Source organism: Xylanibacter ruminicola (assembly GCF_900142525.1).
Classification (GTDB): domain Bacteria; phylum Bacteroidota; class Bacteroidia; order Bacteroidales; family Bacteroidaceae; genus Prevotella; species Prevotella ruminicola_A.
The window spans coordinates 1-57,671 of the sequence record NZ_FRBD01000004.1; the positions used below are offsets into that span (position 1 = coordinate 1).

Sequence of the window (57,671 nt, forward strand, 5' to 3'; positions counted from 1 at the left end):
CGTCCACACATGTCGCTGAACAACATGACTCCACATCAGGCAGCCTCTTGTATGGGTAAAATACAGAAAAAATGGATCAGTTTTAGAGAAAAGTATCTAGAAAATTTGGAAATTCAAGAAGGAGCATGTACCTTTGCACCGCAAACCCTGAATATGATTGAACGGCTTTCCGTGGAGCCTATTCAACAAAAACAAGGGTTAAAAGAGAATTGTTCAACTTCTGTCAGGGATAAGAATTTAGGTACCCAATAGGCATTCAACCAATGGCAGGGTTAAGTTAAAAACCATTCAACTTTTTCTAGGGAAGTACAATACTATCAATATTATCGTAATGTGATACCCCGATGTATAGTGTATCATTAGTACAATTCTTGAATACTGCCATAACTCTTGAATGCATTATTGGCAGACAGGATGTTAGAAGCAAAATAATAAGAGTAGCCCCCAAAATAACTTTTGAAATAAGTAGCAGAGTCCGCAAGTGACACCGCAAATCAATCCCATCTTTCATCATCCATTTTACCAATGTTGTTTTCTACTATTACGTTATCAAATTCGTTATAACCATTATATAAAGTACAGCCGTCTAAAAATATATTATCAGTCAAAACAAGATCTGCCCCAAAGATACAGTCAAGGAAGACAAACAAGCTCATAAAGATATTATTTTTAATAACTATCGGCATTTTATTATATCCTCCCATTTCATATTGCACTTTATTTTTAATAATACAGTTTTGCAAACATAACCCACCTACAAAGTGTGCATTATGCAAAATCAATGTATCAATGATACAATTTTCGACAACAACTTGCTGATCAAAAGTATCAAACCCAAAATCAAGAGTATCAACAATCTGATTAGAGATTACTCCTGAGAGATGATTTATATTTGATTTAAAAATTCTGTTATTAATCATAATTCACTTATTATAACTATGAAGAAATACAAACTGGGGATATTACCAATATTGTTCAGGTAAAATCTTACGGGATTTTTAGATCCTATTTGGTTTCCATTCCAGTTCACTTGGTTCTTAAAAACCGGGATTCGTATTTTTTATCCATTTTGATCAAAACATTAAGCTTCTTGCACATCCGATTAAAGTCAGACTCAGACATTGGGCCAAATACTTTGGCATCCTGTTTGCGGATTATCCAATAGCAATCCGGTACACTAAGCATTTTTTTCAAAAGTGTCTCCAGGCTATCTGTCATTTTTTGAGAACGTATAGTAGAATCTGAATTCTCCTTAAATGCGTTTATGTAATATTCGCGATAATATGCACTATCCGGTTTCTGATATGCTATAACATAATTATCATCAAATTCATAATTAAGGACTTGATCAGGTACTAATATCGTTATAGTACCTTTATCCATTAACTTGTTAATACGTCCGCTTTCATAAATGTAAGAGTCGCCTAATTCAAAATATGAGTCGTGACATCCGCATAACAACAATACAATATATATATATAATAACTTTCTCATATGCATAAAAATATTTGTTAGAAATGACGTGACCATGAAAATGATCAAAAGACCCTACGATCCGCGTTTCTTCAGAAATACCCAAGCGTTGCTTCTAAATAGCCTGTCGATTCATACTTCATCAATGGCGTAGTAAAGCGGAACGAATTAATGGTATCAAAGATATTTAACAATTCTTTTGCCGTAAATAGCTCCAATAAAGGCGTTTTCGCTATAATCTTATAACAGATAACACTTCCATCATCGTCTATCAAAGCTTTATTGTAACAAAGAATTTCTTTTGGCTTCATGTTCTTCGCATTTTTGCTAAAGCAACTCAAGCATAATTGATCTAATTCATGAAACTCTTTTTTCATCAATTGCGGGTTGTTCCTTATTGGATATGGATACTCTGCTTTATAATTGAATTCTATCTTTCGCTGTTTAAGAGCATTAACTCTGTTGGAAATGTCATTTACTGTATAATAGTAAAATAACTTTCCATCATTATTATTTGTCTCTTCTACAATAGTTCTATTCCCTTCCTTAACCGTTCGAGAGGAGGTCTGTGCTGTAATGTTAGATGGCCAAAGCATAACACTTAACAGCCCTACAAAGTATTTACAAAACATCATCTTCTTTACAATTCTTTAACCTGGAATCATGGGGTTCTCCCGATCACTCGATTTCACGTTTCACACGATTGCCGGCAGCATCGTAGCTGTAGCCAATCTTTGCCTGAGCAAAAGAAACCATTGGCAACAAAACCAAATAAAACAATAAGTTGTACTTTCTCATTTATATCCTGATTAATTTAAACTTCTGAGGGGCAAAGGTACACAAAATAACTGAGAATAAAGAGAATAATGGCATATTCTTATCAAAAGCGAGAAAAAATTAGGATCACGGGGGCAGTAGGATCACGGGGCAGTTCTCCCAATCACTTTTTCACTGCAATATGATCATAAAAGAACTGTTTTATGATTTGTATGAAACCTAACATTTTTTTAGTCCCATCTTGTTGTTTTGTTGTTATCACGACCATTACTCTCTGATTGTCAGATAGTTGGAAATGATAACAACAAAACTTTTTATGGCAACAAAACGACTTTTTTCGCAGTTTTACCAGATATTCTTTACCTTTAGTGGTGAGTTTCCGCTCTTGCGGAGCATAGCCTCTTCGGCAGGGAAGCACTTACAAATAGTTTGTAATAGTTATTCGGATAATATGTTGTAGTTGTTCCGAAGTCATCTACGAATCGTTCCGAAGTCACTTTACTACTATTACAACCTAGTTGTAAAACCGTTACAACGTAATTGTAATGCCGTTACAGTTAGTTTGTAATGGCATTACAAGTAGTTTGTAAATTGCAAGCTGAGGCTCTAATTATTCACGATTAAGTCATACCGTTACTATTTGATAAGAGCCTCCAGAAAATTAACCATTTTCTGTAGGTTCTCTTCGGCATACATGCCCATGCCGTGGCCGCCTTCAGGCACGAAAGTAGCTTCGGTCTTAACACCAGCAGCCTTTAATACTTCAAAGAACTTCTTTCCTTGGCAGCATGGAACCACATTATCCTTCTCACCGTGGAAGATGATAACAGGAGGATCGTTCTTGTCGACATAGGTTGTAGCACTCAGACTGAGGTACTTATCTGGCTCCTTGGCCAACTTAGAGTTGAGCAATACATCCTCAGGACTATTCTCACCCATCTTCATAGACTCACCACAATCCATAGCTGTGAGGTCGATAGGACCAGACCAGTCGCAAGCAGCATTAACGGCACTGCTCTCGTTGAGGCAGTTACCTACATTACCTTCAAGATCGATATCAACAGTACCCACCTTGGTCTGCTTGGTACCGCTGGTAGTTGCAGCAGTAGAAGCCAGATGACCGCCTGATGAAAAACCGCTAGTAGCAATGAACTTGGTATCGAACTTATACTTCTTGGCCTCGCCACGCACAAAGCGTATCACCGCTCTGATGTCATGAATCTGTGCAGGCCATTTGGCATCCATACTTGAACGGTGGTTGGGGCAAACCACAGCAAATCCTGCATCAAGCAAGCTCTTGACGATGGTACCAAGGTCGGCAGCGCCTTTACTGCTATTGCTGAACCATGCACTTCCGTAAATGTGGATAACAACTGGATAAGAAGCCTTTTGTTGTTTTGGCAGATAGATATCACAGGTGTGATAGGCCTGTTCGTCACCAGCATAGTTTACATCCTTCCACTCCTGCGATGTCTCAAGTTTAACCTGAGGCACCTGGAATCCTCCAAATCCTCCTGCCGGCTGAGCCATAGCTACTGCCGACAAGCAAAGCATACATACTGAAAAAAGTGTTTTCTTCATTTTATCAATGTTTTAGAATATACATGTACATCATTTGTGTCGGTATCTCGTCCTAACAGGAACTTGTCGATAAAAGCCAACACCTCTGGCCACTGACACTCTGGTAGCTGACAATGCCCGTGACCGCCTACAATACTCCATCCCATACGATCAGCGATACCAAATCGCGCCCAAACCTTTCTAGCTGCCTGAGCAGAAACCAACATGGCATCATCAGCCAACCACTTGTAATCTGGGTTGCCTAACAGCAACAGGGCACGTGGACAAACCATTGCACAGAGTTCGTGCTGGTCGTAAGGCAACTGATAAACGCTGTCACCACGGAAATTCTCTAATTGACTCTCCAAGAACCAGTGATAATCTGTTTTATCAATATTCTCCACATCGTTCTGTAAATGTGAGATTCGCCAAGCAGCAGCACCGCCGCCACCAGGTTCTTGGGCAATGGTAAGAGCGACGCGTTCATCGAAGGCACCACAATAAAGTGCCATCTTACCAGCATACGAACAACCGGTAACACCAATGTGCTTCATATCTATCTTGGTTACCTCTGGCCCTAAAAGTTCCAGTCCGTCAAGCAAACGGCTGAAGCCCCAAGCCCACTCGCTATAGGCACCATTATCCTTAAGATGTGGATAGAGACGATCGAAGTTATGCTCTCCCCTCTCGTGGTGCTTACCCCACTGACCATAGTCGTTCACCTGCTTCTCGTGGAAGTTCATCGTTGCGATAGGGCGGTCCTCGAACAGCTGTCGAGGCAGCGCTATCATGCTCGATCCAATCATCAGCGGATAAGGAGCTTTGCCTGTCTTAGGATATTTAATCTCTGAACTCAATGTCAGTGTCTGTCCATTCACCGTCACGTCAACAATCAGCGTGTCATCCGACATACGAGCTTTGATGCTCTCCTTGTTTACAACAGGCTTCTCGCCAATACCGTAATGCTGAATCATAGCCGCAATCTCACTGCGTTTGCGAGACCAGTCGCTAAAACCATCAACACCTTCGAGTGGATCGGGCAGGTTCTTGAGAACAGGTAGCTTGCTTGCCTCGGGCATAGCCGGTTTTGCAAAAGCAGCACCAGTATTTTCTACTTGGTAAAACAAAGGTAGTTGGCTACCCTCTTGAGCCTGAGCACAGAGGGTAGCACAACACAGTACAATAGTTGATAAAAGTTTCATTAGTTATCCTCATTAATGATTGATTAATTACCAAAGCCGCCGAAGCCACCACCAAAGCCACCGCCCATAGCGGGGAACTCAGGATCGGGTTGTTTCTTAATGTCAAGCAACAGCTTTACCAATGCTCTACGACGCTGGCTCCATGTGGGATAATCATTTGCATCGAGTTTATTCATTTTGAAGCCAGGCATCTGCATACCACCCTGCTGCTGACTGAAGTCTTGAGTAGTAACAGTAATCATACATGGTTTGGCATTTCCATCGGCAATCAGTCTGTCGGCAATAGCATCAGCACCACCAACCTTAAACCAATCCTCAATTGATTCACCTTCAACTGGAATCAATTGTATAAAGGCAGGCATCACGCCCATTCGCATATTGCCAGATGTATAGAATGCGGTATTACGCTGAAGGTCATAGCTGACGCGTCCGTGGGCTATTTCTCCCTGCGAAGCAAAATTAAATGGCGACTTGGGATTGTCGGCAATACTGTACTTGAATCCCGCATCAGGCGAGATATACATATTGCTGGGATCGGTTACCTGCATACCATCAACTACGAAACAGTATTTGAAGGTTTCAAACAGATTCTCACTCATCTTCACACTCCACACACCGTCGCTGTCGCGCTCCATTGCCACATTCTCAGGCAAAATCTCGCACTCCAACTCTACCTTCTGAGCATCAGGAGCCTTGAAGCGGAAGATGATGCCATCCTCGGTATACTCAGGCGAGATAATAGGACGGGGAAAGAGACGAGCCATCACGCTAGGAGTAAACTGCTGTTCCTTTCCTGTTGCAGCAGGAGCAGGTTCGCCATTCTTCATCGCTTCCTCAGAAGCCTTCTTATTGAAAAGCAAAGGAAGAGTCTTGCTCAAAAAGTACTTGGCATTCATCCATGTATGGCCGAACTTATCGTTGGTAAACTCCTTCACGCTACGGATTCCCTTCTTATCAAGGAACTCCATATAGTCGCGAGCATTACCATACAAAAAATCATCGGTACCCACACCCAGCCAGAACAAACGAATCTTCTTGTTTGTATCATCAGCATTGTCATAGACACCGGTAATATCTGTAGATGTGAACGAACTATAGCTGCAAAGATATGAGAACTTATCGAGATTACTCAAACCATTGAACAACGCCTGATTACCACCACGCGAGAAGCCTCCGATAGCACGATGATCCTTGTTATTGATAGTACGATAGTTCTTCTCGATATACGGCATCAAGTCGTTTATCAGGTCTTTGCTGAACACATCGCCACCGAATCGGGTCTGTGGAGCCCCGTTTGCTGCTGGGGCAGCCAATAGTTTAGTAGGATTACCATAAGGCAATACGATTATCATCTCCTTAGCTTGCTTCTGAGCCAACAGATTGTCGAGGATATAGTTTACACGACCTACCTTATAATAAACCTCTTCAGTATCTGTAGTACCACTTATCAAGTAGAATACAGGATACTTCTTATCAAAACTCATCATATAGTTTGGTGGCAGATACACAATGGCATTATTGGTTCCACCAAGACTCTTTGAGTAATAGTGGATGTACTCGATAGTTCCATGGGGCACATCCTTAATGTCGTGAGCAAGTCCATCTTTCGACTTGATTTCCAACAGACTGTTCTTAAAGCCCTCGTTAGGGAAATACTGCGGATTATCGGGGTCCATGATGCTTACACCATCAACCACAAAGCAATAAGGATACATGTCGGGGGCTGCGGGTCCAAGTGTTACTGTCCATAGTCCCGTCTTTGTATCTTTCTGCATAGGCTTTCGCCCTGCAAACTGTACATCTACCTGCACATCTTTGGCCTGATCGTTTTTGTACTGAAAAGTCACGGTACCATCGTCATGACAGATGGTCCCAGCATTTGCCTGCATACAACAGGCAAGAAGAAACATTAGGATAGATTTGGTCTTCATACGCTTAAAGTTTATGTCGTTAGTAAATAGTATATCCAGCTCGAATAAATACAGGTATATAGGCTTTAGTAACAGGTGTTGTTACATATTGTCCTCCATCGTAGTGCTTACCAGTATGATAATCGGTCCACCCACCAGAATTCTGAGGCAAGTAGGTTCGCCAAGAGGAAGCTCCAGGTTCAGTTACTGGACTGATCAGGAGTGCGGGACCAAACATATATTCATACTTTTGCTTCAAAGCCTCAACATCGTTTGTAAAGTCGAACACCAAGGGGCGCATCAATGTACCACCCTTTTCCGATACCTCCTTAGCACAGCGCTTGATATAAGGCATCAGACGGTAACGCTCTTTCAGACACTGTGCGATGATATTCTGCGCTTCCTTGCCATAATTCCATGGTTCGGTATTACTCATATAGCCATGGACACGCATCAGCGGCAAATAAACAGCAGTTTCAATCCAGCGCAACATGCGCTCAATATATGCACTGTCAGTATATTGGTTCTGTGGTCGGAAGAATCCGCCTGCATCGTAGGTCCACCAGGGGATACCTGCAGCCTGTATACCCAATCCCGCAGTAATCTGTCGGCGGAAGGTTTCCCAGTCGTTACCTACATCGCCGCTCCACAAAGCCGACCCATAGCGTTGGATTCCAGCAAAACCACAACGGGTCAGTATCATCGGTTCCTTGCCTGCTGCCACCAGACCTTCGTAAACGGTCTTGTTCACCAACAGCGGATATACATTCCGCACCTGCTCGCCTGCCCACTTGCCTGCGTTCACTCTGCGCCCCTCAAGGTCATCATTCTCTGGCTCAGTAGCGTCTTGCCACCAGGCGTCTATTCCTAACGGAACCAAGCGTTCCGAGAAATTCTTCCAGTAGGCAGCAGCGGCATCGGGATTAAAGAAGTCAATCCAATCGGTGCCAGGAATATAGTGCCCTCCAGCCACCATCTGCTTACCAACCTCAGAGTTCTTGTCAATCTTCGACCATACCGATACCATCAGTCTGATATCCATTTTGTGCAGACTATCAGTCAGCGCCTTGGGATCTGGATAGAACTCTTCGTCGAAACGCATAGAGTTCCATCCGTACTTGCCCCAATACTGCCAGTCCTGCACAATCATGCTGATGGGCAACTGCTCGCTACGGAAGCGGTTTGCCGTCTGCAGGATCTCGTCCGACGAGTGGAAGCGCTCGCGACAGTGGATATAGCCCAATGCCCAGTCTGGCATCAACGGGCACTCGCCTGTCAATTCGCGATAAGTGGCGATAATTTCATCGGGCGTACCAATAAATACGGTATAGTCGACAGCCTCAGCCACAGGCGAACGGAACGTAGTCTCGTCCTTCACCTTATTATAATATAGCACAGGCTTATCGTCTTTGGTTAACTCGGCCAACAGCTTGTGACTACCTTTCGAAAGAGTTACGATCTTAGATGCCGTTGGCGGCAGCCAAAGGTTCTGCATCTCGATAACAGGCTTCCCGTCAATCAGCAGGTTATGGCGACGAGCCATCTTCTGCCCCACATCCAGCAGCAAGGCATAGTCGCCAGCCTCCTTAACATCGATAGTGGCTTCGAAGATATGGCGCTCGCGCACCTCTTTCTTTCCGCCTTCGGTAGAGGTAACATTCACCTCTTCACGTTCTCCGGCGCCAGCTCTCTTTATCAACTTCACGCTCTGCTTGCAGGGATTAAACTCGGTCAGGCCATAGTTATTCCACAGCACTCCATAGCCCTTGCTCGAAATGAGCATGGGTATGCTTATTTGCGTATTTACCTGCGTAAGTCGACGCGAAAGACCACGCACGTTACTATATCCGTCCTGAAACTGTCCAAGACCAAAGAGAAACTCATCCTTTGGCGATTCGAATGTAAGTGTAGCCTCACCTTCTTTCAGCTGATGAGTGGTTGCACAAAAAACATTCTTTCCGGCCTTATCTTTTACCGTCACCACATTTCCCCTCACCGTAGCAGTGACATCAGCCTTCTTCAGTTCCTCGTGCTTCACATACAACCAATCGGGCAGTTCTGGCTTAACCTTTGGGTCGGAATATCTCACACGAACTGCATTCTTAGCAACATAAGTTACCATTAACTTCTGCTGAGCTCCAGCCGACAGAGTCACCAGCCACAATAGCGCAACCGATAATAGTTTCTTCATCATCCAAGCCTTTCTTACTTAAACTGCCACCAATCCAGACGAACATCGCCGCTGACCTTGTCAAAACAAATATAGAGGTCGTGAACGCCTGCAGCATTCTTCACCTTACCACCGAAAACACGATACTTCTCAACCGAACCGGTCTTACCGATTGTTACCGTACCAATCACGGGTCCCTTGTTGCTGTCTAATCGCAGATTCACGGTAACACGGCCTGTAGATGCAGCAGTTATATTAAACTGCTTAGCGCCTTTACCGAACTCAACGCCACGAAGTTTTATGTACTCACCATCATTGATGTCGAAGATATACATATTCTTCTTGCCGGTAGATGTTGGCATATCTGCCACTACGCCCGTGTTCTCAATACCCATCTTGGCACTCTTCAGCCCATAGCCCCAGGCCATGGTCTCTGCCTCTACACGCTGATAAGGATTCAGCCAGTGCAACTGCTTCATAGGCTGCTGATCCAACCAGTAAGGAATGGTCTGGATGGTGCCATCGGCATTATAGGTGATCTCCTGTGCTGATACGCTACGACGCTCATGATGAACAAAAGTCTCCAGATGCATCAGGTCATAGTTCTGTCCGAACACATACGAGTGGCCTTTAAAATCCACGATACCAGGATGGTTTCCACGATCGCGCTGGGTAGGCTTCATGATGTAGCCCTTCCACTCCCATGGGCCTGTGGGACTGTCGCTCATGGCATAACCCAGGGCCTCAGGACAACAGGTCGATGCGAAACCAAGATAGTAGTGTCCATTCCGCTTATAGAACCATGGGCCCTCCTGGTAGTTGGGTATATGTGGCAACTTGTTCACTTCACTTGTCAGCGATGTCATATCATTGCCCAACTTTGCCCAGAAGGTATGCGGGTTACCCCAGTACATATAAGCCTGACCATCGTCGTCGGTATATACCGATGGGTCGATATCATACCAGTTATTCTGATCCCATACAAGTGGTTTACCCAGAGGATCTTTGAAAGGTCCATAAGGCGAATCGGCCTCCAGCACTCCAATGCCATGCCCGTGCAACGGAGCATAGAGGTAATATTTACCGTTACGCTCTACGGTCTGGATGGCCCAGGCACCGTTCTCACGACTGCGCCAAGGGAAATCCTTCAGCGATGCTACTGCACCATGTTCAGTCCAGTTCACCATATCGGTAGTGCTCCACAACAACCAATCGTACATAAAGAACCCTGCAGAGCCTTTTTCATTTTCATCGGGGATATCTTCAGGCGAAGCATCGTGCGAGGTGTAGAGGAACAGGGTATCGCCTACTACCAATGGCGAAGGGTCGGCAGTGTACTTAGTCTGGAACAGAGGCATGTTCACCTGCTCCAGTCCACGCATCTCCCACCAATCAAAATTAAACAACTTCGGACCTTTACGCCCTGTAAACACCAGATACAAGTCATGACGACCTTTTACCAACTCGGTAAAGTCGGCAGTCAGCGTCTGCCATTTCTCCCAACCACCGGTTGCAGGGACTTCAAGTTTACATAGTGTCTTACCATTCACGCTGTCCACGCGCACCTCGATATTTCCACCACGAAGGCCACTTGCTACACGGGCCGTAAACGTACGTGGCAACTTATTGCAGAAACAAACATTCTGCAGTTTGATATAATCGCCGTTATGAATATCGGTTACATAAACACCAATCTCATCGTTTTGTTCGGTTTTCACGCCCTTTGAGAAAGCCATGGTCTCAGCCTCAACCTTACGATAAGGATTAAACTTACCTATTGGCTTCACACCCTCATCGGTAGGCATAATCTTTGGGAAGCTGCCATCGGCATTATACTTAAACTCCTCAACGGCCACACTACGACCGAAGCCACCACCCTGAGGCAGTTTACCAGTGTGGTAGAAGAAGTAGCTGTGCCCCTTGAAGTCGGCCACGCCACAGTGGTTGGTAAACGAGTTGGTATCGCACAGCGGCATAATCTCGCCAGCATACTTCCATGGACCAAGTGGTGATGGGGCCGTACTATACGAGATATGCTCAGGCACGCCACCAGCAGCATACAGCAGCTGATACACGCCATTGCGCTTAGTAAGCCATGGACCCTCTACATACGAGTCCTTATACTTCTTACCCTTCCCGCGCTCCTTCATCATCGGACCACCGAAAGCCTCTTCCGTCATAGGCAGCTTACCCAGCTCACCCTCGTACGATATCATGTCGCGATTTAACTTCAAGTAATATACCTGTGGATTTCCCCACATCAGCCATGCCTGTCCGTCGTCATCTATCATCACTGTAGGATCGATATGATCCCAAGAACCGTTTTCAAACAAAGGCTTACCCAAGGCATCTTTAAATGGTCCGATTGGCGAGTCTGCCACAGCTACACCAATAGCCATTCCACCAGATATCCTTGAATGAGCACAGATATACCAGTAAAACTTACCGTCGCGCTCAATAGTCTGTGATGCCCAAGCACGATCGTCAGCCCAAGAGAAGCTCTCAAGTGCCAGAGGTGACCCGTGATCCTGCCAGTTTACCATGTCCTGAGTTGAGTAAACGCGCCACTCCTGCATCCAAAAGAAATCTGCGCCATCCTCATCATGGCCGGTATAAACATACATTGTTCCGTTGTGTACCATTGGAGCAGGGTCGCTTGTACACCATGTCTGCACGAAGGGATTCTGTGCCTTCGCACATGTAGCAAGCAACATCATAGCTGCTATCGCGGTAGTTTTCTTGATCATTCTATTATCGTTTATTAGTTTACGACTGCAAAGGTACATCAAAATTACGACATCGGATTTCCCAAATGTATCATTTACTTTATGAAACGTAACACATACAAAAAGTCCGGGCCTTAACAAGCCCGGACATCTAGAAGAACACGAAGTTCAAAATTATTGCTTACCATAAACCTTTGGTGATTCCTTACCAAAAAGGAATTGCTTATGATACCCACCCAGATCAATGATAATCTTTTCAAAAACAATACCAGGATCTTGAGGATGAATAGTCAAACTATGCACTCTCTGATTGATATCTAGCGGAAGTTCAACTACCTTCTCTACCACTCTACTTGCCACCGTTGGATAGTATTTTGTGTAGATATTCTCAGGTTTCTCATTCAGATCTTTGTTGAAATTAACATCAACAGGAGAGTGACCGTCAATAGACAGATCGTAAACCAAACCACCTTTATCAAGGAAATCAAGCGTAGATTTTGTAATAACATGCACCTTTACGTTCTTTACATTTTCTGCTTCAAAACGATATACTAGATTTGCTTCTTCTGTTCTTGCCGTATATGGCATTAGAGCAATACCACTAAGCGTACGTCCCATATATGGGATGACAGTCCACTTAGCTGTCGATGCATCCTGACGACTATATGTATGCTCAGCCTCAATACTGATATAGCCATCACGTGGAGAGAACACCGGTCCATTTTCCGGTGTGGCAACAGCAATAAGCTTCGGGCACACATCTGCACGATAATTATCATTCCATGTACGATAGCTGATATGTTTCTGTATCATCATACCATCCCATTTACCACCCGACATTACCTTATTATAATATAGGCAAAGCATAGAATCTCGCTTAAAAGCCTGATGACAACGCTCAGCCCAAATATTAGCATCAGGATCACCTACTGATGCCAGCCTCCGGTTCATGGCCTGAGCATAATACATCTCATAAATATTACCCATTGCCTGTACTGGGAAAAGGATTATCTGACGATATGCATCCTGACACTCAGGTTTCAACTCCAAAAACAAGCGCAACGCACGAGCCTCTAAAGCATGGTACTCACTTACCACCTGTTCAAACTCTTCACAAGTATACACATTGGCATCCAACATCTCGGAGGTTATGCGTCCATTATATTTGCATACCAGATTTAGAATAGAAGCTGCCTCATCGGCATTTTCCTCGCCAAAACTCTCTACACAGAACTCACGAGTATGATCTAAAAGATTTGACGTGTCATATTTTGACGGATTCCATGCCATATCCATAAATAACTGGATAGGATATTCCATCGGCTTAAGATCTCCTACGTTAAGAATCCAAAGCTTCTGAATACCACCATTATATGCCAGTTGTAACTGTTCCCACATATTTTGTATAGGGGTAACATTTATCCATTTAGAATTTCTTGGCGCCCCTACATAGTCTACATGGTAATACAATCCCCATCCGCCTTTGCGTTTCCTTTCCTCCGCGGTAGGTATTCTGCGCACATTACCCCAATTATCGTCACAAAGTAAGATTGTTACATCATCGGGCACACGCAGTCCTGCATCGTAATAGTCCTGTACTTCTTTATACAGAGCCCATATCTGCGGTGTTTCTTTAGCTGGACGTTTAGTGACCTCTTTAATGATACGACGTTGGTTATTGATAATATTCTCGAGTAATCGCGTATCAGTGCCTTTACCCATTGCTTCGTCACCATCACCACGCATACCTATCGTAACAATATCATCGGTATTCTTCATACGTTCAATACCTTCACGGAAGAAACGATCTAGGTTTTCTTTATTAACTGAATAATTCCATGCGCCCCATCCTTTACGGTTACGTGCATACTCCTGATGGTTTCGCGCCATAGGCTCGTGATGCGACGTTCCCATCATAACACCCATCTTATCGGCAGTCTTTAAATTCTCTGGGTCATCAGCATAGAAAGCCCAGCCCCACATAGCTGGCCACAGATAGTTACCCTTCAATCTCAGTATCAGTTCAAAGACCTTTTCATAGAACTTATGACCACCATAATCGGTACCAAAAGTATTCTTTACCCATGTTGTAAGGCATGGAGCTTCATCATTAAGGAACAAACCGCGATAACGTACTGCTGGCTCACCATCAGTAAACTCACCTTGTTTAATATATATATAGGTATGCTTCTCTATAGGAACGTCAGCCCAATAATACCAAGGAGAAACACCCATCTGCCTTGACAACTCATAAATACCATAAACCGTGCCACGTTTATCACTACCAGCAATAACCAATTGATTACCGATTGTCTTAATGATATATTTCTCGGTTTTACCCTTCAAGTTACTCAATACTCCAGCTTTAACCCATTGATCTATCTGCTTATTGACACCGACTGTGCCTATCAGGATTTCCATTCCTTCAGCAGTTTGTGAAGCAGGATGCCCTGTTACATTCTCTATGTCAGACATCAGATTACTAGCAGCCAGAAGAACACAACTATGCTCATTCTGACTAACACCCACAGAAAAACGTTTCAACTGCCATACATCTGAAGAAGGTTGGAATGAAACAAACTGTTCAGCAGCCTTCACTTTCACACCAATCATGCAGACCGAGAACATTAAAAGCGCCAAGACTTTGGACCAAAAATGTTGTAGAATCATAATCTCTAATGTTACAAATCAAAATATAATGATGCAAAGATATGCCATTTTTAGCACTCTACCTATATTATTTGTATCAAAAAGTTTAATTTTTGTAACATTCCTTTGTTACATTTCAAAAAATGCATTATCTTTGCAACAAATAAACAACTAACGCAACCATTTAATTACTAACAAAACAATGCGAGTTAAGTTCATACTGACACTAGCTTCAATATTCATCTCAACGAATACTTTCGCCCAAAGGGGAAAGTTCTTCAGTACTGACAATCAACTATTGTCGAGTAGCTTTGTTACTCAGGTGTACCTTGATAACGAAGGATTCATATGGGCAACCACACGTAATGGTATAAACCGTTATGATGGCTATCAGTTCCGTGTATTTAAGAAAGAAAACGAGCATGACAGTTCGCTGGCCAGCAATTATGTTAACAGCATGATGCAGGATCGAAACGGTCTGTTCTACTTTGGCATGTACGGTGCATTACAGACATGGGACGGCAACAAGTTCAATAATGTAACCATGCTCGACAAAGACGGTAACATTGGGCACAGCTTCCCAAACTGTTTCCTTGAACGCTCAAACGGTGATGTCCTGGTAGGTACATCTGGTCTGGGTCTGCTTAAATTTAAGAACAAGAAGACTGCTTATCAGGAAAAAGGGCCTTTGGCTTCTATACATACTGTGAATAGTATGATTGAAGACAGAATGGGAGCCCTTTGGATTGTTACCGACAATATGGGCATTATATCCTACGATGGAAAAAAAGTAAAACGCCACCTTCTAGACAACCCTGACATAGTCTTCGCATGTCTGTGCGAAGGAACAGATGGTATCATATATGCAGGAACCGCCAACAATGGTGTATATCGTATGCAGAATGGAACTTTTGTTCATATAGACGAAACAGGAAACAACTCTGTTTCAGCACTATTCTGCGATCACGACGGCATGATTGTCATTGGCTATGACGGTAAAGGAGTTGCCATCTACAATCCTAGAACCAAGGAGTTTGTCAATAATCCATTCTTCTCACTCGAAGTTGACCTATCAATCAGTAAGGTATACTCTATTACCGAGGACAAGAGTGGCAATCTGTGGTTAGGACTGCTTCAGAAAGGAATCTTCATGCAGCCCATCACATTCAAAGGTTTTAACTACATGGGCCACAAGTTAGGTGCTCGTAATATTATTGGTTCCGCATGCGTAGCAAGTGTTGTACTCGATAGCAAACAGCGTATTTGGGTGGGAACAGATAAAGACGGACTATATGTCTACGACTATAACACAAAAGCCGCAAAGCATCTGAAAGAACATTTCCCATCTGTTATCATGACACTTGCCGAAGATCTTAAAGGACGTATCTGGGTAGGCTCATATCGCGACGGCATGGGATGGATAGACCCAATAAGTTTCCAATATCATAAAATACCATTCCCTAAAGATCCTCACCTTATAGTCATGGATATTGCCATAGCAGGCGATGGCAGCCTTTGGCTTGCCACAATGAAACATGGTCTGATTAGGATGGACGCGTCCGACGGGCATATCATCGCACAATATAAGATCAAACCTGGTGCAGAGAAAGACAGAAAGATAAACTGTATTACCAACGACTACATCTCGCAAGTTCATCTTTCGCCCGATGGGAAACGTGTATATGCCTCTACATCCATGGGACTTTGTTGTTTGGACATTGCAGAGAATAGTTGGATTAAGACATTCGGAAAGAACTGCCTTAACTATAGCACTCCTGTAAGAATAACCCGCGAGTACGACGGAAAACTCTGGTATGGCACGAACGAAGGATTATATTGTTACGATCTTCAATCACACGAGACAAAGCAATATACCCGCGAAAACGGACTAGCCGACAATGGTATCGCCACTATTGAACGAGATCCACAGGGCAGACTATGGATTGGAACCGACCATGGATTAAGCTGTTTCACCCCAAAGAACAATATATGGCAAAACTACTTCGCTGATGACGGATTGCAGAGTAACGAGTTTAGCGATGGCGCCTCATTTATCACCTCAAGTGGCATGTTGGCCATGGGTGGAACAGCTGGTGTATCATGGTTCGATTCACAGCATATCTCTCCAAGTAAATGGGAGGCAGAAGTAAAACTCACCTCATTCTCTATCAATGGTCAGCAAGTAAACAAAGCCACCCGATCGGGTAGCTATCTGATAACAGACACTGCCATTATAGCCAGCGATCGCTTTGAACTTTGCTATAACGACAACACATTCTCTATCCAGTTCTCTACACTTACCTACGAGAACCCAGAACACATATCATATTTGTACAGCATCAATGGCGAGCCGTTCAACCGTCTCCAGCCAGGAATGAACATACTTACGCTCTCTCACCTACCCCAAGGCACCTATCGATTTAGGGTAAAAGCAGAAAGAAACAACGTAGAAACCCCTATCAAAGAATTTACCGTTGTGATACACAGTCCCTGGTATCGTTCTGCATGGGCCTATTTCTTCTACGCTATTATTATCGGATTGTTTGCATGGCAATACCTGGCCTATCGTCGTCATAAAGAACAAGACAAGCTCCGCCTTCAGGCTCATATTCACGCCGAAGAGATGGGCGAGGCAAAACTACGATTCTTTATGAACATGAGTCATGAGATTCGTACTCCTATGACTTTAATTCTCACACCATTGCTTTCACTTATCAAGAACGATACAGACCCACACAGAAAAGGTGTTTACGAAACTATCAGACGTAATGCAGAGCGAATTCTCAGCCTTATCAACCAGATGATGGACCTCCGAAAGATTGATAAGGGACAGATGCAGATGCGTATGCGCGAAACCAACCTCGTTGGATTTGCCAGAGATATTTACAATCTCTTTGACAATCAAGCCAAGTCAAAACAAATCAATTTCCTATTCAATCACGATAGCGAGGAGATACCCGTATGGATTGACCGTCAGAACTTTGACAAGGTATTTATGAACGTCCTTTCGAATGCCTTCAAATACACCCCAACAGGGGGCGAAATCGGTATCCGTCTCACTCACAACACCGAGTCAGCTACAATAGCGATATACGATAATGGAGAAGGAATTCCGGAAGATAAGATTAATAGAATCTTCGATCGTTTCTATCAGACACCGACCTCAATCAACGACCGCTATGTAGGTACAGGCATCGGTCTAGACCTTACACGTTCACTTGTAGAGCTTCATCATGGAACCATTACTGTACATAATCTTGAGAAGGGCTGCGAGTTCGTTATCACTATCCCAATGGGTAATAGTCATCTGAATCCAGACGAAATGCTTCTTGACGACGACTCCACTGAAGCCATAACACCTGAGCTGATTTTAGAGGAAGAATCAGACTCAGAACTTATCACCCCAATGGCAGAGATGATGCCACAGAACCGCAGGACTACTTTGGTTATAGCCGAGGATGACGAAGAGATCCGTAACTATCTCGAGAGCGAACTCTCTAACGACTACGACGTTCATACCTGTACGAATGGTCGTGAGGCATTAGGCGAGATCATACGTACCAAGCCCGACTTGGTTTTAAGTGACATCATGATGCCCGAGATGGATGGTAACACACTGTGTACCAAACTCAAGACCAATCCGAACACAAATTCTATTCCAGTTGTTCTGCTTACCGCCAAGAGTCGCGACGAGGATAAGCTCGAAGGACTGGAAACAGGCGCCGACGCATACATCGTTAAACCATTTAACATGGATATCCTGCGCCGCACAATCATCAACCTTATCAATAAGCACCGACTGTTGCGACTCAAATACGAGCGCAATGACAATCTGGAAGAGCAGGTTGACGAAATTCGCCTTAAGTCGCCCGATGAGAAGTTGCTGGAGCGCATCATGGAGTGCATCAACAAGAATTTGAACAATTCCGACCTGAGTGTCGATATGATCGCCGACACTGTTGGTATTAGCCGAGTACACCTACACCGCAAGATGAAAGATCTTACAGGTCAGACACCTCACGACTTCATCCGTAACATTCGCTTGAAGAAAGCAGCACAACTACTGGCCAACCAGGGCATGAACGTTACCGAAGTGATGTACGCCTGCGGATTTGCGAACTCAGCTTCATTCTCTACTGTATTCAAAAAATTCTACGGAATGTCGCCACGCGACTATATGCGAGAACACGAGGAAAGATAATAATGTTAATAAAGGAAGGAACGTATGAAACGATTGGCTACCATTCTGATTGCCATATTCTGCACACTTGGCACACAAGCGCAATATGACCGTCAAAAAATTTTGAAAGTCTATAACTGGGATGAGTATATTGGAAAAGGTGTTATTGAGAAATTCGAGAAATGGTATAAGGAAGTAACTGGTAATACCATAAAAGTCGAGTACGTAACCTATGACTACCCAGAAGACTGTTTCGCACAGATGCAAAGCGGACAGATAGACGCTGATGTATTCTGTCCGCCCGAATACCTGTTCGAACGTATGATGAAAAATGGGTTTCTTCATCCTATCGACACCAGTTTTGTCGAAAAAGGTATTCCGAATTGGATGAAAGGAACTTCGCCATTTATCGACAATCTTCTTCAACTCATTGGCGAAACACAAGGCATTAGAGCAAAGGACTATACCGTTGGATATCTTTGGGGAAATACTGGCGTACTTATCAATACCAAATACGTTAAGCCCGAAGAGGTTTATAGTTGGGAGTTTCTGTTTGATTCCAAGTTCCGCGGCAAGGTGATTATGAAGGATTCGTTTAGCGATCTGTATAATCTGCTCATCAATTACGCCTTCTACGAAGAAATTAAGGCAGGCGTTACTAACCGTAACCTATTAGCGACATATCTTACAAACCGTAATATTGCCATTGTAGAAGATCTGCTGGAAAAAGCGCGCCCACAGATGAAGAGCTTTGATGTGGATGATGACAAACGACTAATGGCCGATGGAAGCAATTGGATGAGTGTGACCTGGAACGGCGATGCCAAATGGGCCATCGACGAGGCTAGCAAAGATGTAAACCTACAATATATTGTACCCAAGGAAGGCAGTGATTGCTGGATGGACTGCTGGGTTATCCCCGCATGTACAAAAAACGCTGAAGCAGCCAGTTATTGGATAAACTTCATTTGCCGTCCAGATATAGCCCTTCTCTGTATGGACGAAACAGGTTACAGCTCTGCCATTGCCACGCCCGACATTTTGAGAACAGTAACCAATGACAAGATCAAGGAGACTATCGATCTCAGCTATTTCTTTGGTCCTAAAGCTACTGCTGTTCATGTCGACAGTGTCATGTACCCCGACATAAATACAATAAATCGATGCAGTTTCCTTCGCGATAGCGGCGATCGCCAGGAGGTTATTCGTGAAATCTGGGATAAGATAAAGAATAAATCTGTCATCAACTATTGGCATATTGCCATTGCAGGATGCATTCTCTTGGCAATCATCCTCACATGTATTATCATCTTGCGCAGATTACGTAAATAAAAAAATGACCACCACTAAAGGGTGATGGTCATTTTCTTCAGGTCTTTATCCATCGAACTGTTTCCGTAGAGTATCTCATACTTTCCGGGCTTTGTTCGCATGGTATTTGTTTCCGAATCCCAGAATTCAAATGCTTTTGCATCCAGTTTCAGAGTAGCCTTAACCGTCTCACCAGCCTTTACATCCACACGCTGAAAAGCACGGAGCGACTTCAACGGTCCCTCAGCATCGCCCAAATTGCGAATATACACCTGAACAGTCTCTGTACCATTGCGTTTTCCTGTATTAGTTACGGGAATGGTAACAGACTCTTTACCCTGCAACGTAGCCTCACCAATTACGAAGTTAGTATAGCTCAGGCCGTAACCAAAAGCGAAGAGAGGATCATTGAAATAACGGTATGTACGTCCTTTCATTGAGTAATCCTCATAATCAGGCAACTGAGAATCGTTTTTATAAAATGTTACAGGCAGTTTACCGCTTGGATTACAATCACCAAAAAGGACCTCAGCTACGGCTGTACCGCCTTCCTGACCAGCATACCAAGCCTGAACAATAGCTTCGCAAGTTTCGGTTTCTGGAGTCAAAGCGATAGCAGAACCAGAACAGTTTACGAATATAACCTGCTTACCAGCCTCTTTCAGAGCCTTCAGGAAATCTCGCTGAACCTTTGGCAGTTCTATGCTAGTACGGTCGCCACCCTTGAATCCTTCTATCTGCACCGGCATCTCCTCACCTTCTAAGGCTGCAGAAATACCACCACAGAAGATAACCTTGTCAATGCCCTTCAGCTTGTCAATCATCTGCTGATAGTCAATAGGCAACTCCTTGGCAATGTTAATCTTCAGGTTTGCATTATAGGTATGGATATGCGAGAAACGAACCTCTATGTTATAACTCTTGCCCTTCTCTGCCTGTATAGCAACACGGTTAGGAGTTGTACGCCAGATATGGTGCATAAACTTGCGTTCACCATTGATATAGAGTTCAAAATGCCCACAACCATCCACGTTTACAACATATTCGCCTGCCTCTTTTGGCGTAAACACTGTCTCATACTTTGCCGAGAAATCTTCAAGCTGTACCCCAGGAGCGAAATTGTGCATACCTGCAGTAGTAACAGCAAGAGGAGTAGTATAATACTGTGTAGTAACAGGTTTACCTTCCATCTTTCGGTTATTCCAGAAAGTTCCCTTCAAGCCCTTCTTACCACCAAAGCTACACTGCGAAGCCATCAAACAATCCATAACCTTGTCGTAGGTCAGGTCACATCCAGCATGATAGTATAGTTTCTTCTGCTTTGCCTTGATACCATCCAGAATTGTTACCGTGTGGTTTGGCATACCATTATAGTTTCCCCACATCATGGGAGCATTGTCGGCATTTGGTCCTATAACAGCAATTTTCTCTGCATTCTTTTTCAATGGCAGAATATTATTCTTGTTTTGTAGCAAGACAATAGTCTGGCGAGCCATATTTAGAGCTGTTTGTGCATGCTCTTTGCAAGACATCTTTGAATATGGTATCTTTGCCCATTCTACGAGCGAAGGATCATCCATTTCACCCAAGTCAAAACGACCTTCCAACAAGCGTATCACATGCTTGTCAACCTCAGCCTCAGTAATAAGCCCGCGCTTCACTGCCTCTGGAATACTACGATAAGCATAGCCATAGCCACATTCCACATCAGTACCGGCAATAGTAGCCTTAGCTGTAGCGTGAACAGGATCAGATGAGGACTTGTGCGACTCATAGAAATCACTTACAGCACCACAGTCGCTCACTACAAGATATTTAAATCCCCATTCATCACGCAAGATTGTCTGAAGAAGTCGCTGCGAGCCGCAACATGGGTCATCGTCCAGTCTTTGATAAGCACACATCACCTCACGAACTTTACTCTCCTCCACCAGTTTCTTGAATGCTGGCATATAGGTTTCCCAGAAGTCGCGTGGTGACACATTTGTGAGATTAGCACTATGACGAGTGTACTCTGGACCACTATGTACTGCATAATGCTTGGCACAAGCCCACAATTTACGATACTTTGCAGACTCAGGACCTTGCAAACCACGAACCACCTGGTCGCCCATAACACTTGTCAGATATGGATCCTCACCATATGTCTCTTGTCCTCTACCCCAACGTGGATCACGGAAAATGTTCACATTTGGAGTCCACACACTCAGGCTATGGAATTTCTCATCCTCGCCCGACCCGCGCTGCATACGTTCATTATACTGTGCACGAAACTCTGTCGAGGCAATATCAAACACATTGTATAATAATGAAGGATTAAACGATGCAGCCATAGCTACCGGCTCTGGAAATACCGTTACATGATCCATATTGGCGGCTCCATGCAGAGCCTCACTCCACCAGAAAAACTTCTTGATACCAAGACGTGGAATAGCCGGACTCTCGTCAAGCATCAGCATGGCTTTCTCTTCCAATGTCAGTCTTCCACAGAGATCTACGGCTCTCTCCTTAGCCGATAGATTAGGATTTTGATAAGGATACGTCTGTGCCGATGCCGATAGACATGCACAGAATGCAATTGTTAGGAATAGTTGATACTTCATGAAATCTTAATATTAAATTTTTAATGTTTTAATCTTTAAAGCCTTGTCACCTTATAAGTTCTGCCAGGAATTGTTTCCACATCGTACTCATAGACTTTTCTGACTGGCAACAGCTTAAACTCACTCAACTCTGCCGACTTCAATGGTTCTCGAATAACAGCAGATTTCAGCAACTCGTTTTCACACTCTCCTATAGCAGCAGAAAGGCCTTCGCCTTTCAGAGGCACATACGAACGTAGACGCAACTTTCCACCTATCTTCGAGAAAATGTCTGCCTCAGACAATTCTCCTTTGTTCCATTTCATATCAACAACAAAGGCACCTCTTGCTCGCAGACCTTTAACCTCGCCCTCCGACCACGCATCAGGCAGAGCTGGCAACAGGTGTACAGCTCCATCATGACTCTGCAATAACATCTCACATATACCAGCCGAACAGCCAAAGTTGCCGTCAATCTGGAAAGGCGGATGAGCATCGAACAGGTTAGGATAAGTTCCACCACGCGGTCCCCACTCTGTCGTATATGGTATCGGGGTTAGCATATTACTAATGATACGGAAGGCATGATTGCCATCAAGCATACGAGCCCAGAAATTTATCTTCCATCCCAGACTCCATCCTGTTGCCATATCACCACGCTGATTCAAAGTGTTAGCAGCAGCGGTAAACAGTTCGGGATGAGAGTATGGAGAAATCTGGTTTGACGGATACAATCCGTACAGATGCGATATATGCCGATGCTCATCCTTGGGGTCGTCACCATCTATCAGCCACTCCTGCAATTGTCCGTATCTACCTATCTGCATAGGGGGCAACTGGGCTATGGCATTACTCAACATCGTGGTATAAACGACATTGTCATAACCCAATATCTGATGAGCCTTAAGAGTACTTGTCAGCACATCAAACACGATTTGGTTATCCATGGTCGAACCTGCCGTTACAGTAGTATTCTTGCCTACAGGTCCATGTTCGGGCGACACTGTAGGTACGGTAACAAGCCATCCGGCAGCCTGTTTCACCTCTCCATTCTTAGGATACTCCTGCATATACGACAACAGGAAATCAGAAGCCCCCTTCAGTATAGGATAACATCGCTTCAGGAAGTCCTTATCGCCTGTATACAGATAGTGTTGCCACAGATGCGTTGTAAGCCAAGCGCCACCTGTTGGGAACATACCCCATGTGGTACCGTCAACAGGACCGGCAATACGCCAAAGGTCTGTATTATGGTGAGCCACCCAACCTGGACAGTCATACATCTGTCGTGCAGTCTTTTTTCCAGTCTCACTCAAATCGCGTATCATCATAAACAACGGTTCTTGGGTTTCTGCCAGATTACCCACCAGTGCAGGCCAATAGTTCATCTCTGCATTGATATTGATAGTATATTTCGAATCCCATGGAGCATCTTTTTTATTGTTCCATACGCCTTGCAGATTTGCAGGCTGACCACCTGGCTGAGACGATGAAATGAGCAGATATCTACCATACTGCATCATCAACGAGATAAAGTCAAGATCGGTGCCATCAAACTTTGCCAATCGCTCATCGGTAGGCAGGCTAGACTTACTAGCCTGATTAACATTACTAGCCCCACTAGATAAATTGAGCGAAACACGATTGTATTGCTCCTGATATTTCTGCAGATGTCGCTTCAATAGTGTCTTGTAACTCTTACCCTGCAGCGATGCCATAGTATAGCTGTTCTTAAGCTCCGGATTACCGCTTATATCCTTATAGTTCACATAGTTAGTGGCAGCAGTAATGAGTATTGTAGCTGCAGTAGCATTCTTAACGTTCATGCTACCTGCATCATCTTGTACAGCTCCGTCGGCTACGACTTTCACACGAACCTCAGCTTTGAGTTTGCCCGGAATTCCCTCGTGTTCCACATTATTAATATAATAGGCCATTTCGTGCTTATCCAGCAGCTCTCCGTGTTGTGCCTGTTCATTCTGCAGGTACGACACAGTAAAATTTAGCATCTTTTTCTTGCTGGCTGTGATTTGCACAACTATGGCGTTATCAGCCTGTGATGCAAACACAATTCGCTCGTATTTCACGCCATCAATTTCAAAACTGGTTGTGTTAAGTGCATCAGCCAGACTCAGTTCACGGCGATAATTAGTAGGTTTCGAATGACTCTGATAGTCGAATTTCATGTTCAAATCACCCAATGGCATATACTTTTGGCCATGCGGGCCCTTAAAGAAATATCGGTCTATCAGACCTTGCGCCTCTTGTTCCTTTCCTTCAAATATCAGTTTGCGCACTTCACTGATAACGCTTTTTGCACTAGGATTATTGTTATCGTGGGGCGAACCGCTCCAGAATGTTTCCTCGTTCAACTGTATTTGCTCGTTGTTTGTACCGCCATATACCATCGCTCCTAGGTGCGAGTTTCCTATAGGTAGTGCTTCTAACCAATGGTTTGCTGGTTGATGATACCACAGTTTATGTTGTTGTGCGTTAACAGCGATTACTGTGCACGCACAAATCAGCATGGTTGTAATGATTCGTTTCATAAATGCTATTGGTTTAATTTTGCGGCAAAGGTACAAAAAAAATTTCAAAACAATACAAATAAAAAAGAAAAACCCTGGGACAAGAAACGCTTTTCTATGTCCCAGGGAAGGAAAAACTACTAACTACTAATATAACTAAAACAATTTTAACCGATTCTTTATCTTATCTGGGTGCAAAGTTAGTGCATTTTTTCGAAAGTGGCTTACTCTTATGTTACATTTACTTTTTAATTTGTTTCAAAGCCTAAAAAAACACACTTTTTTCGCACTTTTTATTTATTTGAAGAGCTTCTGAGCCATCTTTTGCAGGCAACGACGCCATGTCAGGAACTCATGAGCAGTACCCTCAGATATCAAACCTTCGGCATTGAAACCAGCAGCTTTCAGTGATTCAACACTCTTATTGATACCCTCAGGATTCTCCTTGTCACCACAACCCTCGAAGATATACTTCACACACTTTGGATCCTTAATCTCCTCTGGAGCATACTGACCGCCAGAAAGCAGTCCCCAATATCCGAACACCTCAGGACGGCGCAATGTGATGAGTTTAGTAGTCATACCACCCATTGACAATCCAGCCATAGCGCGATTCCATTTATCGGTTTTGGTCAGGAAGTTAGCATCGATATAAGGAATCAACTCGTCGATAAGCACCTTCTCAAACTCCTCTGCAGTGAATCTGCCGATTGAACCGAATTTGAAGTCGTTGGTCAGTCCATAAGCCATCACAATAATGAATGGCTTAATCTTACCATCGGCAATCAGGTTGTCCATAATCAACCCGGCTTTACCCTGTACAGGCCAGCTAGTCTCATTCTCGCCCCATCCATGTTGCAGATACAGTACAGAATAGCGCTCCTGAGTAAGCTTACCACCCTTACCTTTCACAAGTTTGCCATAGCCATAAGGCAGGTAAACAGTTGCTTCCTGCATCTTGCCCAAACTCTTTGAATAGAACAGCACCTTCTGCATGTTTCCATGAGGGATATTAGTGCGCTCAGCATAGAAGTCCTGATCAGGAGCAGGAATCTCGATTCCACTCTCCCAACGGCATGAGCCAAAGTAGTTATGTGTACCAGGATCATTGAATACACCACCGTCGATAGTCAGATGATAGTAGTGGAAACCGGGATCCATTGGGCCCTCGGTGGTTCCTACCCATACACCATCCTTATCCTTGCGCAGTACAGTACCGCCACGACCACCAAGACCCAGACTTACGATCACAGACTTAGCATCGGGAGCCTCAACACGGAAGCGAGCATAACCCTCGCTGTTAACCATTGGATACTGTTGTCCTGGCTGGTTGCAAGGATTGGGAACAAAATCCTCCTTTGGCTTACGATTTTCAAGAGCCTCATCGAAGTCACGGATAATCTGAAGCGAACGCTTAGCCTTGAAATTCTCGTCGAAAGGCAGTGGATGGTTGTTTACACCCAACCATGAGTCCTTATCACTCAGATTCCAGAAAGTTACGTTGTCAATAACATCCTTATGCTTACGGAAAATCTTGAACAGACGAGCATACTGATCTTCCTGCAGAGTCTGGATATAACCAGCCTGTGGCTTAGCCTCACCACGAGAGAACATCAGCTGTCCACCACTCTCGGTGTTTGTACGCAGGTCAAGCTCGGTGATATGGATGTGCTTGACAATCTCGCTGAATCGAGTAATTGCCTTATCGAGCTGCTCCTCATCAGGGAAGTAGATATTGTAATGACCCTGCATGCCGATACCATCGATGGGCACACCAGCCTCCTTCATCTTCTTCACCATATCATAGATACGCTCGCGCTTGCCATTGTCTACACAGCTATAGTCGTTATAGAACAGCAGTCCGTCAGGATCAGCCTCGCGGGCAAACTCAAATGCCTTGGCAATGAACTCGTCGCCGCAGAGCTTGAAGTGACGGCTCTGACGATAAGGACTGGTCTTTACCATCTTACCATCAACAAACTCGAATGGACGACCATCATCAGCCATAGCCTCATTCACTACGTCCCAAGCATAAACCACGTCCTTGTAGCGGTTAACAACGGTGTGGATGTGCTCACGCAGACGCTGATAGAACACCTCTTTCTTTACTGGTTTGCCTTTCTTGTCAACGAACATCCAATCAGCGAACTGAGAGTGCCAGCACAGACAGTGACCGCGCATCTTGATACCGTTCTCACGGCAGAAGTTGGCGATACTATCGGCCAAACCGAAGTTCCACACCCCCTCTTTCGGATGAATCTCACCCGGTTTCCAGGCGTTCTCAGCGGTTACGCTGTTATACTGTTTCTTAATGATTGCTATCTGGGCAGGATCCGATACATTAAACTTGTTCACGGCCACACCAATTGTAAAATAGCCCTTGTAGGCATCCTTCAGGCCCTGACCTGCAGAATAGTCTACAGGACGTCCCCACTGAGCCGATGCAGTGATGCTACCGGCAAAAAGCGATAACGCTAGAAATAGTTTCTTCATATTTGCTATTATTGTCTTTGTTTGTAAAGTTATTCGGGTGCAAAGGTACGATATTTCCCACAAAGACACTATTATCAGAGTATCATATACTTTATCATTTGTACCAAAAACGCCCCTACCAATCAATGTAGGGGCGGAATTAGTTAGACTGTCGATTCTAAAAACTAATATATTAAAAGTAAAGTTGGCCTACGCGACACATCCTAATAGAGAGATAGGACATTATATGTTAAAGCAGTTGTAAACACCCTCTAAAGGTAGGGCTTCTATGCATCCTGCGATGCATAGAAGCAGGATGATTAATAATGATCCAAGACCTCCATGACAGCACGTCTAATGCAAGTCATCGGCTCATCGAGATTCATAGAATCTACTAAGTTTTTTAAGATGAGAGAGTTACTTTCATAGATAAAACAATCCAGAAACTGTGGTACTACCACTCTGCATTACCAAATAATATTCTCCTTTTGGGAGATGGTTGATATCAATATACAATGTATTACCTGCACTGAATGCCAGAAGCCCCTGTGAATATACGGTTCCATTCTCATCACAGACATAATAGCTGTAAATGGCGTTTGCAGTGTTAGTAACAGCCAGCTGTCCAGCAGCCTCATCAAGGAAAGCGGTAATCGTTCTTTTTACGTTCTGTCTTGCTGGAGCTCTTGTTGGACCTACAGTACCATTAAGTTTAGGTGTAGTTCTGTACTCCAGACAGATTTCGTCATTTTCAGTCCCCTGGGCCAGCATCATTGTACTTTGTGCCATAAACACAAATAGAAATACTAGTAATTTTAAGTTCTTTGTCATAATCCATTTAATTTTTTAGTTTTAAAATCGACAGTGCAAAAATAGTCACTATTATGAATTTAGCGAAATTTTTCTTGTTTCATTTTGTTTCTGGAAACAATTAGAAACAAAATATTGCCTAAAACTAGCGGTTTCTATTTGTTTTTTGTATCTTTGCACACGATTATTTAATAAAACTGAATATGAGTTATTTATTTTCTCGTTGTGTTCTCGCAACCATAATCTTATGCGTAGCATCCTGTTCCAACCACCATTTCCTTGACAAATTGGAACAAATAAAGGCTGTTGGAGACTATGATCCTAACAAAGCCATCGTTATGCTTGATTCGCTCGAAATCAGCATTCGAAACGAGAGCGATTATGTCCGTCATAAATATGACCTGTTGCGAATTCGCCTGAATGACAAAGCTTACAAGACGCCTACCTCAGACATTATGATTAAGCAGCTGGTCGATTATTTCGAGAGCGAAGAATCTGCCATGGAGAAACAGGAGGTAAACTACTATGCCGGCAGTACCTACCGCGATTTACAAGACACGCCACGAGCTTTAGAATACTTCTTTAAATCACTCGAGTTTGCTGATGGTTCAGAAGTATTTGATTCTATCATGTTACGTAACACATATTCTAATATACATTTCCTTCAATATAGGGTGCAAGATTATAACAATGCAGTTATAACGGCACTTAAGGAGCTGGAAATAAGCAAGAAAACAAAGAGTAATCTCATTGTTTCATATATGCATATTGGTGCATCTTGGTTAGCTTTAGATAGTGCAACACAAGCTGAAGCCGCATTGGATTCAGCATTTTCACTTATTGTGAAGTCGAATAATATTTCTTCACACCAAAATCTTCTCATTCATCTGTTGAATAACTATTCTGAGTTAAAATGCTTATCAAAAGCAAAAGAATGTCTGTCCTTAATCGATATCGACCCCAAGGATGATTTATCATCATTCACATCATTAGCCTTGGCACAATATTACAAATCGTTAGGCATTAACGATTCTACTATAGTATATTGTAAACGTATTCTTGATGGTAGTACTGATGTTGATGATATGTTCGATGCAGCAAAGATCCTATATCGTATTTATGGTAATACTGGTGATATCAGTAATGCATGCAAATATGCCGATATATATATGCAGCTAAGCGATTCCATTGACTTTGGAAAACGTCAGGAGTTAGCAGCTACGGTTAATAACGAATATCAGTACCATCTGGATCAGAAAAAAGAGCGCGATTTGTATGAAGAGAAGAAGAAATTCAGAAATGCTCTTATTATTGTTTCATTCATAACGCTTCTCTCTGCCAGTATCGCCTACATCTTCTATGTTCGTAGACGTAACAAGCATCTGCAAGTCGTTGTAGCCCTTTCGTCTGAACTACAGCGTATCTCTGATGACGACAAGCAACTGCGTGAAGATATCAAAGCCAAGGAAAAGGAGCTCGACAATTCTACAAGCGAGCTTGATAGTATCAAGAGTGAACTGCAACACGTGAACATAGAACTTTTAGAGTTCGACAAAACCCTGAAGGAGAAAGAGCAGCAACTGGCAGATAAGATAGAACAGAACAAGGCTGTGATGAGTATGATGCATCAATCTGAGCTTGAAGATAATGCAGAAGATGTGATTTATAACATCCGCCAGTCGTCAATCGGCCGAAAGAAAATGACGTCAGCCGATTGGAAGAAGCTCTATCAGGCCGTAGACCAACTATATCCCACATTTAAAGATCGGTTATTAAAAGAGCTTGGATCCTTCACCGATCAGCAAATGCAGGTATGTTATCTCATGAGGATAGGACTCTCTAAGCCCCAGATTCAAAACATTACCAACCTATCGCGAGTCACCGTCTGGCGCTGGGTTAAGAAATACGAATGGGTTCTCGATTCCGACGATAAGTTATAATTCCGATTATTACGGTACAGATAACCTCCCCAAGAAAATCATTTTTTGATTTTCTTGAGGAGATCTATCTTGCCATCATCAATGAGTTTCAGGATGAGCTCGCCAAAGAGGGTGTTCTGCCAAGCGAACCAATGACGGCTGTATTTCGAGGCGTTGTTCTTGTTGAACGACTCGTGCATAAAACCAGTGCCAGCATCAGTATCGACGAGCATTTGGATGCACTGCTGAATCTCCTTGTCGTCAGTGCTGGTAAAGGCTCGCATCATGATTGACATGGGCCAGACCATATCGTAACCTACGTGAGGACCGCCGATACCCTCGCCTGCCTTGCCACGGAAGAAGTATGGGTTATCCTCACTCCAAACAAAACGACGAGTATTCTGATAGATAGGATCGTTAACGTCGACATCGCCAAGATAGGCCATAGCCAGCAGGCTGGGCACGTTTGCATCATCCATAAGGTGCTGATTGCCGAAACCATCAACCTCGAAAGCATATATCTTACCATATTTAGGATGGTTGTATATGGCGTACTGCTGCAGGGCGTCGCTCACTTCATTAGCTAATGCTGTACACTCATCGGCAGTCTTGGCATCTTTATTCACTTTTGTCAGGATGTCGGCAGCCTTGCGGAGCGATGTAACAGCAAAGAAGTTAGACGGAATGAGGAATGGGAACACGGTAGCATCGTCACTGGGACGGAAAATCGAGGCGATAAGACCTACTGGCTTGATGGGATTGCCGTAACCACCGTGGCTTACCGTGTCGTACTGCTGGGCGGTAGTGCGCTGGAAGTGGTACGGGCCAAGTCCGTCCTTGCGTTGCTGCTCGCGGAAGGTCTTAAGTATCTTGGCGATAGCCTCCTGCCAGAGCGGACCGAAGATAGAATCATCGCCTGTTACCTGCCAGTAGTAATAAGCTAAGCGCAGGGGGTAGCAGAGTGAATCAATCTCGTACTTGCGCTCGTGCAGGTTAGGATTCATATCGGTATGATCACTCTCCCATTCACTGCCGGTAGGTCCCATGTTAAAGGCGTTGGCATATGGATCGATACAGATACACTTGAGTTGGCGCAGGATGGTGCCACGCACCATCTTGCGGATTTTCTTGTCTTTCTTGGCAAACTGCACGTAGGGCCATACCTGGGCTCCTGAGTCGCGGAGCCACATAGCATGAATGTCGCCTGTATATACAAAGGTGTCGTCATCGCCTTCGGCATCAGAGTAGTGAACGGTGGTGTCGAGGGTGTTTGGGAAACAGTTCTCGAACATCCATGCCAGATAAGGTGCATCCATGAGCAACTTCTTGACTTCGGCAATCTTCTTCTCGATAGTGTCTGACTTAAAAAGACGCTCTTCGACGGCTGGTCTGCGTGATACATTTGTGTTGTCTGCTGGAGCGGCAATACCCTTGCTCCAGTCTTCAATCCCATCGGCTAGCATAGGTAATGAAAGCCCTGCCAATAGGATAGTAGTGAGCAGTCTACGTTTATTCATATCTTTATATTATTATTGTTTTTTATTTCTTCGAGTGCAAAGATACAAATTGTTTCCCATGTTCTTGTCTTATTACCTGCCAAATCTGTATTTAAGACAAAAATTGCAGAAACGAGGACATTGTTTTATTCTGATATGTATACCTTTGCGACACCAATAGATTAATTAACGAAATATGAACAAAAAAACTCTAACGTTACTGATTGCACTGCTAACTACTGTACACATTGTTGAAGCAGGCAATTTAACAACAAAGGTGAACCCGTTTGTGGGAACCACCACTTTATGGCACCCAAAGGATTTGGGGTATACCCGCACTGAGACGAAACGTGCCTGGGGAGCCGAGGCTTTCCCTGGTGCCGCACTGCCCAATGCCATGGTACAGCTCACACCTGTGACGATGTATCCGTCGGGTTCGGGCTATCAGTATGAAGATCACCAGATATATGGTTTCGCACACACGTGTAAGGGGCACTGGAACCTGCTGCATCTGCCCATCATGCCCGCCACGGGTAGGTTCTACCCCGATAATTTCTGTTCATGGTTCAGTCATGATAACGAGTCGGCCCATCCTGGCTACTATCAGGTGTATCTGGACCGTTATCATGTAAATGCAGAGCTTACGACCACCTTGCGCTGTGGTTTCCACCGTTACACCTTCCGTCCTGAGGACGAGAAGAGGCTGATTGTTGACATTACCAGAAGCAACAACCGTCCACGCCAGTGGGAGATTAAGAAGGCTGGTGCCAACAGTTTTGAGGGATTCCAGGATGGCGAAGGCCGCATCTATTTCTATGCCGTAGCCAATCACAACGTGAGTGAGGTGACGATACAGAAGGACCACCGCCACCAGATAGCAGTGGTAGACTTCCTTAATAATAAAGGTTCGCGCGCGTTAGAACTTAAAATCGGTTTCTCGTTTGTGAGTGTAGCCAACGCAAAGCAGAACCTCGAGGCCGAGATGTTGAACAAGCGCTTTGAGGAAGTACGTCAGGATGCAGACGATATCTGGGATAAGCAGTTAAGTCATATTCAGGTGGAGGGCGGCACCGAGAAGCAGCAGAACATGTTCTACTCTACTCTCTACCGTGCTTTCCTGTGGCCTGCACTGCGTAGCGATGTTAACGGCGAGTATACCGACGAGCAAGGCAGAGTGGTAAAGGCTGATTACCGCTACTACACCAATCCCTCATTCTGGGACACCTACCGTAATAAGCTCATTCTGCTAGGTATGATAAACCCCGACGTGGCATCGGACATCATCAAGTCGATTATCGACAAAGGTGAGAAAGCCGGTGGCTATATGCCCACTTTCTTCCATGGCGATCACGCCTCAACCTTTGTGGCAGGCTCTTGGCTGCGTGGCATTAAGAATTTTGATTTGCAACGTGCCTATAAGCTCTTGCTGAAGAACGCCACAGTGCCCGGACGCGGCGGTCGCCCCTGGCTGGAGGAATACCTGAAGCAGGGATGGATAGCCGAGAAGGATACCACCAATGTGCCCACATGGGATGAGTACAAGGCATCGGTCACCAAAACCTTAGAATATGCTTACGATGACTATGCAATAGCCCTCGTAGCCCGAGAGCTGAAAGATAAGAAGAACTACCAGCTGCTCATGCAGCACTCGCAGAACTACAAGAACCTCTTCGACGCGTCGACAGGATTCTGGCGCGGCAAGATTGCCGATGGCTCTTGGATTAAGGATTTTGACCCATGGTATCCGTACTATGCCTACATGTACCGCGAGGCTGATGCCTGGAACTCACTGTTCTTTGCACCTCACGATCCAGAAGGAATGGTAGCCCTCTATCCATCGAAGAAGGCTGTTGAGCAGAAGTTAGACTCGCTCTTCTATCTGCCTAACCACGGCTACGAGGCCTGGAACCTCACCGGATTCCTCGGCACTTACTGCCATGGCAACCAGCCCGGACACAGCATTCCCTATGCCTACTACTTTGCCGATAAACAGGAGAAGGCACAAGTCGTTATCGACTCACTACTGAAACATTACTATGGTATGGGCGAAGAGGGTCTGGCCTACGCAGGTATGGACGATGCCGGCGAGATGTCGTCGTGGTTTGTGCTTAACGCCATCGGCATCTACACCTATTCGCCTGCCGACCCGCAGTATATCGTAACGGTGCCCCTCTTTAACAAGATAAGCTTCACACTTGGCACAACAGGCAACACCTTTACCATTCGCCGTGAAGGAACGGGCCGCAAGATAAGTAAGGTCACTATAGGCGGCAAGCAGCTAAAGGGTTGGTTCGTGCCCCACAGTCAGCTGGCGCGAGGTACTGAAATGATAATCAAAACCGAATAATTAACAGTTCATTATAACTAAAATAACATTCAATCTAAAACGTTTTTCTAAATGAAAAAAAATTCTTTCAACTATTCCAGATTCATCTGGCAAGGTTTTATGGGAATGGTCCTTTGGGTAGGTAGCCCGTCCCCTACATTTGCCAATGGTGTCTCGACAGCTGAGGCTAACAACGTTCAGCAGACAACCGTCAGAGGCACAGTTGTTGATGCATCGGGAGAGCCAATGATCGGTGTTACTGTAGCAGTAAAGGGTTCGTCCTCAGGTACTGTCACTGGTCTTGATGGTGGATTCTCTCTTAACTGTAAACCAAGCGATGTATTGGTGTTCTCGTATGTTGGCTATATCAGCCAGGAACTTCGCGCCTCCAGCAATCTGAACCGTGTGGTACTGAAGGAAGACAACGCCATTCTCGACGAGGTGGTTGTTATCGGTTACGGTACAACAACCCGTAAAAGTGCCGTAGGTGCTGTAGACCAAGTACGTTCCGACCTGTTAGAGAACCGTCCTGTAGCCAATGTGACACAGGCTTTGCAGGGTGTAGCACCAAACGTTATCATACAGCGTAGAAATTACAACCCTAACTCACAGAATAACAACTTTAACATCCGCGGTATCAGTACACTCAATGACAACAGTCCGCTGTTTGTTATAGACGGACTGGTTACCGATTACGACAACTTCAACCGTCTGAACCCGAACGATATCGATAACATCTCTATCCTGAAGGACGCTGGTACTGCTGCCATCTACGGTTCGCGTTCGGCTAACGGTGTCGTACTTGTTACCACTAAGAAAGGTAAGAAGAACGAGCGTACAAGCGTTCGCCTGAACGGTATGGTAGGCTGGGAGAATCCGAATATCCTGTTCACACCGGTTACAGGCTACCAGAATGCTGTGCTGCGTAACATGGCTGAGACCAATGTTGGCAATGCACCCGTTTACACCCAGGACCAGATCCTTGATTACTATGCTCATCAGAACGAAGAGAGTTGGGCGCTGAATGAGATATTCAAGACTGCCATGCAGCAGAACTACAATATCAGCATCAGCGGCGGTAGCGATAAGACAACCTACATGGTTTCTGCAGGTTACTTCGACCAGGGTAGCAACTATGTAAGCAACCAGCGGTTCGGCATGCAGCGCTATAACTTCCGTACCAATCTTGTTACCGAGCTGGGCCGACTGAAGTTGACAGCCATCCTTTCGTACACACGTACCGACAGCAAGAATACCAATGGCAGCAGTTTGGAGATTGATGCCAGCCGCGTGCCAAGCAGCTACATCTATAAGATGAAATCACCTGATGGTCGTTATCTGCTGAACGATGTATGGGGTGAGTTCAACCCACTCGGACAGTTGGAGTCAGGCGGATTCGACCGCTATCGCAATAACGCCATTACAGCCAGCGTTACTGGTGAGTTCAAGATCTTTGACGGTTTGAAACTTCGTGGTGTGTTTGGTGCCGATGTAGTTGGCAACAGCCGTTACTCACGCAACATGCCTCAGTACTATTATGCCGGCGAGGATGCCACCGAGCCACGTCCACGTAAGGAGTCAGACTTCAAGACCAGCAACTGGAATGCCGACAATTACCGTCTGAACACCCAGATTCTGCTTGACTATAACAAGACTTTCGGACTCCACACCGTTAGTGCCCTGTTTGGTGCCACCAACGAGTCGTACACATGGGCAAACAACGAGATTTGGAAGAAGTACGTTGATCCCGACCTGGGTACAGCTACCAGCATCACCACCGGTGAGGTAGGAAACATAGGCGGAAACACAACTGTCGACAGCTCTGGTCAAACCAGTATCACCTCTTTCCTCGGTCGTATCGGATATAACTTCAATGAGCGCTACTATGCCGAGTTCGACTTCCGTTACGATGGTAGCTCTAAGTTCCACAAGGACTATCGCTGGGGTTTCTTCCCCTCTGTCTCTGCAGGCTGGCGCATCAGCGAAGAGCCATTCATGGAGAAGTACCGTGAAAACGTAGGCGACCTTAAGATTCGTGGTTCGTACGGTATCCTGGGTAGTCAGGCTGTTGGCGACTACGACCGCTATACACGCTACAGTGTGAGCTCTACCACCTATGCTTACAACAACCAGGCTGTGGCTGGAGCAGGCTTCAACCTCGGTCTGAAAGACTTGACCTGGGAGCGCACCAACACATTCAACATAGGTTTTGATGCCTCGTTCCTGCATAACACGCTGAACGTGACCTTCGATTACTATACCAAGCGCACTAAGGATATCCTGATGAAGCCCCTGCAGCCCAGTGTGTTCGGCACCGAGATGCCAAGTACCAACATCGGCGAGATGTCGAACGATGGTTGGGAGCTCTCTATCAACTATCGTCTGACTACAGGTCCTGTGAAGCATAACTTCTACTTCAACATCGGCGACACCAAGAACAAGGTGACCAAATTCCCCGGTAACGAACAGATAAGCGGTGTCGACGAGATCTACAAGATTATCCGTGTGGGCGAGCCTCTGAACTCGTACTATGCTTGGCAGGTTGAAGGCATCTTCCAGAGCTATGACGAGATTAAGAACTCGGCTCTGCCTCTTGGCGCTGAGGTCGCTCCTGGCGACCTGAAGTTCAAAGATCAGAATGATGATGGCGTGATTGACTCTAACGACCGTGTGATAGTAGGTAACGCCTTCCCACGCTATACCTTCGGCTTTACCTATAGCTTCGAGTGGAAGGGCTTCGACTTCAGTATGTTCTGGCAGGGCGTAGGCAAGCGTTCGCAGATGCTGCGCGGCGAGCTGCTCGAGCCATACCACTCTAACTATTCTTATGTCATGTATAAGCATCAGCTTGACTTCTGGACGCCAACCCATACAGATGCCAAATATCCCCGCTTAGCTGCACAGGGCTCTGCTTCTGATACCAACAACTGGGGCCGTCCATCGGATATCTTCGTGCTCGATGCCAAGTATGCCCGACTGAAGAATCTCGCTATCGGCTACACCCTCCCCAAAAAGTGGATTGAGCCTCTGGGACTGCAGAAACTGCGCGTTTATGCTAACGGACAGGACTTGCTTACTTTGACTAAGAACTCGTTCATAGATCCTGAATCTTCAGAGTTTGGCTCTAACATGAATTCTGGTGGCGGTAACAGTGGTCGTAACTATCCTATGCTGCAATACTATGGATTCGGATTCGATGTGGAATTTTAATAAATAACCTATGAATATGAAAATCAAGAAATATCTGTATCTGTTTGCTGCCATGGGCGCAATAACGCTTACTTCATGCAATGGCATGGAGAATGCTCCTGGCAACGAGTTTACCGATGCTAACTTCTGGAAGTCGCCAGATAGAGCACAGTACATTGTGAACATGGCCTATTCCCAGATGTATAATTCAGACCGCATGTGGAAGGACGAGTCGCTGAGCGATAACATGATCGACGGTCGCTCGGCTACCGACCAGCGTCTGATGCGTATGGGGCAGGCCACTCCCACAACAGGCATCTTCAGCAGTGAGTGGAAGAGTCTGTATGGTGGTATCAAAACCTGCCACGTGTTCCTCGAAAATATCGATGAAATCACCATCGATGCAGCCAAGAAGGCACGTATGATTGCCGAGATCCGTTTCATCCGCGCCTATATCTTCTTCCGTCTTACCAATCTGTATGGCGATATTCCTTTCTTCACGAAGGATATCACTGTCGAAGAGTCGAACACCATCGGTCGCACATCGCATGCCGAGGTGATGGCGTTCATCCATCAGGAGCTGAACGACATTATCAACGACCTGCCCTCGCGCAATGAGTTGCCCGAGAGCGAGAACGGAAAGATTACCAAAGGTGCTGTTATTGCCTTCCAGGCCCGTGCCTACCTGATGGATAGCGATTGGAGTAACGTACAGCGCTATTGTGAGATGCTTATCAATCAGCCCGAGACTTACGGCACTTATGCACTGTTCCCAAGCTATCGCGGACTGTTTGAGGAAGATAACGAGTATAACCAGGAGGTGATTCTCGACCGTGCCTACGTGCGTAACCTGCTGACATGGGGCGAGATTCTCGACATGGTGCCTCTGAGCCGTGGTGGTCGTGTGGCCGACCGCGTGCCACAGCAGTCGCTGATCGACAACTATCTTACTGCTACCGGTTATACGATTGATGAGGCTGGCACCGACTACGATCCAAACCACCCTTACGATAACCGCGACCCACGCCTCACAGCAACCATCATCTATGATAACTACGACTGGAGTGCAAATGTAAACGATGGCTCGAAAGGCGAGGTTATCCACATTGACCCTGCTGGCGACAATACCGTTGACACCTACATTGGTACAGGTAGCAACACCACAGCCACCGGTTATTACGTACGTAAGTGGTTTGCCCCACAGGCTACTGGCGACATGAACTCAGGACTGAACATCATCATGTTCCGCTATGCCGACATCCTGTTGATGGAGGCTGAGGCCAAGCTTGAGCAGAACCAGCTGACCGCCGATGTATGGAACCACACCATACGTTCTATCCGTGAGCGTGCTGGCTTCAAGACCGCTAAGGCACTTGACTTCCCCGAAGGTAAGTCGCAGGCCGAGCTCCGCCAGATTCTGCGTAACGAGCGTCGCAGCGAGTTGGCTCTCGAGGGCCTGCGCTGGTACGATATCAAGCGCTGGAAGGCAGGTACTGAGTACCTCACACAGCAGGTAAGAGGCGCTAGCTTCACCCACGACATTCCCTGGAAGTTCTCGTTCAACGAGAATCGCGACTACCTCTGGGCTGTTCCACAGAGTCAGATTGACCTCAATCCTAACTTAGGTCAGAACCCAGGCTATGGCAATTAATCAATAAGTAATCATAAAACAAAAAAGCAATAATAACTATGAATAAGAATTATATCAAGGCATTTGCCCTGTTTGGCGCATTGCTAACCATTTCATCCTGCACATCCGACATGGAGTTCAAGGATACTCAAGTATCAGCTATCACTCAGCTCTACGAGCCAGCCGATGGCAAGAGTGTAACCCTTCAGGCCTCATCTACCGCCTCAACCTACTTTGAATGGGAGGCAGCCAAGGCCGAAGACAGCGGCTCGCCTCTATACGAGGTAGCCTTCTACAAGGAGGGCGAGAGCACACCTATCTACAAGGTGCTTTCGGATAAGAACGGTATGATGAACAGCGCTACCATCACCCACAAGACACTGAATAAGGTGGCTGCTGCTGCCGGATTCAAGGGCGGTGCCAGCGGTAAGGTAAGCTGGTCGATCATTGCCTCACGCGGTTTGAACCAGGCCGAGTCAACCGTAAAGCATCAGCTGAATATCACCTCACTCGAAGGCTTCGACGAGATTCCTTCTGCTTTGTATATCATCGGCGACGGTGCCGAGAGTGGCAGTGCTTTCTCTTCACCCGAGCAGGGCGTTTACGAGATATTCACCAAACTTGAGGGTGGCAAGAGCTATCAGTTCTGCAGTACCAGCAACGGTGAGGGCACCATCTTCTCACTCGATGGATTGAAGCTGCGTGAGGGGGGCTCAACTACCGCTCCTGCTACTGGTGTTTACCGTCTAGTACTCGATTTCAACGTTGCTTCGGCTACTATCCGCGAAATCAAGAGCATCGGTCTGTTCTTCTGTCCAAACAATAACATCATGTTCGACCTGCCATACGCTGGCAACGGCGAGTTCTCAGGCGTTGGTGTCGTTGCCTTCAAGCAGGAGGGCTGGGGACGTGATGAGCGTTATAAGTTCTTGATGGAGTATGCCGATGGCACCACACAGTACTGGGGTACTAAGAATGGTACCGACTCTCGTCCTGGCGGTCTGGCCCCCGAGGATCCTTACTATTATATGATGGAGACCGGCAATAACCAGTGGGATGACAAGTGGAAGTTCGATGGCGATTTCGATGGTGGTGAAGATGGTCCTCATCCTGGTGTAAAGACCCGTATCACAGTTATCTTCCATGGTGCAAACTATACCCACCATGTGGAACTGGCCAATTAATAGCTTTTTCTCCTTATGCGAAAGATCATTTTGGTTTTATTACCGCTTCTCTGCAGCTCTATGCTGCAGAGTTGCGGTCATTCTGATGAGAACGAGCCAGCCCCTGCGCCAACTCCCGAAAAGGTGGCTTGGAACCAGGTGGCCGAAGACGCTACACAGGCACTCATCACCCATTTCTGGAATAATCGTGAAGGGTACTTCAACACCATGCCAGACCTGTCCGACACAGAAAACAATCAATATTGGCCCCAGGCCCATGCCATGGATGTGGTTATCGATGCCTATCTGCGTACGGGCAATGCCGGTTACCGCAACCTGTTCGACAAGTGGCTTGAAGGCATCAAAAAGAAGGCAGGCAACAGTTATTTCAACGATTTCTACGACGATGAGGAGTGGATTTGTCTGACCATGCTGCGCCTATACGACTGCACGAAAGAGCAGAAGTATCTGGACACAGCACAGAGTCTTTGGAGCGATATCCAGCAGGCTTGGAACACCAAGTACTGCGGCGGCGGTATGGCTTGGCGCAAAAGTCAGCCATGGAGCAAGAACGCCTGTAGCAACGGCCCTGCCGGCATCATTGCGGCACGTATGTACAACATACAGCACAAGGAGGCCGACCTGCAGTTGGCCAAGAACATCTACAACTGGGAGCGCGACAACCTCTATGCAGCCGGCACAGGTGCTGTCTACGACAGTATGAACGGTCAGAACGGCAATAGCGTTACCACGTGGGTGTTTACCTATAACCAGGGTACGTTCGTTGGTATGTGCCACGAGTTGTATAAGATTACCGGCGAGAAGCTTTACCTGCGCGATGCCGTCAAGGCTGCGTCGTACACGCTGTCGAGTCTTTCTGACTTGTCGGAGAGTGTTCTCAAGGATGAGGGCACAGGCGATGGCGGCCTGTTTAAGGGCATCTTTGTGCGTTATTTCGCCCTGCTCATCCAAGATCCTAATATCGATACTACCGATAAAACGCGCTTTGTGGCTTTCCTGAACCACAATGCCAACACATTAAAAGATAAAGGAACCAGTGCGCTGAATCTCTTTGGCTGCAACTGGGCCCGCAAGGACTCGGGTACCGATTTGGGTACTCATGTTAGCGGGTGCGTACTGCTTGAGGCAGCAGCAACCATCAATGGTGCCAATTAGGCATCAGATGGTTTGCTGCTGCTCGCGGTATTCCTTGGGCGTCATACCAAACTGTTTTCGGAATTCGGTGTAGAACTGCGAACGCGTGTTGAAACCCGTCTTGTAGATAATCTCCTGTATGGTTATTCCTGTTGTGGTGAGCAGTCGCGCTGCCACGTGAATACGATAACTCTTGATGTAATCCTTAGGTGTAGGAAGATTGGCATCGCTGAACTTCCTATAGAGATTACGCGGACTCATGCTCATCAGTTCTGCCAGCGCCTCTGGCGTGAGGTCTGAGTCGGCAAGATGCTCGTCAATCATCTGTGTCACCTCGTCGGCAAATCCACGACACTCCTTCGAGATGAGTTCGCCCGACGAGTAGATGTAGGCCGAGGCTGCCGAATTATAGTACTCGCGCAGCACGTTCCTGTTCTCTAACAGTCGGGTCACGGTGGCCTGCAGCAGGCTCAAACTGAAAGGCTTGCTGATGTAGACGTCGGCACCGCTCTCCAATCCCTCGATACGCTCCTCGTCGGAGGTCTTGGCCGACAGGATGATAAGCGGAATATGCATGGTGTGCTTGTTGTTCTTTACCTGTTGGGTAAAGTCCAGTCCGTCGGTACCAGGCATCATAATATCGGTAATAATCAGGTCGGGCGTCTCTTCTTTCAGGTATGCCATGCCCTGTTCGGCATTGAGGGCCGTTAGCAGACGGTAGTCTGAAAGGCTGTCGGTAAGCAGGTCGAGTATATCCTGATTATCGTCGATGGCAAGAATAGTAGGTGTTCTGTCGCCAGCCATCTTCGGGTGCTGGTACGGCATGCGGGGCGCAGTGCTTGTCGTCGACGGAATGCTGATGGCCATGTCGGCATCCTGTTTGTCGGATGTCACCACCTCTTCGCTCACACCTGCTGGCAGCGGTTGTTCGGGCAGGAACACATTAAACTGGGCGTACTCGCCCACCTGGCTGTCAATCTCTATGCGACCGCCAAACAGCAGCGTCATATTATGGCAGATGGCCATACCAAGACCGTTGCGCGAGGTCTGGCCCATGTTCGGACTCTCTTCTACACTGTCAAACACGGTATAGTAGTCGAAAATCCGCTGTCTGTCTTCGGGCGCAATGCCACGACCGGAGTTGTAGACCGAGAACAACAGGCCGTCGGCCTGTCGGGCCAGTCTTACCTTGATGGTGCCGGCACTCTTGGTGTATTTGAAGGCGTTCGAGATGAGATTACCCACAATACTCTTCAGCGCCTTATCATCGGATGTCCATACGATACCCGGCTCAATGTCCTGCTGATAGATGATGTTGTTGCGCTCAGCCATCTCAGTGAAAGCATTCGAATAGTCGCTGATGACACCTGACACATCTACACGGCGCCAGCTGATGACGTGATGCCCCGAGGTCACACGACGGAAATCGATAATTTCCTGTATCAGACTGTTCAGTCGACTCAGGTTCTGTATCACCTTGCCCACGTATTTCTTGACGAACGCATCGGCACCACTGTAGGCTAATATACGTTCGCAGGGACCGTAAATCAGCGTTAGTGGCGTGTTCAGCTCGTGCACCACGTTAGTCAGGAACTTCAGTTTCTCCTCGTAGAGCTCATCCTGATGTTGCTGGTCAAGTCGGGCCAATTCCATCTGCTGGTGCAACTTCTGGTTCTCGTACCAGTGGCGCGCTATGGCTATTATCAACGCTAAGCCTAACAGGGTGTAAAGCAGATAGGCCCACACGGTGCGGTAATAGGGCGGCTCTATGTCGATGTGCAGCTGCGAAACAGCTGTCTCCCTACCATCGAGCATATTTTTGGCCTTGACATAGAGTGTATGACTGCCTTCCGCCATCTGTGTAAACGAGATAACGTTGCTCGAACCGTTGTCTATCCACTCGCCGCTATCGGTAAGTCGGTAGAGGTAATGGTAATATGGCTCTTCCAGATAGTTGAATGTGGCCAGACTGATGGCAAACGTGTTCTGCGTGTGGTCGAGTGTCAAGATGGGGGCATCGCCGTCGCCATCCATAAACTCATTGATATTCTGCAGCTTTCCAAGAATGTCGAGCGCCGTAAAATCTATTTTCGACTCGTGCACCTGCTGACGTACCGTGGTGTCGCTCTTGATGGCCGTTAAGCCGTTTATTCCGCCAAAGAACAGCTCTGCCCCCTTGGCAAAAGCGGCTCCATCGCAGTATTCTGTCACGTCGAGCCCGCTGTTCATGCCGTACACTTTCATCACGGTACCGGTATTCGACAGTTGTACCAGTCCGCTGTTGGTTGTTGCCCAGACCTCGCCACTCAGACCTTTCGTAAAGGCATGTATGGTGTTGTTAGGCAGTCCGTCAGCGGTGCTCAACCGACGGGTTCGCCCGTGCTTATCTCGTATAAGAATGCCCATGCCTGTGCCTATCCACAGGTTATCGCCCACTGCGAGTAGCGCAAACACATCGTTCACACTAGGGTCTTGGGTCTGTAAAGTTGGAGGCACAGGTTTCAACTGGTTGTTATCAAACGTATAGAGTCCCTTTCCACGGTTGCCAAACCACCAACGGCCTTGCTCGTCGTGGGTCAGACAGAAGAAATAGTTAGATGACCCCTTACCACCGTCAACCACGTATCGACGCATGTTGGTAAGTCGCGGCTGTCCGTTTTCCACAGTGATGTCAGCCCGATAGATACCCGAGCCAAGCGTGGCCATCCACAGCTCGTTGCCCACCTCATGTATGTCAATAATCTGTTGAGGACGCGGATCTGATGGCACCGGACTAATCGTTTTCGAGACATACGAGTAGTAGCAGATGCCATCGGCTCCACTTATCCAGAACCATGGATATTTGCTCTCAACCAGGCGATAGAGCACGTTGCTGGTCAGTCCGCTGTTCTGTTCTCTGAAAACTGTCTCGCCCAACTGACGTGGATTCTGATAGATACTGAATTGTGGCAAACGTATCAGTCCGTCGCCTTTTGTACCTATCCAGAGGTTGCCCTCACCATCCTTCAACAGCGTACGTATGGGGCACGACTTACCGGCACGTACTGATGTACTACGGAATGAGCGCATGGTGAGCGGCTCATCGCTATACATCAGCACGCCGCCACCATCGGAGCCAATCCATACGATATCGCCCAGACGGTCTTTGTGCAGGCAGAACACACCCGTCTCTACCCCGAGGTCGATCATCTCAGCAGGCTTACCGGCCTTGCGGTTCACCTTCACCACACCACCTTCGGCAAATCCTATCATAAGCGATCCCTTGTATTGCAACACATCGTTCACGTAGCCTCTACGCACCATCTCTGCAGCAAGTGTCATCTCATAGTGCATCGCCCGTGTGGTCAGGCTGTAACTGTATAGCTGTCCCTGGTCGGTCACCAAGTATTCGATATCGCCGTCGGGCACAGCTGTTATCAGCTGCATCTGCTGCAGCTTCTTAGGTTTGCCTATGGCATAAAGTCCTTTCTCTGTGCGTAGTGGATAAGCCACGATGCCATCGCTACAGAACAGCAGGAGCTCATTGTTAGTAACGGCAAAGTCGCATACATTCGTAATTTTCACGCCTTTCAATGGCAGGGCATGCATGCTGCCATCGCGCTTGTCGATAAAGTTCAGTTTGTCGTCAGTCAGAATAAAACCATCGTTCTGTGGGTTCTTGCGTATTCTTCTGATACCTTGGAATTGCGGATAGAAGCGCACCGTCCGTCCCTTCTCAGTAACGATGTTCAGTCCATAGTTGGTAAGCACCCACGTTTTGTTTTCCTCTACGGTCAGCACATGTTCTATCAGGTTGCCATATAGGCGTTGACCAACGTTAAATGTGGTTAGCCATACGTTATGTCCATCGTAACTATTCAGTCCGTCGACAGTTCCAAAAAGCATCGTGCCGTTGGGTTGTTGTTCTATGGTCAATACAGAACTTGACGACAGCCCGTCGCCACTTGAAATATGCCTGATATTATATGCCTGTATATGCAGGATTCCAATACACAGCAACAGAAATCCAAAGAGAGATAATCTTTTCATTTAGTTTATTAGTAATGCTAAATCTTTTTTCCGCCGCAAAGGTAGTGTAAATCATGCAAAATACAAAATATTTTTCACTAAGAAATCATAATTATTGTACCAACAACTAGCGCCCCTGCCAGCTTAAGCTGAACAGGGGCGCATTAATTAAGGCATATAGAGATTGATTTACTTCTTGAACAGATGTGGGATAAACTCATGGAGTCCACGACGCCAGGTAAGGAACTCATGACCTGTACCTTCTGATACCGAAGAATCTACCTTGACCCCCAGTTCACGCAGACTGTCAACGATTGGTTGGCTATTCACAAAGTCATCGCTACCCCAGTTCATATACAAGTAATGTATCTTCTTGTTGAACTCATCAGCATTGGCAAATACGCCATTGTAAGCCGTCTTAACATCCAATCCGAAGATAGCGCCGCTGAAGGTACCCATCCAAGCGAACTTATCGAGATTCTGTAGCACCACATCAAATGTTTGGTGACCACCCCATGAGAGTCCGGCCATAGCACGGTTCTCACGATCGGCCTTTGTACGGAAGTTGCTATCTATATAAGGAATCAGATCATTCAGCAGAACAGGATAGAACGAAGCACCATACTCACTGCGTCCCTGCTCGTTTGAGCCGCCCCCGGCAAAGTTGAATGGAGCCTTGATATCGCCACTCTCCATCACCACGATCATAGGAACTGCCTCGCCCTTAGCAATGGCATTATCCATGATGTGCTGCATCTTTCCCTGCAACATCCAACTGGTCTCGCCCTCGCCCATACCATGCTGCAGATAGAGTACTGGGTATTTTTTCTTTCCCTTCTCATACTCGGCAGGCGTATAAACCAGCGCATGGCGCCAAACTATTTGACCATTTGACAATTTACTATTTGCATCGTGAGCAGAAGGATAGTAAATGCTACGCACCTGACCGTGGGCAATGCCCTGCTGTGGACGGTAGTAGTCGCCCTCTGGACCCTCGGGAACCTCCAGACCACCAGCCTCGCGGTTACAACCGAAATAGGTCTCAGATGCAGGATCGATGAAGTTCACGCCTTCAATATTCATGAAATAGTAATGGAAGCCAACAGGCAGAGGATCTGTTACAGCCATGAAACCACCTTTACCATCAGGCTGCATATCGTACTTCTTGCTACAGATATCTACCACCACCTTACGGGCTTCAGGAGCGTTGATGCGGAAATAGGCTCGACGCTGACTGTCAATCTTGGGGAACTCATTGCCAGGAATGGCATTCTCTACAGTAACAGCATCGGCAGGTACTTCAATACGCTTAGGCATTTCGATATATGGACGCTTGGGCTCGTAACCGAGGTTACGGGCCACAGCCTCACCATAACGACAACCCAATTCACGATAGCCTGCGGCATCAAAGTGCAGACGGTCAGGGCCGTTAGTACAGTCATCAGAAGAGATGACCTGAGAAGTGTGCAGTGTCAGTGGCAGCTCATCAATCTGCTTTTTGCAACCGATGCAAACACCTTTGCCGCCAGCCTGAACAATGTTACCGGCATAGAGGGGCACTTCCTCGGGCTTCAGCTGAAGGTCTCCACACAGGTTATCATAAACCTGCTTCACCATACTAGCCCACTTGGGATCACCGGTATTGGTCTCACCCTGGTGCATCAGGATACCTTTGATCACACCATCCTTCTGAGCTTTCTTAGCCAGAGTTACCAAACGCTCGTATGGGTTATTATCGTAAGCGGCAAGCATACCCTTCATCCAGTTTGGAGCTGTCTTGATATAGTTTCCGATGCTATCGGGCAAGAATCCCTTGATGTCAATACCACCGATAGCCACATGGATAACACCGATCTTGATATTCTCAGGCAACGAAGCTACGAGAGTACGACCGAACCAGTCGGCAGGAGTCAAACCTGTGTTAGGACGACACAAAGGAGCCGAAGCCTCACACCATTCGCCCATCTTTCTGCCCTTTTCCGGGAAATCGACAGCAGGCATCAACAGGAAACGTGGGCCTGGACTGGCCAGATCCTGAGCCTCAGGACGGGCAGCACCCTCCATATTCGACTGACCGAAACAAAGGAAGATATAAAAATTCTCATCTACGGGCTTCACCTGTTCGATGACAGCCTTCTTTTTAGGGGCGGCCTTTCTTTTCTGGGCCGACATGCTGGCAGGCAGAATCAGAAGTGCCAATGCCAGAATCATAGTTTTTATTTTCAATTGATACATAACTATTGTGTTGAGTACTTTATTATGGTTGCAAAGGTATACACTTTTCTTAAAAGTGTCTTTTCACTAAGTTACATTTACTTTTTCATGAGTATCATCTTGACTATATATGCACTTTTTTATCCGGTTTTTGAGTTTTTTTAAAATACTTTTGTATCTTTGCATCCGGAAACATCAATGACTTGAAACGATATATGAAACAGACAAAGCTTTGGATTCTGCTGGTAGTATTGACCAGTGTACTGATAGTAGCATGTAACGATGATGAAAAGAAATCCCGGATCAGCGAGGTTGACAAGCTGATTGAGGCATCGCAGAAAAACAGAAATTACAACGAGCTGATGAAGGTTGTAGACAGTCTGGAGACGAATGGGATTATCTCTTCTACCAAAGCCTGCTATTGGCGAGGCTATGCCTGCGACAAGATGAAACGCCAGAGACTGGCAGAATATTATTGGAAAGCCTCTATCGATGCCGCCAAAGAGTCGACCGACGGCGATGAGATGACATATTATGCCAAGTCAGCTAGCCGATTGGCCAACATGCTATCGGTAAGAGGCGACTACGAGGAAGGCCTGAACATAGCCATCCCTGTTGCCAGCAAACTGGAATCGCTTGACTGCGACAGCACCAGCGACTATCTGAACATACTTATATATATAGGTTGCTGCCAGGAAGGCATGGGCACAGCCGATGGTAATGCCGACGGATTTACCAAGGCTTACCAGCGACACATGGAAAACATCGAGACCTATCATAACGATGTGGTTTATAAGGATGGTATCACAGGTATTATCAACATTGCCTATGATTACATTTGGGCCAAGAAATGGCAAGAGGCTCTGGTATGGACCACCCGCTTCGGACAGATATTGAGCGAATACGAGCAGCGCCCCGATGCCGATGCCGAGTACATTGACCGCCAGTTGGCACGTCACGACATCTATCAGGCCATTGCACTTGAAGGACTTCACAAATCAGACGAAGCAGCCAAGGCCTACGACAAATTCCTGACTACCCAGTTCAGCAAGACGCCAAAGGGACGCATTGATGCCAACGACTATCTGACTGCCGCCCATCGATGGGACGAGGCCTCAGAGAATTACAACAGTCTTGACGCCATGATGGGTGAGAATGTGAAGAACTACTCGATTGAGAATATCGAGAACCTGGTTCTGAAGAAGTATCGCACCAACGTGCTGGCAGGCCGTCGTGATTCAGCCATGAAGATAGCAATGGACATCAGCAACTCACTAGGCCAGGCTATTGCAAAATCCAGAAAGATTGAGAAAGAGGAACAGGCCGTCATCGTGAAGAATGTAGAGAAGACAACGGAGTTACAAGCCAAGAAAAACAGGAAATATCAGATTCTGATTGTAGCAGGCTTCGTTTTCCTGATTCTCTGCATGACAGCCTTTGTCGTTATACGCCATCGTCTAGCCAAACGTATGGAGGCCGAATTCGAAGATCTGAAATACGACTACGACCGTCTGGAGGCCGACACCATTGTGAAAGAGCGTGAGGCTTCAGAACTTCGCATCGCGCAGAACATACAAAAGGTAATCGCCCCAAGTCAACTGCCACAGCATAAGTTCTTCGACATCTGGAGCTCAACAACCGTTGGATTGATGGAAGGCGGCGGAATCCTGGATTACGCCATGCGCAACGGAAAGCTGTTCTTCTGTGTAGGCGAAGCAACCGTCGAGGGTGTTAAAGCTTCACTCCTTACCACCGTTGTCAAGGCACAGTTCCGTACAGCGATCGCTTTCGAGGATAAGCCAGACCATATTGTGTCATCCATCAACAATGCCATAGCCAAGGAAGGCGAGAAAGGTCAGGCAGTAAGACTGTTTGTAGGTATTCTCGACATCAGCACCGGCGCCCTACATTTCTGTAATGCCAACCATGATGCACCATTGTTGGTAAGCAACGAGCTGCATCACCTGCCGGTAGAGCAAAATATAGCTATAGGCGAAAAGCCAAACTTTAAGTACGAAGCTCAGGAAATACTGATGACACCAGGAACCATGATCTTCCTGAACACCGACGGACTGACAAAGGTAAAGAATGCCGAACACAGAGTCTTCAACGAGAAACGCATGCTGGGTTGCGCCCTGCAAGCCATGAAACTGGATCCACGCCCCAAACCGTTTATCGAGAATATGCTTGATGCCGTAAACCGTTTCGCAGGCGACTTTGAGCAGAGAGACGACATCGCATTGCTGACTATCAGGTACAAGGGCGGCAGAAAGATGCTCCAAAATAATAGTGAAACAGAACAAGAGCCAGAGGTTGAGCCAGTAGCACAGCCAACAGTAGAGCCCGCACAGGCACCGGAGTCAGAGCCAGAGCCAGTGATGACTGAAGCTCCCAGGGTTATTGAAGAACCTGAGGTATTTATCGAGCCTGAAGTTATTGAGGAACCCGAAGTTATTGATGAGCCCGAGATCATCAAAGAACCCGAGATTATCATCGAAGATGCGGAGGCTACTGAAATTTCGTAGCCACCCGCTCTTTTCCACTTAGTTTCATAGCAGTCTGATAGCTATCATAGTCTACAGGCTTCGACGTAAAGTCGGGCGTATTAAACGAGTATAGCAACTCTCTGTAATAACGTTTAGGATCACGCTGTGGCAACAGGAAAGGCTTGGTTGCCTGGCCCTGCTTGTCTAGCATCGACAGGTAAATCTGTGTGTAAAGTCCATTCTCACGGCGACTGGTAAACAAGAACCAGCGACTGTTTACATTCCAGTTATGCCAACTCTCCGTTCTTTCGCTGTTTACCTCGGTCATCGGTCTGGTCTCACCTGTCTGCAAATCCAGTAACCACAAATCTGCTTCCGGATGCCAGATAGAGAAGTAGCCAAAATCAGTCTGAGTATACATCAGGTATCTGCCATCGTACGACGGACGAGGCCAGGTATAGCTCTTCCCAGTAGACTCAGCACTCTGCAATGTATCAACCTGCTCACCTAGTTTCCCGGTTTTCTCATCGAAACTGATACGACACAAACTATATTTCTCCTTATCATAGTCTGTGGGATATATCTGACGCTTGGCAGTAGTAAAATAGAGCCATTTGCCATCAGGCGAGAAAGCTGGCGTATTCTCTGCCCAGTATTTTTTCATAATAATGGTGTCGCCAAGCACGGTATGAGTCTCGGTATCATATACAAACACATCCGACGATGAGTCGTACACCTCAATTCGTTTGTTCTTCATATTGGTGTGGAACATTTGCGATGTCTTGTTGGTAGAGAAAGCACAATATCGCCCACCTGGATGCCAATAGGGATAAACCATCGAACCACCCAGCGAGTCGTTCTTCGCCTTCAACAGCTCTATGCCGTTTTTACCAATGGCGGTAGCACCATGATTTCCACGCACATGAAACACAAACTGATCGGGATTCGTGCGATTAGCCGTATGACAGTTCAGACATTGGTTCGGTGTTTGGGTATTTACAAGCAGCGCTTCCTCGTCGAAGTTACTCAGATTACGCTGGTAAAGTCCCATTTTGCTATACATCTCATAGCTGGGTGGTATACGACGATAGGTGATACCCCATGCCTCCAGAGGCTCATCGCTCACATTTACTGTAAACTCCTGATATCCAGTCCATTGTCCGTCTTTTTTGGCACAAACGGCAAATGTGAGTGCTCCGCCTTTGTTCTGCTTCAGCAGCTGATGCCATTCGTCAACATCAAAGTCGGCATAATCACCATTAGCATGAATACTTCCTCCTTTTGTTCCTTTCACCTCTACATCAATCGTAGCAAAAGCATCATCGGCCATAGCAAAGTTAAGCGGTGCTATATCCACAGGAATAGTAACACCCACATAATCAGGGTATATCTCGGGTGTTTGGTTCACTTTTGTCACATTGGTGGGAGTCGGGCTACAAGCCACCAACGCCCAGCACCCTATACTTAAAACTATATTTCTAATAGAAGAATACATCTTTGCCATTGTCATAAATCTCTTTCAAACGATGATAATATTGATGTTTGTTCAACAACTCTGGCTGTTCAGCCATCTGTTTCATTCTTTCAGCCCAACCGCGATAGAAGGTTGTCTGCTCGAGTATAGCAATATACTTCAGCGCCACCTCAGTCTGTCCTGTAATAAGGTTCGTTTCTACCAGTCGGCGCAAGGCTCTGCCGCTCTTATTATAATTTGGTGCAGCCTCCATCGCCTCAAAGGCAGCGCGCTGGGCAATATTCACCATACCTATTTGCATTGCAATGTCGCTCACGGAAAATGCTGTTGAGATACTGCGAAGCGCCTCTGTTGAAGGCGAGAAGTTATTTAGCATCTCTTGCTGACTGGCCTGATTCCTACGAATCCTCATGTCAAATGCCATCTCTTCATAACTGCCCAGTTTCTTGTCGTCCCAATAATAGTCTACGCCTCGCGTCAACTGTGCCAGTGGATATGGAGCAAGCCTTGCGCTTAAAACTACACAACCCACCAGCAGCACAACAAGTCCTGCCACAAACGGAATATGCTTCTTATTATATAAATAAGGTATGATAGCCAGAATGATGGCAGGACCTATCAGCCAGTAGCCAACAGGCATCAGGAATATCAGCAAAGCTAGCTGCGCCTTGTCATTTAATACACTAACCAGATTTGCCAAGGCCAAAGCCAATATGATGGCAACTGTCAATGTCATAGGGAAATGGATGATGGTCCACAGATATACAAGCACCACCGATGGCACCAGACTGAGCAGCCAGAAATACCATTTCTGCGGTTTACCAAATGCGCCATAAGTCAGCATCTGCACGATTACAAACAATACGCCATACCATAAAGCACCATAAAGAGGGTTAAGATAGAATTGAATAATCATCTCGCCCAGATACTGTGCCAACCCACCAGGAATGATAAGTCGTTCCACCAGATAGTCGGTATTCCACAAAAACAGTTGCGACTGTTCGCGAGCCAGCATCAAGAAGGGCAATTTAAACAGGAAGTAGCAAAACACTGCCACTCCAAGAGCCGCTACCAGCAGCCAACGCCCATTATTCTGTATATATTCCTTTACGTTCATAATTAGTTAGAAAAAGATGCCGCAAAGATACAACATAATTATAATATTACCAAAAAAAATAATCAAAAAAAGATGCCGCGTCATCGCGACGCAGCATCTTCTAAATACCAAAACAATGTGTCTAATACTAACTACTATAACTAACTTAAAATATAGTCAATTAATTATTACCCAGGTAAGCAGGGTTCTGATCACAAGCTGGATTCTTAATAAGCTCATCCTGTGGGATAGGCATATCCATCTTCAAATCGTTGTAGTCGTAATCACGGTTGGTCCAGGGCACATCCTTCAGATTCTCAACGCTCTGCTTAGGATAGTTGGTAGACACGTGGTCAGCCATGAAGTTAGACTTCTGCATATCTGGACGGAGACACCACTCACAGTTGAACTCCTTACGGCGCTCAGTGTTAACAGCAACCTGCCAAACAGGAGACTTGAAGCCCTTCTTTGCAGCATAAGCTGTGTAGTATGTCTTTGCATCCTCACGGAGAGCGTCATTGCTTCCGAATGGAATAGGATACTCTGTACGAGTTTTGTGGAAAACACCACCAGCGGCTTCTGAACCATCCTCACGACCTACCCAATCAGCGAAGCTGTTGTAGTATGGCAGATACTTATCAGTAAGAGCCTGCTCTTTACCAGCCTCGAGCTTACCAAATGCACGCTCACGGAGCTCGTCAATCTGTGCCCAAGCTGTAGCATCGTCACCACCGTTCAAGCGGAACAAGCACTCAGCATAGTCGAGCATCACGTTAGGCAGACGCTTCCAGTAGATAGGAGTTGGGCTCCAGTGACCATCACCCCAAGACTTATAGTCGGCAGAAGCGGTACGCCACATCTTAGAACTCCAGATAGAAGGTGCCCACTCACCGTTGTTAAAGTGGAACTGCTTGGTAGCCGTACCAGATTTACCCTTACCAAGAACCTCCTGCAGATATGGGTTTACACCGTAGATAGCGGGCTCGTACCAACCCTCGTACTTAGAATCGTATGCAGCGTTGTTAGGATCGATCTGGGGAACAGCACCAGTGTAGCAAGAACCGGCACGACGCTTGTCACCCTTTTCGTAGCAAGAGTACCACTCCCAAGAGAGGTAAAGTGAACCCCAACCACCGTTTTCAGGACATGCAGTATACCACTTCAGCATCAGCTTAGAAGTCAGGTTACCCCACTGTCCCCAGTTGGTACCCTCATCAAGCTGCTCACACCAGATAGCCTCAGGTCCCCATGCAGATGCGGGATCCCACAGAGTGGTGAACGACTCATTCAGTTTGTAAGTCTTGCTGTCAAGAATCTGCTTGAAGCAGTCAGCAGCGAGCTCATAGCACTTAGCAGCAGTTGTAGGATCAGCACCAGTATCAGTAATACCGTTTGCACCATCTGTCAGACGATAAGCCTTCCACATATAGGCATCACCCAGGTAAGCCAGAGCCATACCCTTTGTTGCGCGGCCATACTGTCCATCTAGAGGCGCCCAGTCCAAAAGATCTGCTGCAGTCTTAAAGTCTGAAATAATGAAGTCCCACATCTCTGCATAAGTCTGTGCGCGTGCCTTTGTAGGAGTGTTGTTGTATGTCTCACCAGTTTCCAGCATAGGTACACGACCGAATGTGGTAGCCAGCCAATGATAGAAGAATCCACGCAAAGCATGAGCTTCACCCTTCAGGTGAGTCTTGTACTTCTCTGTGAACTCCAGGTTAGTCTCTGCAGCATCAAGACCTGCAATATAGTCGTTAGCACGGCAGATTCCTGCATATACATGCTTCCAACCACTTAGCAACTCAGATGAGTTGGCATTCCAAGCCTGTGAGTTCCAGTTCTTATCCCAACCTGTAGCCTGTGTGTCGATGGTAGGGTGACAACCTGTGAACAGGTTTGGCTTAAATCCCCAGTCGCCATCGAAATCATCGTTAGGATACATCATATCATAGACACCATTCAAACCTTTAATGGCGTTAGAATTCTTCTCAAACAATCCAGAAGGATCAATTGAGTCGTATTTATCTACTGCAAGGAACTCATCGTTGTTGCATGATGTAAGGCCTAACGCCATCATACCGCAAACGGCAGCTCCGAAAAGAAAATATCTATTTTTCATATTTGTATTCTTATTTATATTTTACTATTTCATTAATGACCGTTAAACCATTAGAAAGTTACGTTGATACCACCCATGAAGGTACGTGGCTGTGGGTAACGACCAGTGTCAAGACCCTGATAGAGTACAGAACCGCTACCACACTCAGGATCACCGTACTTGTTGTAACCAGAGATGGTGAGCAGGTTGTTAACACCCAAGTATACACGAGCCTTCTGAATTGACAGCATATTGCTGATATTCTTTGGCAGGGTGTAACCTACCTGGAGGTTGCCGATACGGAGGAAGTCACCGTTCTTAACCCACAAGCTGCTAACACGTGTGTTACGAGCGTAGTCACCGATTGACAGACGAGGCAGTGAACCGCTACCATTACGGAATGCCTGGTTATATGCTTCTGTCAGAATATTTGGAGTAGTCTGGTCGTCGAGCTGTGTCATGCTGCTCAGCTTCATTGCAGAGTATGACAGGATGTCCTGACCAAATACACCATACATATAAAGGCTGAAGTCCCAATCCTTATAGTTTGCACCTACAGTGATACCATAGTTCAGAGCGGGGAATCCATTACCCAGGATAGTACGGTCGTTCTGATCGATAACGTGGTCACCATTCAAATCCTTAAATTTAGCGTCTCCAACTGCCAAAGGATGACCCTGACTAGCATCAATCTTAGTTTCAGCATCCTGGAATTTACCTGTAGCATCAGTATAGTAAGCAAGATATTCTTTCAGATCAGCCTCATCCTTGATGATACCATCAAATACATAACCATAGAATGAACCTACTGCCTCACCTTCCATACAGATAGAGTGGTTGTTCCAGTGACCGTTACCATCGACAGCACCAACCTGAGAACCGTCGTAAGCACCTGCACCACTATTTCCAGAAGCAGTATTGTACAGAGGATCACCCATCTTCTTAACCTTATTCTTAATAGTAGAGCCAGTCAGACGAGCATTGATACCGAAGTCCTTGTTAATCTGCTTGTGATAACCAATAGCGAACTCAAATCCCTTGTTCTGGATCTCACCGTAGTTGGTGTAAACCTGAGTATTACCAGCTGTTGGACGGAACTGCTGATACAGAAGCAAATCCTTAGTGGTCTTTACGAAGTAATCCAAAGTGATATCCCAATCGTTCAGGAATGCAAAGTCGATACCGAAGTTCAGCATCTCGTTGGTCTCCCACTTCAGGTTTGTATCAACCAGAGGAGCAAACCAACCAGTCTGACGGTCACGATTTCCACCAAATGCACCAGAGATACCATTGGTACCATAGAAGTTATAAGCAGCATCAGCACTCAGAGCATAAACAGCTTTGCCTGCCATGTTACCAGCATTACCGGTCTGACCCCAACCGAAACGGAGCTTCAAGTTATTAACGAACTTAATGTCCTTCATGAATGGCTCCTCAGAGATACGCCATGCACCGGCTACTGATGGGAAGGTACCCCAACGGTTACCAGAACCGAAGTTAGAGCTACCATCCTTACGGATAGTGGCAGTCAGGATGTAGCGGTCCATCAGGCTATAAGAAGCACGAGCGAAGTAAGAGATTGAACGAGAATCGCCATTATAAGCTCCATTACCCTGAATATCATCTGGTTTTTCAGTCAGACTGATAGCACGGTTCAGTACAGATGGGAAGTTACGAGCACTTGCACTTACCCACTGTCCCCATGACTTGCCAACCTCATTACCAACCATCAGAGTCAGGTTGTGGATATCGTATGTCAAGTTGTAAGTCAGATAAGTCTGCAGACCGAGGCTGTAACCATGACTGTTATTCAGAGAGAAAGCATAGGATTGATCAGACTGCATAGGAATTTCTGTCCATTCACCATTGATACGATTGTAACGATGGCGTCCACCTGTATAGTCTGAACTATTATTTCCCCAATATGTATAGGTACCCTGAGAACGGAGATCAAGCTTGTGGTGCTTAAGATCCAGGAATGTCAGGTCGATGAAAGCAGTTGTCTGGATACGATCGAAACCGTTGCGGGCACGATCACCATTCTCCATCTGAGAAGCATATGGGTTAGCACCAATAGTGGTATTACCCTCCCAACCGTTTGTACTCTGCTGAGTACCAGTACCATATGTACCATCAGGGTTTACAAGGTTTACATTAACAAGCTGCTTATTTGGATCGTTGTCAAGGAAATAGTCCAAAGTAGGAGTCATAGAAGCAAAGTCACGAAGTGAAGACATGTTCTGGTTGTTACCCAGGCTCATATTAGAACCATAGCTCTCACTGTGAGTGTAGTTGATATCACCACCAACTTCCAAATACTTATTTACTTTGGTATTAACGTTTGCACGAGCAGTAAAACGCTGATAGTTGGTATTGATAACCAAACCATCAATCTTGTTATAACCGAATGAGAGGTTATACTGTGTCTTTTCGTTACCACCGTTCAGAGAAGCACCGTACTGCTGCTTGAGAGCGGCACGAGTCATTTCCTTCTGCCAGTTAATCTCCTTAACCTTACTGAAATCGCTGAGAGTCCAGAGCTTATTGATAAACATACCGTTATCATTAGCTTTAGCCTCCTTAATAGCGGTTGCATAAGTGTTCAGGTTCATTACGTCGAGGGTATAAGGCAGAGTCTGAAGACCGAAGTCAGCAGTAATAGTAATATTAGTACGTCCCTTCTGACCATGCTTGGTTGTAATCATGATAACACCGTTAGCACCTGCAGAACCATAGATAGCAGTTGCAGAAGCATCTTTCAGAACCTCGATACGCTCAATATCAGCAGGGTTAATGAAATCAGCACTTGTACCAACCTGTACACCATCTACTACATAAAGAGGTGAAGCATCACCATTGATGGTTCCGATACCACGGATACGGATGGCAGCCTTACCATCAGGAGATCCGTCCTGCTGAGAAACCATTACACCGGCAGCAGCACCCTGCAGGGCCTGAGCTACGTTAGTTGGAACGCGCTTCATTACAGCCTCCTGGTCAACGGTAGCAACTGATCCAGAGATATCACTCTTCTTCATTGTACCATAACCTACAACGACTACGTCGT

General features: G+C 46.0%; 29 protein-coding genes and 2 pseudogenes (1 of these 31 running past the window's edge). 10 read left to right on the plus strand and 21 right to left on the minus strand.

Features of this window, described 5'->3' with window-relative positions; translation table 11 throughout:
- A pseudogene (locus BUB86_RS03415) lies at nt 1–252 on the plus strand (hypothetical protein); the annotation flags it as partial.
- 242 nt (nt 253–494) lie between these two features.
- Here BUB86_RS03415 and BUB86_RS03420 read toward each other — a convergent pair.
- The 10 genes and pseudogenes from BUB86_RS03420 to BUB86_RS03465 form a co-directional block, all read right to left on the minus strand.
- Nucleotides 495–920, minus strand: coding sequence for a hypothetical protein (locus tag BUB86_RS03420; protein WP_073205485.1), 426 nt, complete (start codon nt 918–920; stop codon nt 495–497).
- Between the two features lie 106 nt (nt 921–1,026).
- Nucleotides 1,027–1,494, minus strand: coding sequence for a DUF3997 domain-containing protein (locus BUB86_RS03425; RefSeq protein WP_139261375.1), 468 nt, complete (start codon nt 1,492–1,494; stop codon nt 1,027–1,029).
- A 71-nt stretch (nt 1,495–1,565) separates the two neighbouring features.
- Nucleotides 1,566–2,108, minus strand: coding sequence for a hypothetical protein (locus tag BUB86_RS03430; RefSeq protein WP_139261377.1), 543 nt, complete (start codon nt 2,106–2,108; stop codon nt 1,566–1,568).
- A gap of 778 nt (nt 2,109–2,886) precedes the next feature.
- Entirely contained in the window at nt 2,887–3,831 is a 945-nt protein-coding gene (locus tag BUB86_RS03440; protein ID WP_073205500.1) for an alpha/beta hydrolase, read from the minus strand.
- Nucleotides 3,828–5,012: a hypothetical protein gene (locus BUB86_RS03445; RefSeq protein ID WP_139261379.1), complete on the minus strand. Its 1,185-nt coding sequence runs from the start codon at nt 5,010–5,012 to the stop codon at nt 3,828–3,830. Before BUB86_RS03445 ends, BUB86_RS03440 begins: the two co-directional genes overlap by 4 nt.
- 23 nt (nt 5,013–5,035) lie before the next feature.
- On the minus strand, nt 5,036–6,943 hold the full coding sequence (locus BUB86_RS03450; protein ID WP_081373070.1) for an alpha/beta hydrolase-fold protein: 1,908 nt from the start codon (nt 6,941–6,943) through the stop codon (nt 5,036–5,038).
- Nucleotides 6,944–6,962: 19 nt separating this feature from the next.
- Nucleotides 6,963–9,113: a TIM-barrel domain-containing protein gene (locus BUB86_RS03455; RefSeq protein WP_073205937.1), complete on the minus strand. Its 2,151-nt coding sequence runs from the start codon at nt 9,111–9,113 to the stop codon at nt 6,963–6,965.
- A 14-nt stretch (nt 9,114–9,127) separates the two neighbouring features.
- Nucleotides 9,128–10,450 (minus strand): family 43 glycosylhydrolase, encoded by a 1,323-nt coding sequence (locus tag BUB86_RS16960; protein WP_081373088.1) that lies wholly within the window; start codon nt 10,448–10,450, stop codon nt 9,128–9,130.
- Nucleotides 10,451–10,483: 33 nt separating this feature from the next.
- Nucleotides 10,484–11,878 (minus strand): annotated as a pseudogene (locus BUB86_RS16965) (glycoside hydrolase family 43 protein); the annotation flags it as partial.
- A 114-nt stretch (nt 11,879–11,992) separates the two neighbouring features.
- Nucleotides 11,993–14,446 carry a glycosyl hydrolase 115 family protein gene (locus BUB86_RS03465; RefSeq protein ID WP_254795091.1) on the minus strand — a complete coding sequence of 818 codons (2,454 nt, stop codon included), beginning with the start codon at nt 14,444–14,446 and terminating at the stop codon, nt 11,993–11,995.
- A gap of 223 nt (nt 14,447–14,669) precedes the next feature.
- On the opposite strand from BUB86_RS03465, the gene BUB86_RS03470 reads away from it, so the two are divergent.
- Together BUB86_RS03470 and BUB86_RS03475 are read left to right on the plus strand one after the other, a co-directional pair.
- Nucleotides 14,670–18,668, plus strand: a complete 3,999-nt coding sequence (locus BUB86_RS03470; protein ID WP_073205514.1) for a two-component regulator propeller domain-containing protein — start codon at nt 14,670–14,672, stop codon at nt 18,666–18,668.
- 24 nt (nt 18,669–18,692) lie between these two features.
- Nucleotides 18,693–19,979 carry an ABC transporter substrate-binding protein gene (locus BUB86_RS03475; protein ID WP_073205517.1) on the plus strand — a complete coding sequence of 429 codons (1,287 nt, stop codon included), beginning with the start codon at nt 18,693–18,695 and terminating at the stop codon, nt 19,977–19,979.
- Nucleotides 19,980–19,993: 14 nt separating this feature from the next.
- Here BUB86_RS03475 and xyl3A read toward each other — a convergent pair whose 3' ends face one another.
- The 4 genes from xyl3A to BUB86_RS03495 form a co-directional block, all read right to left on the minus strand.
- The gene (gene xyl3A / locus BUB86_RS03480; RefSeq protein WP_073205519.1) at nt 19,994–22,561 is read right to left on the minus strand and encodes a xylan 1,4-beta-xylosidase; all 2,568 of its coding nucleotides are present in this window, start codon (nt 22,559–22,561) and stop codon (nt 19,994–19,996) included.
- A 35-nt stretch (nt 22,562–22,596) separates the two neighbouring features.
- Nucleotides 22,597–25,089, minus strand: coding sequence for a glycosyl hydrolase family 95 catalytic domain-containing protein (locus BUB86_RS03485; protein ID WP_073205521.1), 2,493 nt, complete (start codon nt 25,087–25,089; stop codon nt 22,597–22,599).
- A 276-nt stretch (nt 25,090–25,365) separates the two neighbouring features.
- Entirely contained in the window at nt 25,366–27,561 is a 2,196-nt protein-coding gene (gene xyn10D/fae1 / locus BUB86_RS03490) for a bifunctional endo-1,4-beta-xylanase/feruloyl esterase (RefSeq protein WP_073205525.1), read from the minus strand.
- Nucleotides 27,562–27,963: 402 nt separating this feature from the next.
- Nucleotides 27,964–28,371, minus strand: a complete 408-nt coding sequence (locus BUB86_RS03495) for a DUF3244 domain-containing protein (RefSeq protein ID WP_073205528.1) — start codon at nt 28,369–28,371, stop codon at nt 27,964–27,966.
- Between the two features lie 266 nt (nt 28,372–28,637).
- On the opposite strand from BUB86_RS03495, the gene BUB86_RS03500 reads away from it, so the two are divergent.
- Entirely contained in the window at nt 28,638–30,290 is a 1,653-nt protein-coding gene (locus BUB86_RS03500) for a hypothetical protein (protein WP_073205530.1), read from the plus strand.
- Between the two features lie 38 nt (nt 30,291–30,328).
- Here the strand turns inward: BUB86_RS03500 and BUB86_RS03505 are convergent, their stop codons facing one another.
- Nucleotides 30,329–31,786, minus strand: a complete 1,458-nt coding sequence (locus tag BUB86_RS03505) for a glycoside hydrolase family 125 protein (protein ID WP_139261381.1) — start codon at nt 31,784–31,786, stop codon at nt 30,329–30,331.
- 175 nt (nt 31,787–31,961) lie between these two features.
- Between BUB86_RS03505 and BUB86_RS03510 the strand changes: the two genes are divergently transcribed.
- The 5 genes from BUB86_RS03510 to BUB86_RS03530 all read left to right on the plus strand — a co-directional run bounded on the left by BUB86_RS03510 (nt 31,962) and on the right by BUB86_RS03530 (nt 41,249).
- Nucleotides 31,962–34,112: a GH92 family glycosyl hydrolase gene (locus tag BUB86_RS03510; RefSeq protein ID WP_073205536.1), complete on the plus strand. Its 2,151-nt coding sequence runs from the start codon at nt 31,962–31,964 to the stop codon at nt 34,110–34,112.
- A 99-nt stretch (nt 34,113–34,211) separates the two neighbouring features.
- Complete coding sequence (locus BUB86_RS03515; protein WP_139261399.1) at nt 34,212–37,301, plus strand: SusC/RagA family TonB-linked outer membrane protein; 3,090 nt, start codon at nt 34,212–34,214, stop codon at nt 37,299–37,301.
- A 16-nt stretch (nt 37,302–37,317) separates the two neighbouring features.
- Nucleotides 37,318–38,931 carry a RagB/SusD family nutrient uptake outer membrane protein gene (locus BUB86_RS03520; RefSeq protein ID WP_073205940.1) on the plus strand — a complete coding sequence of 538 codons (1,614 nt, stop codon included), beginning with the start codon at nt 37,318–37,320 and terminating at the stop codon, nt 38,929–38,931.
- A 38-nt stretch (nt 38,932–38,969) separates the two neighbouring features.
- The gene (locus BUB86_RS03525) at nt 38,970–40,094 is read left to right on the plus strand and encodes a SusE domain-containing protein (RefSeq protein WP_073205540.1); all 1,125 of its coding nucleotides are present in this window, start codon (nt 38,970–38,972) and stop codon (nt 40,092–40,094) included.
- A 60-nt stretch (nt 40,095–40,154) separates the two neighbouring features.
- The gene (locus BUB86_RS03530; RefSeq protein ID WP_410543925.1) at nt 40,155–41,249 is read left to right on the plus strand and encodes a glycoside hydrolase family 76 protein; all 1,095 of its coding nucleotides are present in this window, start codon (nt 40,155–40,157) and stop codon (nt 41,247–41,249) included.
- Nucleotides 41,250–41,252: 3 nt separating this feature from the next.
- Here the strand turns inward: BUB86_RS03530 and BUB86_RS03535 are convergent, their stop codons facing one another.
- Together BUB86_RS03535 and BUB86_RS03540 are read right to left on the minus strand one after the other, a co-directional pair.
- Nucleotides 41,253–45,257, minus strand: a complete 4,005-nt coding sequence (locus BUB86_RS03535) for a hybrid sensor histidine kinase/response regulator transcription factor (protein WP_073205547.1) — start codon at nt 45,255–45,257, stop codon at nt 41,253–41,255.
- 168 nt (nt 45,258–45,425) lie between these two features.
- Entirely contained in the window at nt 45,426–47,471 is a 2,046-nt protein-coding gene (locus BUB86_RS03540; RefSeq protein ID WP_073205551.1) for a bifunctional carbohydrate acetyl esterase/feruloyl esterase, read from the minus strand.
- Nucleotides 47,472–47,665: 194 nt separating this feature from the next.
- On the opposite strand from BUB86_RS03540, the gene BUB86_RS03545 reads away from it, so the two are divergent.
- The gene (locus BUB86_RS03545; RefSeq protein WP_073205554.1) at nt 47,666–49,975 is read left to right on the plus strand and encodes a SpoIIE family protein phosphatase; all 2,310 of its coding nucleotides are present in this window, start codon (nt 47,666–47,668) and stop codon (nt 49,973–49,975) included.
- On the opposite strand, the gene BUB86_RS03550 is transcribed toward BUB86_RS03545, so the two are convergent.
- The 4 genes from BUB86_RS03550 to BUB86_RS03565 all read right to left on the minus strand — a co-directional run.
- Nucleotides 49,959–51,353 carry a TolB family protein gene (locus BUB86_RS03550; RefSeq protein ID WP_254795087.1) on the minus strand — a complete coding sequence of 465 codons (1,395 nt, stop codon included), beginning with the start codon at nt 51,351–51,353 and terminating at the stop codon, nt 49,959–49,961. The two genes, BUB86_RS03545 and BUB86_RS03550, sit on opposite strands and share 17 nt — an antisense overlap.
- Nucleotides 51,354–51,414: 61 nt before the next feature.
- Nucleotides 51,415–52,527, minus strand: coding sequence for a DUF6057 family protein (locus tag BUB86_RS03555; protein WP_073205558.1), 1,113 nt, complete (start codon nt 52,525–52,527; stop codon nt 51,415–51,417).
- A 160-nt stretch (nt 52,528–52,687) separates the two neighbouring features.
- The gene (locus BUB86_RS03560; protein ID WP_073205561.1) at nt 52,688–54,625 is read right to left on the minus strand and encodes a RagB/SusD family nutrient uptake outer membrane protein; all 1,938 of its coding nucleotides are present in this window, start codon (nt 54,623–54,625) and stop codon (nt 52,688–52,690) included.
- 50 nt (nt 54,626–54,675) lie between these two features.
- Nucleotides 54,676–57,671: the 3' portion of a SusC/RagA family TonB-linked outer membrane protein gene (locus BUB86_RS03565; protein WP_081373072.1), read on the minus strand. 316 nt of this gene lie beyond the right edge of the window; 2,996 of the gene's 3,312 nt are visible here — the last part of the coding sequence; the start codon falls outside the window, past its right edge; it ends in the stop codon at nt 54,676–54,678.

Excerpts from the sequence above, each read along its gene's own strand:
- BUB86_RS03420 (WP_073205485.1), bottom strand. The coding sequence starts at position 920 with ATGATTAATAACAGAATTTTTAAATCAAATATAAATCATCTCTCAGGA.
- BUB86_RS03425 (WP_139261375.1), bottom strand. The coding sequence starts at position 1,494 with ATGAGAAAGTTATTATATATATATATTGTATTGTTGTTATGCGGATGT.
- BUB86_RS03430 (WP_139261377.1), bottom strand. The coding sequence starts at position 2,108 with ATGATGTTTTGTAAATACTTTGTAGGGCTGTTAAGTGTTATGCTTTGG.
- BUB86_RS03440 (WP_073205500.1), bottom strand. The coding sequence starts at position 3,831 with ATGAAGAAAACACTTTTTTCAGTATGTATGCTTTGCTTGTCGGCAGTA.
- BUB86_RS03445 (WP_139261379.1), bottom strand. The coding sequence starts at position 5,012 with ATGAAACTTTTATCAACTATTGTACTGTGTTGTGCTACCCTCTGTGCT.
- BUB86_RS03450 (WP_081373070.1), bottom strand. The coding sequence starts at position 6,943 with ATGAAGACCAAATCTATCCTAATGTTTCTTCTTGCCTGTTGTATGCAG.
- BUB86_RS03455 (WP_073205937.1), bottom strand. The coding sequence starts at position 9,113 with ATGAAGAAACTATTATCGGTTGCGCTATTGTGGCTGGTGACTCTGTCG.
- BUB86_RS16960 (WP_081373088.1), bottom strand. The coding sequence starts at position 10,450 with ATGCCTCTGTTCCAGACTAAGTACACTGCCGACCCTTCGCCATTGGTA.
- BUB86_RS03465 (WP_254795091.1), bottom strand. The coding sequence starts at position 14,446 with ATGTTCTCGGTCTGCATGATTGGTGTGAAAGTGAAGGCTGCTGAACAG.
- BUB86_RS03470 (WP_073205514.1), top strand. The coding sequence starts at position 14,670 with ATGCGAGTTAAGTTCATACTGACACTAGCTTCAATATTCATCTCAACG.
- BUB86_RS03475 (WP_073205517.1), top strand. The coding sequence starts at position 18,693 with ATGAAACGATTGGCTACCATTCTGATTGCCATATTCTGCACACTTGGC.
- xyl3A (WP_073205519.1), bottom strand. The coding sequence starts at position 22,561 with ATGAAGTATCAACTATTCCTAACAATTGCATTCTGTGCATGTCTATCG.
- BUB86_RS03485 (WP_073205521.1), bottom strand. The coding sequence starts at position 25,089 with ATGAAACGAATCATTACAACCATGCTGATTTGTGCGTGCACAGTAATC.
- xyn10D/fae1 (WP_073205525.1), bottom strand. The coding sequence starts at position 27,561 with ATGAAGAAACTATTTCTAGCGTTATCGCTTTTTGCCGGTAGCATCACT.
- BUB86_RS03495 (WP_073205528.1), bottom strand. The coding sequence starts at position 28,371 with ATGACAAAGAACTTAAAATTACTAGTATTTCTATTTGTGTTTATGGCA.
- BUB86_RS03505 (WP_139261381.1), bottom strand. The coding sequence starts at position 31,786 with ATGAATAAACGTAGACTGCTCACTACTATCCTATTGGCAGGGCTTTCA.
- BUB86_RS03510 (WP_073205536.1), top strand. The coding sequence starts at position 31,962 with ATGAACAAAAAAACTCTAACGTTACTGATTGCACTGCTAACTACTGTA.
- BUB86_RS03515 (WP_139261399.1), top strand. The coding sequence starts at position 34,212 with ATGGGAATGGTCCTTTGGGTAGGTAGCCCGTCCCCTACATTTGCCAAT.
- BUB86_RS03520 (WP_073205940.1), top strand. The coding sequence starts at position 37,318 with ATGAAAATCAAGAAATATCTGTATCTGTTTGCTGCCATGGGCGCAATA.
- BUB86_RS03525 (WP_073205540.1), top strand. The coding sequence starts at position 38,970 with ATGAATAAGAATTATATCAAGGCATTTGCCCTGTTTGGCGCATTGCTA.
- BUB86_RS03530 (WP_410543925.1), top strand. The coding sequence starts at position 40,155 with ATGCTGCAGAGTTGCGGTCATTCTGATGAGAACGAGCCAGCCCCTGCG.
- BUB86_RS03535 (WP_073205547.1), bottom strand. The coding sequence starts at position 45,257 with ATGAAAAGATTATCTCTCTTTGGATTTCTGTTGCTGTGTATTGGAATC.
- BUB86_RS03540 (WP_073205551.1), bottom strand. The coding sequence starts at position 47,471 with ATGTATCAATTGAAAATAAAAACTATGATTCTGGCATTGGCACTTCTG.
- BUB86_RS03545 (WP_073205554.1), top strand. The coding sequence starts at position 47,666 with ATGAAACAGACAAAGCTTTGGATTCTGCTGGTAGTATTGACCAGTGTA.
- BUB86_RS03555 (WP_073205558.1), bottom strand. The coding sequence starts at position 52,527 with ATGAACGTAAAGGAATATATACAGAATAATGGGCGTTGGCTGCTGGTA.
- BUB86_RS03560 (WP_073205561.1), bottom strand. The coding sequence starts at position 54,625 with ATGAAAAATAGATATTTTCTTTTCGGAGCTGCCGTTTGCGGTATGATG.